Below are 54,912 nucleotides of genomic sequence, written 5' to 3' on the forward strand. Positions count from 1 at the left end.
GCCGCCACCGGTGCCGGCGGGGGTGACGCCGTCCAGGACCAGGTCGGCCATCGCGTCGGCGCAGATCTGGCCGATCGTGCGCCGCTGCTCGACGGGAATCGAGTCGTCCCGCCGCTCCTGGGTTGAGGCGGCCTCGGCGATGCTGGTGAGCCTGTCGTGCGCGGCCTGGGTTTGCTGCGCGGTGCCGTACCAGGTCAGGGTGCCCATGCCATCGGGCCGGCCCTCCCACCACACCCCGCGCTCGGCGATCGCCGCCGTGGAGCGCTTCGTGATGGTCTCCGGGTGCGCTCGTTCCCGCAACCGCCTGGCCTTGCCGGCGAGCTTGCCCACCGTGAGTTCTTTCGCGGCGGGCAACAGCTGCGCTTCACACGCGTGCAGGTCCTCGAGGGGGATGAAGCTGAGCTGCTCCATGAGCACCTGCCCGTGCCGGTAACTGATGTCACCGGCACTCATCGCCGTGAGGGTGGCGTTCATCGGGCCGGCGAACATCGACGATTCACCGATCAGGTCCTCCGCCGTGCGATCGGCCAGATGCAACGAGCAGGCGACCTCGCTGGTGACGGTGCGGCGGGCGATCTCCTGGTCCTGCCACGCCGCGACCTTCCGCGGGCTCGCATCCGCATCGGTGAGCACCGGCCCCCGCGCCAACTCCAGGGCGTAGTCGGGGTTGAGCAGTTTCGCGTTGGCCGGGTCGCTGCTCCACCGCTGCAGATCGGCCAGCGCGACAGCGCGTTCGGCGTTGGCCTTCGCGATCCTGCGGTGGGCTCTCCGCGCCGTCGCGACCTTCCCCGCGAGCGTGGCCTGGACCTGTTCCTGCAGGGTGCGACGACGCCGGTGCGCCTGCCCGCGGGCGCCCGCATCAGCACCGGTGTCCGGGTTGCGGGCGTCGTGACCCGGGTCATCCGGGTCGGCCGGGAACTGCTCTGCTGGGCTGCTCATACCTTGATAATCGCACCGACCACCGACACTCCAGCCCCAGCAAAAGCGGGTGTGGAAAGGTCTCTGACCAGCCCCTTGTGGAGGAGCGGCGGGCACCAGGCTCGCCGCCCCCACCAGCGAAACGGCTAGCTGCCGAAGGCCAGGCTCGCGCCGGAGTAGGTGGTGCCCACCGCAACAATTTCGGTTCCGCCGTCGGGTGCGGTGTAACGGATGACCGGCTGGGTGCGGACGTCGCCGGTCGCGGGGTTCCACGCCGGCCAGCCGGGGTCGCCGTCGCTGATGAAGGCCACCGCGGCACCGTGCACCTCGTCGGCCAGCTGTTGGGACGGCGCGGGGCCGGCCAGCGCCGACACCCGCGGGGCATCGAGCGCGTCGAAGAAGAACGGCAGGTCGAGGCAATGCAGCGCCCCGCCGAAGGTCGGCGAGCGCCACGCGAACGCCCAGAGCCAGGTGGGAGCCACATCCGTTGCGACGCTGGCGGCGGATGCGTCGATCCTCGCCTCGGCGACCCGCAGCATCACGCCGCGGATGGCGCGGTCGGAGGCGAACTGGCCAAGCAGTTCGGCGGTACCGAGCTGGTCGTGGGCCGCGGCGTACGCCCGCGCCGTGGGCGCGGCGACGCCGAGTCGGCCGAGCATCTCCGCGGCGTCTTCGCCGGCCAGCTCGTCGGTCAGGTCGATCATGCCGAAGTTGAATTCGTGGTCGGTGCTGCCCAGCATGAGCGGCTTGTCGGCGCCGAGGCCCGCGCGCACGGCGTCGACCGTGGCCAGCGGAATCAGGTCTTCGTCGATGACAGGCCCGAACGGGAGACCGGCGACGAGGGCGTTCGCGATCTCGCCCAGCGGCCCGGCGGGCGTGCCTGCGGCGAAGGCCGTTGCCCGCGGCTGCTCGGTGAGGATCTGATATTCGGTGAGCACCCCGAGTCCTGCGCGGGTGGGCGCAACACCGGCCAGGGCGGCCAGGCGCCGTCCGGTCTGCTCCGCCTGTGCGGGCATGAGATAGGTGGGCACCCCGGAACTCACGATGGCCCGCGCGAACAGCGATTGCGCCCGCGGCATCGTGAGAAGGGTGAGCACGGCGCCGCCTCCCGCGGATTGCCCGGCGAGTGTGACCCGGGCCGGGTCGCCACCGAAGAAGCGGATGTTGTCTCGCACCCATTCGAGCGCCAGCAGCCAGTCGAGCACGCCGCGGTTCAGCGGCGCATCCTCGATCCAGCCGAAGCCGTCGAAGCCGAGCCGGTAGGACACGTTCACGGTGACCACACCGTGCCGGTTGAAGCTCGCGCCGTCGTACCAGGGGCTCGCCGCCGAGCCGGAGGTGTAGCCGCCGCCGTGGATGTAGACCAGCACGGGCAGGCCGCCGCCGGCCGGGTCCGGGTTGGGAGCCGGGTTGGGGTTGGGGGTGAACACGCTCACGTTCAGCGTCGACTCGCCGGGAAAGCTGGGCTCGGGCACCAGAGTCGTGTCGCCGCCGTCGACGCGTTGCGGGGTGGCGCCGGGGCTGCCGGCATCCCGCACGCCGGCCCAGGCCGGGTGCGGCACCGGGGCCGCAAAACGCAGCTCCCCCACCGGCGGGGCGGCGTAGGGAATGCCCAGGAACGCGGCCGAACCCGGCCGCTGGACGCCACGGACGACCCCCGCCGTTGTCGTGATCTCGACGGGATTCATGGGGGTCGCCCTTTCACTGAGACGGCGTTGGTGCAAGGCGAACAGGTTATCGCGGAAGCGCCGGGCTGCCGGGTCTGGCCCCGGCGGCGGCAAGGCGAGCAGAATGGAGGCGCCACACTGCGGTGAGCATCTCGCCGTGGACCGCTCACCGCGCGAGGAGCACACTATGGCCAACCTGAGCCCGCCGTGATGCGCGACGACACCGCGATCTGGCAGGCGGCGGAGAAGATCGTCTACTCCAGCACCCTGGCCGAACCGTCCAGCCGGCGCACTCGCATCGAGCGCAGCTTCGATCCGGAGGCGGTGCGGGCGCTGGAGGTTTCGGCCTCCGCCAACCTGCCGATCGGCGGTCCGCATCTCTGCAAGCAGGCCTTCGCTGCGGGGCTGGTCGACAAGGTGCAGCTGTTCGTCTCGCCCGTTGTGGTGGGCGGCGGCACGAAGGTCCTGCCCGACGACCTGCATCTCGTTCTCGAGTTGGAGGACGAGTATGCGTTCCGGAACGGCGTGGTGATCCTGAGCTACCGCGTGCGCCACTGGCGGCACACGATAATCTGGGGCTGCGCGGGTTCGCCCGGCACCACCAGATTGGACCAGACGATGACGCCTGACCGTGCTCCTGACCGTGCTCCCGACCGCTCGATCGCCCCGACCACCCGGGCCCTCGTGATCGGGGAGGCCCTCATCGACATCGTGCGGCGCCCCGGCGCCGAGCCGGTGAGCCACGCGGGCGGCAGCCCGATGAACGTGGCGTACGGACTCGGCCGGCTCGGCGTGCCGACCACCCTGGTCACCCAGATCGGGGCAGACCCGTTCGGGGAGATCATCGCGGAGCACCTGCGCTCGGCCGGCGTCGACCTGCTGCCGGGCTCGGTCACGACCAGCGCCACCTCGAGCGCCACCGCCATCCTGGATGCGACCGGCGCCGCAACGTACGACTTCGACCTGCGCTGGGAGCTGCCGCCGGTGGCAGTGCCCGCCCCGTGCACCCTGATCCACACGGGCTCGATCGCCGCAATCCTGCAGCCGGGCGGCCAGGCCGTGCTGAGCGCGTTCACCAGCGCCCCGGCCGGCACCCTGCTCAGTTACGACCCCAATGTGCGGCCCGGTATCATGGGCAATCGCGACGACGTCGTGCTCGCCGTCGAAGAGCTCTCGCGGGCCGCGCACGTGGTGAAGATGAGCGACGAGGATGCCGCGTGGCTCTACCCGGGGCGCAGCATGGACCAGATCGCCCGGGACTACGTGGCGGCCGGGGTTGCCCTGTTCGCTATCACCAGGGGCGGCGACGGCGCCCTGCTGCGGGCCGGCGGGGCCACGGCCGAGCTGGCCGCGCATCCGGTGACCGTGGTCGACACCATCGGCGCCGGTGACTCCTTCATGTCGGGGCTGCTCTACGCGATCCTCGGGAGCAATGGCACCGAGGCCATTCTGCAGAACGCCCTCGGCGCCGCCGACCTGGGCCGCCTCGGCCAGATCTCCCTGGCGAGCGCGGCGATCACGGTGTCGCGCGCGGGCGCCAACCCGCCCACTGTGGCGGAGCTGTTCCCGCACTGACCGGCGCTACAGACTGCATGGGGCAAGTCAATCCCCTTGAACACGGCACCCACCCGGGCTTTACTGTGCGTACGTTGTCCCCATTGAGCGGGTCTCAGGCAACGGGTAACAGGAAGTCTGGTGCGACATGGCGGTCACAACAACCGATACGGCTGTGCAAGTCTCGGTAGAGCTCACTCCCACGGATGGAGTCGTGATCGAGGGCAATTCGCTGGGGGTCACCATCCGGATTACGGCGCTCCGACCGGCGTTGATCGAGCACGCCGAGCTCACGCTGATCCGCAAGGTCAACTACACCTACGGCCGCGGCAACATCTATGGCGGGGTGTTCCCCGCCCGCGAACGCACCACCGAGCTGGTCAGCACGGTAACGGTGCCGGCGCCGGGTGCGATCCCTGCCGGCCAGACCCGGGTGTTGTCCGACAGCCTGAGCATTCCCACCGACGGCCCGGCCTCGGTGCGCGGAGACCTGATCGATGTGGGCTGGTCGGTGCGCTGCGTCCTGAAGGCGGCCGGCGGCCAGGTCATCAAGCGCGAACGACTGATCGACGTGCAGTCCTGGGGCCAGACCAGCGCCGCCGACACCGATCATCCTTCGGTCGGAGAACACCTCGGACAGGTCGCGCTGGAGTTCATTGCACTGTCCTCCCGCGTACTCGAACCCGGCACCCCGCTCACGGGCATCCTGCGCGTGCGTCCCCGCGACGAGATCGCGACCAGGGGCGTGAGAGTGCAGCTGGTGCGCTGCGAGGAAGTCTGGGGAGGTCCCGGCCAGGTCGCCGACCCTGACGCGAGCGAATCCGAGGGCTACCGGCACGCGGAGGCCGTCACGGCCGCCGTCATGGTGGGACCCGCCGGAATGCTCACCCCCGGCACCGTGGTCGACCTGCCCTTCACGGTTGAAACGCCCCCGGGCCTGCCCGCGCCGTCACTGTCCATCGGCAATCTGCACGTGCGCTGGGAACTTCGGGCCGTCGTCGACCTGCATCTGCGCCTTGACCCGCGGCTCTCGCTCGACCTGCTCGCCGTCACGGCCAGCCGGCAGCCCAGTGATTCCAGCCAACCTGGGGCCCTCGACACCGATTGAGAAGCCGGAGTGCTGGATCACATCCGGTTCTCCTGTTGGACAGTGGGCTCCCGGCGGAGCAGCCTGAGGTTATGGAATACACACACCTCGGCCGTTCCGGCCTGTCAGTTTCGAGCCTGTGCCTCGGCACCATGAACTTCGGGCCCGAGACCGACGAGCCCACCTCGTTCGACATCATGGACGCTGCCAGGGCGGCGGGCATCAACTTTTTCGACACTGCCAACGTCTACGGGTCCAAGCTGGGCCGCGGCGCCACGGAGAGCATCCTGGGCCGCTGGTTCGCGCAGGGCGGCGAGCGCCGCGAGGACACCGTGCTGGCCACCAAGGTCTACGGCACGATGTCCGACCGGCCTAACGACGGCAAGCTGTCGGCGCTGAACATCCGCCGCTCGCTCGACGAGAGCCTGAAGCGCCTGCAGACCGACTACATCGACCTGTTCCAGTTTCACCACGTCGACCGCGACACCCCGTGGGACGAGATCTGGCAGGCGATGGAGACCGCCGTTGCGCAGGGCAAGATCCTCTACGCCGGCAGCAGCAACTTCGCCGGTTGGCACATCGCCACCGGACAGGCCGAGGCCCGCCGCCGCAACTTCACCGGGCTGGTGAGCGAGCAGTCGCTGTACAACCTGCTCAAGCGCGACATCGAGCGCGAGGTCATCCCCGCCGCACAGGCCAACGGTATGGGCATCCTGCCCTGGTCGCCGCTGGACGGCGGCCTGCTCGGCGGTGTGCTGCGCAAGGAGCGCGACGGCAGCCGCCGGGTCTCCGGCGCCAACGCCGAGAAGCTCGAGAAGAACCGGGCGGCCATCGGCGCCTACGAGGACTTCGCCGCTGAACTCGGCCACGAGCCCGGCGACCTGGGCCTGGCCTGGCTGATGCACCAGAGCGCGGTGACCGCGCCGATCATCGGCCCACGCACCATGGAGCAGCTCGAAGCGTCCTTGCGCGCCGTGGACGTGAAGCTCGACCAGGCGGCGCTGAGGCGGCTGGATGAGATCTTCCCCGGTTACAGGACCGCGCCGGAAGACTACGCCTGGTGAGCGCCGGGCTGAGTGTTCTGTTCATCGGCGGCACCGGTGTGATCAGCGCGGCCGCGGCCGAGCTGGCCGTGGCCCGCGGCCACCGGCTCACCGTGCTCAACCGCGGCCAGTCGGACCAGCGCGCGGTGCCCGCCGCGGTTGAAGTGCTCACCGTGGACGTGCGCGACGCGGACGCGGTGCGTGCGGCGCTCGGCGAACGCCGTTTCGACGTTGTGGTGGACTTCGTGGCGTTCACCCCGGATCACGTGCGGGCCGACATCGCTCAGTTCGCGGGGCGCACTGGGCAGTACGTGTTCATCAGTTCGGCCTCGGCGTACCAGAAGCCGCCGGCCGCCCTGCCGGTGCGCGAGTCCACTCCCTTGCACAACCCGTTCTGGGAGTACTCCCGCGACAAGGCCGCCTGCGAAGACGTGCTCATGGCGGCCCACCGGGACCGGGGCTTCCCGGTCACCATTATCCGCCCGTCGCACACCTACGACCGCACCCAGATCGCCCTGCTGGGCGGCTGGACCGACATCCACCGGATGCGCACCGGGCAACCGGTGGTGGTGCACGGCGACGGCACGTCCCTGTGGACCCTCACCCACGCCACCGACTTCGCCAAGGCGCTGGTGGGCCTGTTCGGCCGGTCGCAGGCCGTGGGCGACAGCTTTACGATCACCTCGAACGAGTACCTGCCCTGGGACGCCATCTACGCCGAATATGCCCGCGCCGCCGGCGCCCCCGCACCCCGGATCGTGCACGTGGCCAGCGACACCATGGCGGCCGAGAACCCCGAGTGGAGCGGCCCGTTGCTGGGCGACCGGTCACACTCGGTGATCTTCGACAACACCAAGGTCACCGCTCTCGTGCCCGACTTCGTCTGCACCACCCCGGTCGCCCTCGGCTTCCGCGAGGCGATCGCCTGGTTCGACGCGCATCCAGAGCAGCAGGTGGTGGATGCGGCGTTGAACGCCACCCTCGACCGGCTCGCAAGCGCGCACTCCACCCTGTAGAAGACATCCGCAGCACTCGATTGGACACCCTATGAAGACCCGACAGATCGGCGACGGCACCGTCAGCTCCATCGGCCTGGGCGGCATGCCCATGTCGATTGAAGGCCGGCCAGACGAGGCCCGCTCCATCGCCACTATCCACGCGGCCCTCGAGGTGGGCGTGACCCTGTTCGACACCGCGGATGCGTACCACCTGCATGCCGACGAGGTGGGCCACAACGAGTCGCTGATCGCCCGGGCCCTCGCCTCCTGGGGCGGCGACACCTCGCAGGTGATTGTGGCCACCAAGGGCGGGCACCTGCGGCCCGGCGACGGAACCTGGTACGTCGACGGCCGACCCGAGTACCTCAAGCAGGCTGCCGAAGCCTCGCTCAAGCGCCTCGGCGGCGACGCGATCGACCTCTACCACCACCACCGGCCCGACCCTGCCGTGCCGTACGCCGACTCGATCGGCGCCATCCGCGACCTGCTCGACGCCGGCACCATCCGCCTGGCCGGCATCTCCAACGCCAACCCGACCCAGATCCGCGAGGCCTACGAGATCCTCGGCGGCCGGCTCGCCAGCGTGCAGAACCAGTACTCGCCCGCGTTCCGCAGCAGCCAGCCCGAGCTCGACCTCTGCACCGAGCTCGGCATCGCATTCCTGTCCTGGAGCCCGCTCGGCGGCATCAAGTCGGCCGCCGACCTGGGCGCCCGGTTTGCGCCGTTCCAGCAGGTGGCGGATGCCCACGGCGTGAGTCCGCAGGTCGTCACGCTGGCCTGGCATCTGGCCGCGTCGCCGCAGGTGATCCCCATCCCGGGGGCGAGCCGGCCCGAGAGCATCCGTGATTCGGCCCGGGCGGCGGAGCTGACGCTGTCGGCGGAGGACCTGTCCGCGCTCTCTGACGTGCTGGCCTACTAGCCGGTCAGGCCGCAGAGCCGACCGCGTCGACCGGCATGCCGGTCTCGAGCGCGGCGGCCTGGGCGGCCGCGACGTCTTCGAGCAGCTGCGCGAGGAACGCCGACGCGGCCGGGCTCGGCTCGTCGGCGACCGCCACGGCCACCGCCCACTCGGGCACGGTCGCCGGAAGCGGCACCGCGACGAGGTCGTCGGGCCGCTTCAGTGCGAAGCTGGTGGGCACGATCGCCACACCCAGGTTGTAGCCCACCAGCTCGAGCAGCGGATGCACATCGTTGACCTCCATGGCTGCCCGGTACTCGAAACCCGCCGCGGCGAATGCCCGCCGGGCGAGCATGTGGGCGCCCCAGCCGGCCTGGAAACCGATCAGCGGTGCGGTGCGCAGGGTCTCCAGGTCGGCCTCGGCCAGGGCCGCGACCGGGTGGTCCGGGTGGCAGAGCACCACCATCTTCTGGCTGCTCAGCCGGTGCAGCCGAACCCCGGGCGGGGTGTCCCCCGTCACCACCACGAGCGCCACATCGGTGGTGCCGCTGGCGACACCCTCGATCAGCTCCACGGAGCCCAGCTGACGCAGCCGCACCTCCACCCCCTGGTTGGCGGTGCGGAAGCGGGCGAGCTCGGCGGGCAGGTCCACGGAGCCCAGGCACGGCTCCGCGCCCACGGTCAGGCGTCCGCGCATGAGGCCGCGCACCGCGGCGACGGCGTTCTGGGCCGCGGCGGCGCTGGCCAGCGTGCGGAGCGCATCCGTGAGCAGGGCCTGGCCGGCGGCCGTGAGCTCGACCCGGCGGGTGCTGCGAATGAACAGGGAGGTGCCCAGCTCGATCTCGAGGGCCCGGATCGACGCGGACAGGCCCGACTGGGAGATGTGCAGCAGCTCGGCCGCTCGGGTGAAGTGACGTTCGTCGGCGACCGTCACGAAGTGTTCTAGCTGGCGCAGTTCCATTGTGCAATTCTACAACTCAATGCCGCGTGGACCAGAAGGCCAACTACTGGTTGGACGAAGCGGCCGGCCGTAGGCGGGAAACGACCGCTCGCGAGGGTGCGTCTACTTATCGAGGGGGCGCCAGATCACGATTTGGTTGGAGCGGCGGGCGCGGGTGCCGGCGCGCATCGAGATGACGTCACCGGCCGAGCCGGCCGCGAAGACGCGGCGGCCCGGGCGGTTGAGCAACTCAAGGGCGAGGGCCACTTCGAGATCGGCCACCCGGCTCTGCAGCGACCGCACGGTGTCTTCCAGCGCGAGAATGCGCCGGATGCCCTCCAGGCTCACGCCCTCGGCACCCAGGTCCGCGATCTCCCGCAGCCGGGCCACGTCACGCATGGAGTAGCGGCGCGAACGGCCCGGCGTGCGGCCGGGGCTGACGAGGCCCATCCGGTCGTACTGCCGCAGAGTCTGCGGGTGCATACCCGCCAACTCTGCGGCCGTACTGATCACGAAGACCCGGGTGTTCTCGTCCATGGCTGATTAGCCCTTGGCCCTGGCGAGCAGTTCGTCGCGCGGGTTCTCCTTGGGCAGCGCCTCGTTGAACGCAAGCAGCTTCTCCTCGGCGTCCTTCGACAGGTGCGACGGCACGGCCACCTGAACCTCGGCGAGCAGGTCGCCGGTGCCCTTCGGGGTGACCACGCCGCGACCCTTGACCCGCAGCACCCGCCCGCTGGGGGTACCGGGGGCCACGCGCAGCTTCACCGGGGGCCCACCCAGGGTGGGCACCTCGATGGTGGCGCCGAGGGCGGCCTCGGCGAAGGTCACCGGCACGTTCACGCGCAGGTTGAGGCCGTCGCGTTCGAATACCGGGTGCTTGCGCACGGTGACGGTCAGCACGATGTCACCGTGCTCGCCGCCGTCCGGGCTGGGTTGCCCCTGCCCGCGCAGCTTGATCTTCTGCCCGTCGGCGACGCCGGCGGGAATCTTGACCTTGATCGGCCGACCCTCCTGCGTCTGCAGGGTGATCTGGTCGCCGTGGGTGGCGGTGATGAAGTCGACCGTGGTGGACGCGATCACGTCGCGTCCCCTGGTCGGCCCGCCCGCGCCACGGAAGCCCCCGGTGGGGGTGCCGAACCGGCCACCACCGCCCTGGGCGCCGCGGCCGAACATGCCGCCCAGGATGTCGTCGAAGCCGGCCTGCTCGTAGGAGTAGCCCTGCTGCTGCCGGGCTCCTCCGCCGAACATGCCACCGAAGACGTCGTCGAAACCACCCTGCTGGCCGCCCTGCCCGGGGGCGGTGAAGCGAGCTCCACCGCCCATGGCGCGCACGGCGTCGTACTCCTTGCGCTGTTCGGGGTCACCGATGACCGAGTGGGCCTCGCTGATCTCCTTGAACTTCGCCTCCGCCGCGGGGTTACCCGGGTTGGAGTCGGGGTGGTACTTGCGGGCCAGCTTGCGATACGCCTTCTTCAGATCGGCCGCGGTGACGTCTTTCGAGACCCCGAGAACCTTGTAGAAGTCCTTGTCGAACCAGTCCTGGCTAGCCATCGCTCGGTACCTGCACGACGACCTTGGCTACCCGCAACAGCGAGGATCCGAGGTAGTAGCCGGTCTCGACGACGTCGCCGACGGTTTCCACGTCGATGTCAGGCGTGGGCATCTGGAAAATGGCCTCGTGCACGGTGGGGTCGAACACGTCGCCGACCGTGCCGTACGGCTTGAGGCCGATGCGCTCGGTGCTGGCGCGCAGCTTGGCGGCGATGGTCGCGAAGGCGGTGTCGCCCTCGAGGTCGCCGTGCTTCTCGGCCCGGTACAGGTCGTCGAGCACCGGCAACAGCACCTTGACGACCTCGCCGGTCACGCGCTCGCGCTCGATCTCCCGGTTGGCCTCGGTGCGCTTGCGGTAGTTGGCGTACTCCGCGGTGACCCGCTTGAGGTCGGCGAGGTGCTCGCTCGAGGGGTCGGATGCTTCGAGGTCGGCCGCGTCCAGGATGTCCTGAACGGTCAGCTCGTCTTCCTCGATGCCCTCGGCGTCAGCCGCGTCGACGAACTCGGCCGGGGCGGCCGGGTCGGAGTCCGGCCCGCCCGCCGCGGGGGCGCCCGATTCGGGCGCTCCCGCAGCGGCAGCAGCGGACTCGTCTTCGGGACGGGATTCGTCCGGACGGTTGGAGTCGCTCATTACTTCTTCGCTTCGTCCTCGTCGTCGACAACCTCGGCGTCGACAACGTCTTCGTCGGAGTTACCCGACTCGGCGGCGGGCTCGGCGGGCTCGGACTCGCCGGCCGCGGCATCCGCCTGGCTGGAGGCGTAGATGGCCTCGCCGAGCTTGCCCTGGCTTTCGGTGAGCTTGTCGAACGCGGTCTTCACCGCGTCATCGTCGTCGCCGGCGAGAGCGGACTTGAGAGCGTCGACGTCGGCCTGAACCTCGGACTTGACCTCTTCGGGCAGCTTCTCGTCGTTCTCCTTGATCAGCTTCTCGATCGAGTAGGCGAGCTGCTCTGCGCCGTTGCGGGTCTCGGCGGCTTCGCGGCGGCGCTTGTCCTCCGCGGCGTGCTCTTCGCCCTCGCGCACCATGCGCTCGATGTCTTCCTTGCCCAGCGCGGTGCCGCCGGTGATGGTCATCGACTGCTCCTTGCCGGTGCCCTTGTCCTTGGCGGACACGTGCACGATGCCGTTGGCGTCGAGGTCGAAGGTGACCTCCACCTGCGGGATGCCGCGCGGGGCCGGCGCGATGCCGGTGAGCTCGAAGGTGCCCAGGTTCTTGTTGTCGCGGGTGAACTCGCGCTCGCCCTGGAAGACCTGGATGGCCACGGACGGCTGGTTGTCGTCGGCCGTGGTGAAGGTCTCGCTGCGCTTGGTGGGGATGGCCGTGTTGCGCTCGATGAGGCGCGTCATGATGCCGCCCTTGGTCTCGATGCCGAGGCTGAGCGGGGTGACGTCGATGAGCAGAACATCCTTGCGCTCGCCCTTCAGCACGCCGGCCTGCAGTGCGGCGCCGACGGCGACGACCTCATCGGGGTTGACACCCTTGTTCGGGTCCTTGCCACCGGTCTCGGCCTTGACGAGCTCGTACACGGCGGGCATGCGGGTGGAGCCACCGACGAGGACGACGTGTGCGATGTCTTCGACCTTGACGCCGGCCTCACGGATGACGTCCTGGAAGGGCTTCTTGGTGCGGTCGAGCAGGTCTTCGGTCATCTTCTCGAACTGGGCGCGGGTGAGCGTCTCGTCGAGGTTCGCCGGGCCGTTCTCCGTCAGCGACAGGTACGGCAGCTGGATGCTGGTGGACATGCTCGAAGAGAGTTCCTTCTTGGCCTGCTCAGCGGCTTCCTTGAGGCGCTGCTTGGCGATCTTGTCCTTGGAGACGTCGACGCCGGTGGAGTCCTTGAAGCGCTTGATCAGGTGATCAACGATGCGCTGGTCCCAGTCGTCGCCACCGAGGCGGTTGTCGCCGGCGGTCGAACGCACCTGGATGGTGCTGAAGTCGTCGTCCTTGCCCACCTCGAGGAGGGAGACGTCGAAGGTTCCGCCACCGAGGTCGAAGACCAGGATGAGCTCGTCTTCCTTGCCGCGGTCCAGGCCGTAGGCCAGGGCGGCCGCGGTGGGCTCGTTGATGATGCGCAGCACGTTGAGGCCGGCGATCTCGCCGGCTTCCTTCGTAGCCTGGCGCTCGGCGTCGTTGAAGTAGGCGGGAACGGTGATGACGGCGTCCGTCACCTTGTCGCCCAGGTACTGCTCGGCGTCGCGCTTGAGCTTGGCGAGGATACGGGCGGAGATCTCCTGCGGGGTGTACTTCTTGTCGTCGATGCCGACGGACCAGCCGGTGCCGACGTGGCGCTTGACCGACGAGATGGTGCGGTCCACGTTGGTGACCGCCTGGCGCTTGGCGGTCTCGCCGACGAGAACCTCGCCGTCCTTGGTGAACGCAACCACGGAAGGCGTGGTGCGGAAGCCTTCAGCGTTTGCGATGACGGTGGGTTCTCCACCCTCGAGTACGGCCACCACCGAGTTGGTGGTTCCGAGGTCAATGCCGACTGCACGAGCCATGTGAGAGTATCTCCTTCAAAAGTTTGGGTTCAAGGCCTATTTCAACAGACTTGAGTGTTGCTGGCTCAAGTGTGCCACCGCCCGAAAACCTAAGTCAAGCTGGGGTTCCCAAAGTTGAGTCGGAGAGGCTCAACTCTCAGCGTTCTCACAAGCTCGGCTCACGGATCACCCAGGCGGCAGATGTGAATCGCGCCTGAATGGCCGTTCCATTCGACGGCATGCCGATCGCACTGCGAGAATAACGTGTGCTGCCCTCGACCCCTCCCGATCCCGCCGCGGACTCCGTGCGCCGACGGGCCGTGCTGGCGAAGCTCCCGCGGATCTCCCGGCTCGACGGCTCCGCCATCCGCGTGTTGCTCGTCGACGACGAGGACACCCTCACCAATCTGGTGAGCCTGGCGCTGAGTTACGAGGGCTGGATCGTCGACGTGGCCCACACCGGACAGGCCGCTCTGCGGGCCTACCGCGACAACCGGCCCGACGTCGTGATCCTCGACATCATGCTGCCCGACACCGACGGACTGAGCGTGCTGCGCCACCTGCGTTCGGGGGGCTCCACCACGCCGACCCTCTTCCTCACCGCCAGGGACTCCGTGGACGACCGCATCATCGGCCTGACCGCCGGCGGTGACGACTACATGACCAAGCCGTTCAGCCTCGAAGAACTGGTGGCCCGGCTGCGCGGGCTGCTGCGCCGCACCGTGCAGGCCGTACCCGACGAGCAGGCCGCGTTGGTGGTGGGCAACCTGACCCTGGACGAGACCAGTTACCAGGTGCGTCGCGACGACGCCGATATCATGCTCACCACGACCGAGTTCGACCTGTTGCGCTTCTTCATGCGCAACCCGATGCGGGTGCTCAGCCGGGCACAGATCCTCGACGAGGTCTGGAACTACGACTTCGCCGGGCGAGGAAGCATCGTGGACCTCTACGTGTCGTACCTGCGCAAGAAGATCGATGCCGAGCGCACCCCGATGCTGCACACGGTGCGCGGCGTCGGCTACATGCTGCGGCCCGCGGAGTGAGCGCGGTCGATTCGGCGGCTCCCGCTGAGCGCGGCGCGGCGCCCTGGACGCTCCGCCGCCGGCTCGTGGTGGGAATCGCCGGCGTCGTGGCCGCCGTGCTGCTCGGCACGGGCCTGCTGAGCATCGCCGTGTTGAGCAGCTCCACGAACACCGTGGCCGACAGCCAGCTCACGGCCTCGCTGTCGGCTCTGAGCCGGTCGGTCGACAAGTTCCGGGGTGCGCCGGCCGTCGGCGGGCACGGCGGTGGCGTGGCCAAGTCCTTCGTCGACTTCGTCGGGCACGGGCGCGGCACCGTGATCGCTGTCGTGGCGGACGGCGTGGTCGCCGATTCCGCGCTGTTTTCGGACACCGGCGCCGTCGTGCTCTCCCGCGACGCAACCGAGGCGATCGAACTCGCCCTCGCCGGCCAGGCGGCGGACGGCGATAACCGCAGCCTGGACCTGGGCGACCTCGGCACCTACCGCGTCGCCACCGTGGTCAACGACGGCGAGCTCCTGGTCGCCGGGGTGCCGCTCGAGGCCGCGGAGACGGCGTTACTGCGCCAGGCCCTGGCCATCGCCATCGCCACCGTGCTGGCGCTGGCCGGAACCGTGTTGGGCACGATTCTGGTCGTGCGGCTGGCCCTCCGCCCCCTGGCCCGCGTGGTCGACACCGCCGTCGAGGTGACCGCGCTGCCACTGGCCGTGGGCGACCATGGCATCTCCACCCGCCTCGCGGCCGCCGACACCGATCCGCGCACCGAGACGGGCAAGGTGGGCGAAGCCCTCAATCAGCTGCTCGACCACGTCGACACCGCCCTCAGCGTGCGGGCCGCCACCGACCGGCGCATGCGCCGGTTCGTCACGGATGCCTCCCACGAGCTGCGCACCCCGCTCGCGGCCATTCAGGGCTACGCCGAACTGACCCGCCAGGACAGCTCCGAGCTGCCCGAGATCACCGAGTACTCGCTGGCCCGCATCGAATCCGAGGCGCGCCGGATGAGCTCGCTGGTGGGCGACCTGCTGCTGCTCGCCCGTCTTGACGAGGGCCAGGACCTGCACGTGGAGGACGTGGACCTCGCCGACCTGTTGCTGACCGCGGTGAACGACGCTCGGGCCTCCGCGCCGACGCACAGCTGGCTCGCAGAGGTGCCCGAAACGGCCGTGGTCGTGCGCGGCGACCGGGAACGCCTGCACCAGCTGGTGGCGAACCTGCTCTCCAACGCCAGGGTGCACACCCCGCCCGCCAGCACCGTGACCGCCCGGCTGCGGGTGGGCGCGCCCGGCATGCCGGTGCAGCTGAGCGTGCAGGACGACGGGCCGGGCATCTCCGTGGACCTGCTGCCGGTGATCTTCGAACGCTTCGCGCGCGGCGACGCCTCCAGGACCCAGGAGTCCGGCGGCACCCGCAGCACCGGCCTCGGCCTGGCGATCGCCCTGTCGATCGCCGAGGCGCACGGCGGCACCATCCGGGTGCAATCCGCCCCGACGGGCACCTCCTTCACGGTCACCCTGCCCACGCCCAGCGCCCCCCTACCGACCCGCGAGCTGTGACTTAAGCCCCGAAAACCCGGGGTTTTTGGGGCTTAAGTCACAGCTCGCGTATCGTTTAGCGCGTGATTCGCCTGGTGGTTGTGCTCCCGATGGTGCCGCTGCGGGTGGGCGCCAGCTTCGCCGTGGCCGAGTGGCCCCTGCACGTCACGGTGCTGCCGCCGTTTCTCACGGATGCCGCCCCCGGCGACGTCGCCGACGCCATCCGTCGTGCCGCCCTGAACCAGGCGCCCCTCACGGTCATCGCCGGCGAGGACACGTTGTTCGGCCGGCGGCACAACATCCCCGTCACGTTGATGCTGCCGCACGTGGAGCTCACCCGGCTGCACCACACCCTGGTGGCCGCCATTCGCCCGTTCGCCGCCGCTCCCGACGAGCCGGCGTTCACCGGCGACGGCTTTCGCGCCCATGTGACCCACAAACCGCCCGCACGCATCCACCCCGGCCAGCCACTCACCCTCAGCCAGGTCGCCCTGGTGGACATGCTCCCCCGCACGCACGATGCCGGCCGCACGGTCCTGGCCACCCACAACCTCACCGCGCCACCCCGCGAACCGTGAGTTAAGCCCAAAAACCCCGAGTTTTCGGTGCTTAGGTCACGGCTCGCGGGCCGGTAATTTGGGGGCATGGACATACGGGAGGCCCGGGAGGGCGACTGGGGTCAGATTTGGCCCTTCTTGCGGGACGTCGTGGCGGCCGGCGAGACCTACTGCTGGCCGCGGGACACGACCGAGGACGCCGCCAGAGCATGGTGGATGGGCAAGCCAGGCGGCCGCGTCTTCGTGGCCGACGACAACGGGCGGGTGCTCGGCACCGCCGAGCTGCACACCAACCAGCCAGCGGCCGGCGGCCACGTGTGCAACGCCGGCTTCATGGTGGCACCGCAGGCGGCCGGCCGCGGCATCGGCCGGGCCCTGGCCGAGTATGTCCTCGCCCAGGCCGCGAACGCCGGCTTTCGCGCGATGCAGTTCAACGCCGTCGTGGAGACCAATCACAACGCCGTGAGCCTCTGGCAGTCGCTGGGTTTCAGCATCCTCACCACGGTGCCCGGCGCCTTCCGGCATCCGGCGCACGGGTTCGTGGGTCTGCACGTGATGCACCGGTCCCTGCTTCCCCAACATCCGTCGCCCATTGTTCACCCCACGGCCTTAGGGTGAACGCATGACCGAGACACTCGACGGCAACGGCGCCGCCCACGCCCCAGCGGCCCACACCCCCGCTCGCGCCTCGGTCGTCGCCTGGAGCCTGTGGGACTGGGGCTCGGCCGCGTTCAACGCCGTGGTCACCACGTTCGTCTTCTCCGTCTACCTGACCGGCTCGTCGTTCGGCGACGAAGGCGACGTCGCCGCGCAACTGGGCTGGGCGCTCGCGATCGCCGGGTTCCTGATCGCCGTGCTCGCCCCGGTCACCGGCGCCCGCTCGGACTCGTCCGGCCGGCGCAAGTTCTGGCTCGGCGTAAACACCTTCATCGTGGTGGGCCTGACCGCCGGTATGTACTTCGTGCTGCCCACCCCCGAGTACCTGCTGCTCGGCCTGGTGCTGCTGGCCGCCGGCAACGTGTTCTTCGAACTCGCCGGGGTCAGCTACAACGCCATGCTCGCCCAGGTGTCGACGCCGCGCACCATCGGCAAGGTGAGCGGCTTCGGCTGGGGTATGGGCTACATCGGCGGCATTGTGCTGCTGCTGATCGTGTATTTCGGCTTCATCAGCCCCGAGGTGGGCCTGTTCGGCGTCACCAGCGAAAACGGGCTGGCGGTGCGGGTGACCATGCTCATCGCGGCCGCGTGGTTCGGCCTGTTCGCGCTGCCGCTGCTGCTGCGGGTGCCCGAATACCGGGCGCCGGATGCCGCGAAGCGCGCCAGGGTGGGCTTCTTCCAGTCCTACGTGGTGCTCGGCCGCGACGTGGCCAAACTCTGGAAAACCAACCGCCAGGTGGTCTACTTCCTCTTCGCGAGCGCCATCTTCCGCGACGGCCTGGCCGGCGTTTTCACCTTCGGCGGGGTTCTCGCGGCCTCGGCGTTCGGCTTCTCCCCCGGCGAGGTGATCATCTTCGCAATCGCCGCGAACGTGGTGGCCGGCGTCGCCACCATCAGCGTGGGCGTGCTCGACGACAGGCTTGGCGCCAAGCCCGTCATCGTCACCGCCCTGGTGGGCCTCATTGTCAGCGGCAGCCTGGTGTTCCTGCTGCACGACGGCGGCCAGATCGTCTTCTGGACCGCGGGCCTGGCCCTGTGCCTGTTCGTCGGCCCAGCCCAGTCGGCCAGCCGCACCTTCCTGGCCAGGATCATCCCGGCCGGCCGCGAGGGCGAGGTATTCGGCCTGTACGCCACCACCGGTCGCGCCGCCAGCTTCCTGGCCCCCACCGCGTTCGCGCTCACGGTGACGATCTTCGGCGAAACCTACTGGGGCATCCTGGGCATCGTGCTGGTGCTCGTCGTCGGCCTGCTGTTGCTGCTGCCCGTCAAGGCCCGGCAGAAGCAGATGGGCTGAGCACTCCAGGTGGTGAGGCCGGCGGTGCTCCCGGTGGTGCGGCCGGATGCGTTCCCGCCGCCGCCCAGAGCCAGTGGAAGTGGTTGATCGGGCCGTGTCCGCCGCCCACCTCGAGCTGGTCGGCGAAGGCCAGGCTGTCGCTGAGCCAGGCCTTCGTCTCGGTCAGCGCGCGCGGCCAGTCCCCGTGCCGGGCCGCCAGGGTGGCCAGGGCAGACGACATCGAACAGCCGGTGCCGTGGGTGTTTGCGGTGTGGATGCGCGGTGCGGAGACCTGCACGATGCGGGCCTGCCCCGGCACGGTGCCGGCCGCGTCGACGAGGGCATCCGGGCAGGCCGGACCGGCCAGATGGCCGCCCTTCACCAGCACCAGGGTGCCGGTGGCACGGGAGAGCCGCTCGCCCTGGTCGAGGGCGTGCGCCCAGTCGGCGGCCTCGGCTTCGTTCACGAGCACGGCCAGCTCGGGCAGGTTCGGGGTGACCAGGTGCACCAGAGGCACCAGGGCGCGCAGCGCCGCCTCGGCGGATGCGTCGAGCAGCCGGTCGCCGCTGGTGGCGATCATCACCGGGTCGAGCACGATGACCGGCGGCGCCACCCGCGCCAGCCACGCGGCCACGGCCTCGATGAGGTCGGCCTGGCCGAGCATCCCGATCTTCACCGCATCGATGGAGACGTCGTCGCTGACCGCGTCGAGCTGCTCCAACAGGAAGGACACCGGCGGGATGTGCACCGAGCGCACCCCGCGGGTGTTCTGGGCGACGAGCGCGGTGACCACGGCCATGCCGTAGCCGCCGGTCGCGGCGATGCTCTTGAGGTCGGCCTGAATCCCGGCGCCCCCGGTGGGGTCGGTGCCGGCGATGCTGAGCACCCGTGGGATGTCCCGCGGCCCGGTCATCGGGTCCACTCCCGGTGCAGGGCACGGGCAGCGGCGCGGGCATCCGGCGCGGCGCAGATCGTCGACACCACGGCCACCCCGGCGGCCCCGGCCTGGCGCAACGGCCAGACGTCCGCGAGGCCGACACCGCCGATGGCCACGCAGGGCAACACGCTCGTGCTGGCCAGCTTTGCGAAGCCGGGCACCCCGAGCACGGGCGGGTGGTCGGGTTTGGTAACGGTGGCCCGGATCACGCCAACACCCAGGTAGTCGACGGTGCCGGCGGGCAGCTCGAAGACCCGGGCGAACTCGGCCGGAGTGTTCGCGGTGATTCCCACGATCGCGTCGGGGCCGACCCTGTCGCGCACCCGGGCCACGGCTTCGTCGCCCTGGCCCACGTGCAGGCCGTGCACGGCGGCGCCCTCGGCCAGCGCCCGAAGGTAGACGTCGACCCTGTCGTTGACGACCACCGTGGTGCGGTCCCCGACCGCGCCGGCCACCTGCAGCAATAGGCGCAGCACGGCGTCGTCCGAACCGGTCTTGTCGCGCACCTGCACCGTGGTGATGCCGCCGACCACGGCGTCGATCACGGTCGCCAGCACGCCGCGGGCACCACACAGTGCGGTGTCGGTGACGAGGTAGAGCGCGAGATTGCTCACGCCAAGCGCGCTTGGTCGGCCACGGTCGCGGCGTCCAGGGAGTGCAGCCGATCGAGGAAGTGCACCGCGAAACTGCCCGGCCCGGCCGCGTCGGCGGCGGCGAGCTCGGCGGCGACGGTGTACACCAGTGTCGCGGCGGCGGTCGCGGCGAGGATGGCGCCGGGATCGTCGGGGTCGACGAGCGAGAGCACGGCGGCGGTCACCGCGCCGAGCGCGCATCCGCCGCCGGTGACCCGGGTGAGCAGCGCATGCCCGTTGGCCACCCGGATTGTGTGCGAACCGTCGGTGATGAGGTCGACCACGCCGGAGACGGCCACGCTCGCCCCGGTGCTGCGGGCGAGCAGGGCCGCGGCGTCGGCTGCACTCTCCGGCGAGTCGGTGGCGTCCACACCACGGCCGCCGGTGCCCAACTGGGCCAGTGCGATGATCTCCGACGGGTTGCCGCGGATGGCCGTGGGCCGGAAGTGCAGCAGCTCGCGGGCCAGCCCGGTGCGCACCGGCAGCACGCCGACCGCGACGGGGTCGAGCACCCACGGGGTGCCGGCGGCGTGCGCGGCCGCCGCGGCCTCGAGCATCGCGTTGCGCTGCTCGGCATGCGGGGTGCCCACGTTCACCAGCACCCCGGAGGCTATCCCGGCGAACGGCCCGGCCTCGGTGGGCACGTCCACCATGGCGGGCGCGGCGCCGAGGGCCAGCAGGACGTTGGCGGTGAAGTTGGTCACCACCGCGTTCGTGAGGCATTGCACGAGAGGTTGACTCTCGCGCAGACGTTCAAGCAGGTGGGCAGCATTCTCTGGTGTCAGACGGACGGTCATCCGGGACATCCCTTCGCTAGTACGAACTAGATCAGGTTCAACGGGTGTTTTCTCAGCCCCAGCCATCCGGCAGGGCACCCCGTGTCACTACCGAAACCCTAGCGTCCCCCCGCTGGTGGCGAGCAAGCGCGACGCCCCGTGGCGCGGCGCACATCAGATTAAAAGTCGATGTCGTCGGTGGCGAACCACGGCACCGGCACCGCCGGGTCGAATTCCGCGCGCGGATCCACTTCGTAGGTCTCCAGCACCACGCTGACGCCCGGTGACACGAGTACCTCAACGCCGACCTCGCCGACAACGGGCAGGCTGACCATGGCCCCACCCCGCCGGACGGCGGCCGTGAGGGCCGCCGAAAGGGAGGTCACGTCGCTCGAGGTGCTCAATCGAAACAGGCGCCCGCCGACGGTAACGGTATGTGCCTGCATGAACGTCTCCCTCGTGAACACCACAGGCTAGGACCAAAGCGACGACGTGGATACACGCTTGACAAGGGACACTCCGACGGTCCGGAGCCGCGCCGGTACGGTGGCGCGATGAGCCTGCGTGGTTTCGCCCCGGCGACGCGGGGAGTTCTTCTGGGAACTCGCCCGCGGACCCGCCTGCGTGACTCCGAGCCTTGCCGCCACCCGGGCCGACGACGGCCCGGCGGCGACGGCGGCCTCTTTCCGGGCGATACCGGTTGCCCGGCGAACCCAGCGTTTCGGCCTACAGGGCCGCCGCGCCCAGAATTGGGGCGACATTGTCTGAAACCCACCGGCCATAGTCCAGGTCCACCGGGCACACTGGATCTATGACTAGCTCACTCATCCACAAGGCCGAACTCCTCAACGCCCTGCACGTGCCCGGAACGCCGCTCATCGTCACGAATGTGTGGGACGCGATCACCGCGAAGATCGTCTCCGAGACCCCGGGCGTGAAAGCCCTGGCGAGTGCGTCGCACTCGGTCTCCAACGTGCGCGGCCTGCAGGACGGCGAGGGCCTCACCGTCGACGAGGCCATCATCGCCGCCCGCATCATCACCGGAGCGACCGACCTGCCGGTCTCGATCGACTTCGAGAAGGGGTATGCCGCGGATGCCGCGGGCGTGGCCCGGAATGTGCGCCGCCTGATCGAGGAGGCCGGGGCAGCCGGCATCAACCTCGAAGACTCCGTTGGCACAACGAAGGCGCCGCAGTTCGACATCCCTACCGCGGCCGCCCGTGTGGCCGCGGCGCGCGAGGGCGCCGAGGCGGCCGGGGTGCCGCTGGTGATCAACGCCCGAGTCGACACCCTCGCGGGCGGCGGGGAATGGGCCGAGGCCGTCGAGCGCGCCAACGCCTATCTCGATGCCGGCGCCGACGTGATCTTCTTCCTCGGCCTCGGCGACGAAGACAAGGTGAAGCGCGCCCTCGACGAGGTGAACGGCCGCATCTCCGTGATCGGGAACCCCGGCGCCGTGCCGCTGGCGCGCCTGGCCGAACTGGGCGTCTCCCGGGTCAGCTTCGGCCCCGGCACCCTCGGCCTGGCCCTCGCTGCGTTGCAGCGCGCTGCAACGCAGCTCACCGCGCTCGGTGAGTACCCCGACGACCTCGGCTTCTCCTTCAAGCTCTAGTCCGGCCCTCCGCGAGGCCGGCTCGATACGGTGGGTCGATACGGTGGGTCGATACGGTGGGGTCATGCCCACCTTCGCTTCGCACGATGAGACCACTCTGTACTACGGCGTTGTGACCGTGGCGGGCGCGCGTGAACGCCCGCCGCTGGTCGTGCTGGCCGGCGGACCGGCCCGGCATCCGGAATACCTGGGCGATCTGGCCGGGCTCACGCGCCTCCGCACCCTCGTGGTGCTGCACCAGCGCGGCGTTGGAGAGTCATCGCCGTCGCCGACCGCGGCCGCCGCATCCTGGCCCGCCCTGGCCGACGACGTCGAGGCGCTCCGGCGGCACCTGGGACTGGCCGAGATCGAGCTGCTCGGCCACTCGGCCGGCACTCGCGTGGCGCTGGCCTATGCCGCCCGCTACCCTCAACACTTGGCAAGCCTGTGCCTGCTCACCCCGCCGGCCCAGTGGCTCGTAAACACTCCGGACGACAGCTCGGGCATCATCACCGCGCACCGCGCCGAGCCCTGGTACGCCGACTACCTCGCACACCGGATCGCGGCGACGGCGGCGAAGACCGCCTCCGACCTCAACCGGCTGTTCCCCTACCTCGCCCCGATCGCCTGGGCGCGGTGGACGGCCCAGGCCCGGGAGCACGAGGCGACCGGCGCCTGGCATCCCGCAGCACAGGACCTGTTCTTCGCCGGGGCGGACCCGGCCGGCATCGTGGACGGCCTGACGCAGGTGCACTGCCCCGTGCTGGTGGTGGCGGGCGCCGAGGACGGCCTCACCGGGCTCGCCCCGGTGCTGGCCATCGCGGACCTGTTCGCGAACGGCCGCGCCGTGACCATCGCCGACGCGGGACATTACCCGTGGGTGGAACAGCCGCAGGCGTTCACCGCGGCGCTGACCGACTTCTACCGGCCCCCGGCGATCGCCGCGTAGAACCCTCGCTGGGGTGTTCCCTGACACGGCCCGCGGTGACAGGATGCTCCTGTTCGAGTCCGCCGCTCCGGCTACCGAAGGCTGCACATGGTGACGTTTGGCATCGAGGAAGAGTACTTCCTCGTCGACCCCCGCACCCTGCGGCCGGTCAGCCTGGCCGACACCATCCTGGGCGACCTGTCCCCCCTGGCTCGCTCGCGCGGACTCGTCACCCACGAGTTCCTCGCCTCCCAACTGGAACGGGCCTCGGCGGTGTTCACCGAATTGGCCGAGGCCGAGGCCGACCTGGCCGGTTTTCGAGGCGAATTGGCCGCGGCCGCCCGGGCCCGTGGAGCACTGGCGATCGGAACCGGCACCCCTTTCGACGCCCCGGCGGCGCCGACCCTCACCGACGCGGCCCGGTACCACCGGATCGGCTCCGGGGTGCGCGGAGTCGTGCGCGACCATCAGATCTGCGCCACGCACGTGCACGTCGGTGTGCCCAGCCGGACGGCCGGGGTGCACGCCCTCAATCGCCTGCGGGTGTGGCTACCCACGTTGCTGGCGCTGACCGGCAATTCGCCGTTCTGGCGTGGCCGGGACGTCGGCTTCGACTCCTGGCGGGCGGTGATCATGCGCCGCTGGGCAACCGCCGGTTGCCCGCCGACGTTCGCCGACGCGGACGACTACGACCGGCGCATCCGTCGTCTGGTCGGCGTGGGAGCCACGGTGGATACCGCCACCGTGGCCTGGCATGCGCGGCTGTCCGAGAGGTATCCCACGGTCGAGGTGCGGGTGGCCGACGCCCAACTCGATCTGGCGCCCACGATATTGCTGGCGGCGTTGGCCCGCGCCCTCGTCATGACCGGCGCGGCCGCGGGCGAGCGCGGTGCGCCGCCGCCCGCGGTGGAGCCCGAACTGCTCGATGCCGCGCTGTGGCATGCCTCCCGCGACGGCATCCGGGGCCGGCTCCTCGATCCCACCACCCGTGAGCTGGCGCCGGCCCGGGTGGTCATTGACGGCCTGCTGCGCTCCGTCGTCGACGCGTTGGAGGACGCCGGCGACCGGCCCCGCGTGGCCGAGCTGATCGAGCAGGTGTGGCGCACGGGAACGGGCTCCCAGCAGCAGCGGCGGGCGTTTCGCACTGGTGGGCTCGCCGGTTTGCGAACGCTCGTCGAGTCGTCGTTCAGCTGATGCCCTGACCGGCCTGATCGGGGCCGACAAGCGCCGCGATCCACCGGTCGAGGTGGCCCTGCTCGGCGAGGTGGCGCGCCCAGTGCCCGCGCCCGGCGGATCGCGGTGCGAGCGTCGGCCGGGCATCCCGCCCGCTCGAGCAGCTCGGCCCGCGCCGCCCAGTGCAGGTGGTACTCGCCGAGCCCGTCAATGCCGTCAAGCCGGGCCAGCCCGGCCAGGGGGCCGTCGGCCATGGCCACGGCGACGGCGTGATTGGGCGCCACCACCGGGATTGAGCGCCACCACCGGCGACGACATCATTGCGGCCAGCTGGGCATACGCGTTCACGATGGCGGTCCATGGCGAGCAGGATCGCAAGCCAATTGATCGTCATGGTGTTCTTTGTCCGGGGCGGCCGGTACCGCCACTCGGAACCATGACGCAGGCCGCGGCCGAGATCGACAGCCCGACAGGACACTTTTCAGCCGGCGGCGAGGACCTCCACGATGAAGCCCGCGGACCTCTCCCGCAGCATGTCGATCCGGTCCCGACGAGCGGCACCGACATCGAATCCGACGTACGCGACGGAGGGGAGCTTCCGCACATTGACCGAGCACTGGAACTCCGCACAGATCCAGGTGCCGATGGTGTTGCCGTTGCGGCCCGCCGCACCGGCTCGCTGGGCGCTGTACAGCACCACGTCGTTGGGTAGCTTCACATCGCGGCACCACGAGCACTGGGCGCGGCGGCGCGGGGATGCATCCGCCTGCCGGAGGACGATGCCGACCGGCTCGCCGTCGACGGGGACGACGACGTAGGAACGGCGCTTCATTTTGGGGTCGATCCAGCCGAGGTAGTCCATCTCAGCCCAGTCGAGCTCGGCGAAGCCGGACGGCAGGGTGATGTCGGACACGACCTTGCGGGAGGCGTTCACGAAGGCGGCCCTGATGGTGGTGGTGCTGAGGGGGAGCATGCGAAATCTCAATCGGTTGAGCGGTCGGGGTGCCGCGCGTCGGCAGTGGGCCAGTTGCGCAGTGAGGTGTCGATGGCGTCGAGGACCCGGGTCCAGCTCACGGTCGCCGGGGGAACCGAATGGTCGAACCCGCCGCCGGCTTCGAGCGCGACGAAGCCGTTGATGGCGCTGCCGAGCAGCCGCACCGCGTGGACCTCGTCGTCGGGGGTCAGGCCGTAGCCGCTCATGATGGCCCGCGCCGATCGGGCGATGACCCCGCCCGCGCTTCTGGCGGCGGCCTCCGGCGAGACGCGGCGCTGCGCCGCCTGCCAGCGGCCGGGGTGGGCGGTGGCGTAGTCGCGGTGGGCATCCGCGAACGCGAACAGGGCGCCGCGGCCGGCCTTGCCGGGCAGCGCCTCGGCCAGGGCATTGGCGAGTTCCTGTAGCGCGAACGCTGCGGTGAGGTCGAGCAGGTCGTCGAGCCCCCCGAGGTGCGAGTAGATGCTCGCCGGGCGCACGTCGAAGCGGCGGGCGAGGGCGGAGAGCGTCACCGCTGGTAGCCCGCTTTCGTCGGCCAATTCGGCGGCCGCCTGGACCAGCCGGGCCTCGGTCAATCCGGGACGCTTCATCAGGTTTCCTAAATCTCGTAGTTTACAAACTACAGCCTATAGGCAATTCGACGTGAATGCATAGGTGAGCCGGGCTCAGCCGTCACCGAGGCCCGCGGTATCGGGTAGCAGCGTGAACTCGGCCCGGGCGTCCACGGCGAGCCGGACCGGTGCGTCGCCGGCGTTGCGGATGTCCACGGTGAAGCCGATCGTGCCACCGAACGCCACGGTAGCGGCGTCGAGCACCGGGCCGAGCACGTGCACCTCCGCGGGGTGGAATCCCAGCTGTGCCGACGCCTGCGGGTGGCCCTTCTTGACCAGGGTGCGGAGCGCGTGCCGCACCAGCGAGGCGGTGTTCGCATCGGGTGCGGCCAGCCAGGAGGCGGTGGTGGCGATCGACAGGTCGGGCTGCTGCCGGCTGAGGTCGTTGAGGTGATTGGCCACCGAGCGGCGCACCACCTCGTCCTCGTCGCGGTAGAGCGCGTGCAGCACCGGCAGGGTCAGCGTGGGGTCGGCCAGGATCGCCGGCACCCGGATGGCCCAGGGCAGGAACGGCCGGGTGCCCTCGGAGGCCAGCCGGCGCACAGCCGGGTCGGTCGAGCCGGTCCAGCCGAGCACGATCGGCATCGCCCGGGCCATATCGTGATTGAGCAGCAGCCGAATGGCGAATTCCGAGGTGAGCCGCGGGGTGAGCGCAGCGAGCATCCGCATGGCGTCGTCGAAAGCGGCCTCGGTGCCCGCGTCGATGGCCTTGAGGGCGAGGGCGCTGGTGACCGGCCAGATCAGCCAGCCGCCAAACGGCGGGGCGCCCTGCGCGGCGGCGCGGATGGTTCCGGCGAACGAGTCGTAGTCGCCGGGCAGGTCGGCCAGCAGTGCGTCGCGCAGCAGGTCGCTGCGCTCCCGCAGTGACAGCGGCCCGCACGCCCTCCCCTCAACACGAACGGAGCTCCCTCATGAGCGATTGGACCGCTGACGAGCTGACCCGCATCGGCAAGGCCGAGGAACTGCAGGTCTCCTCTACCCGAGCCGACGGCACCCTGCGCCCCTACGTCACCATCTGGGTGGTGCGCGCCGGCGACGACATCTACATCCGCTCCGCCTACGGCGGGGCCAACCCGTGGTTCGTGCGAGCTACGACGAGCGGCACCGGCCGCATCCGTGCCGGCGGAGTGGAGAAAGACGTCACGTTCGCGGCTGCGCCCTCGGCTGCGCACGGCGCGATCGACGCGGCGTACCACGCCAAGTACGACCGTTACGGGCGCGCAATCGTGGGGTCGGTGACCGGCGCGGATGTCGAGGCCACGACGTTCCGGCTGGTGCCCCTCGACGACTGACGCCCTGGCGCGATGACCAGCGCAATTGCGCCCGCACCGAGCACGAGCCCCGCGAGGGTGGCGAGCGTGAACGGGTCGGCGAAGAGGATGCTGCCTGCGACGGCCGTGGTCGGGGCCACCAGGTACAGCAAGGCGTTCAGGGCAGTGATGCCCAGGCGTCGCAGCAGGAACCAATAGAGCGCGTAGGCGATGAGGGTGGGAAACACGGCGATCAGCGCGGTAGAGAGCCAGAAGCTCAGGGTGGCCGGCGGGGCCAGCGCCCCGGTGAAGGCGGCCAGCAGCGTCACGGCCACCAGCGTGATGGCGGCATGGGTGGCCAGGGTGGCGAAGACGCCGAGCCGGGCCGAGGTGCGCCGCTCCAGGAACGTCGCCGTGACGAGGCTGGCCAGCGCCACCAGCGGCAGCACATAGGCGGGGGTCGGCGACATCGACGCCGAGGCATCCGCCGCCACGATCAGGACCACCCCGATCGCACCGAGCGTCAGGCCCAGCCACTGCACCGCCCGCACCCGCAGCCCCAGGAGCGGCCCGACCAGGGTCGCCACGACGAGGGGCTGGATCGCGTCGATGAGGGCCGTGGTCCCGGCCGAGACCCCGGCACCGACGGCCAGGTAGATGGGAAGGATGTAGCCGAATTGGGCGAAGAGGCCGATGGTGAGGTGTGGTCGGATGTCGCGCCAGGCCGGGAACGCGAACCGGCGAGTCCGGAGCCGACGACCTCGGAAGCCGAGTGCCACCATCCCGAGAAGCAGGAGGGCAGCGACGACGAGGTACCGCCAGACCAGCACGGTCAGGGCCGGGGCCGCATCCGTGCCGATCTTCGCGATGATGAAGCCGGAACTCCACGTCAGTACGAAGGCGGCCGAGGCCCCGACCAGGAGGAACCGTTGGGGTATACCGATCTGTGTACTCATTCCAACGAGTATACAGAGCGGTATAGTTAATGCCATGACCGCTCAGAACTCGCCCGAGGTGATCCCGCACTACACTCCAGGGGCCGAGCGGCTGCTTGCCGCGGCGTCTGACCTCTTCTACCGGGAGGGTATCCACGCCGTCGGCGTCGACACCATCGCCGCGGCGGCCGGGGTGACCAAGAAGACGCTCTACGACCGGTTCGGGTCGAAGGAGGCGCTGGCCGTGGCCTACCTCCGCGGGCGGGACGCGCGGTGGCGGGAGCACCTGGAGCAGGAGCTCGCGTCGGAAAAGCCCGGCAGCCTGGACCGCATCCTCGCGGTGTTCGACATTTCGGCGCGCTGGGCGGTCGTCAACAGCAACAAGGGCTGCAGCGCCATCAACGCGCGCGCCGAGACAGGCGATGCGGCGCATCCGGTGGCCGTCGAAGCCATTCGCCAGAAGAAGTGGATGCGGGACGTCTTCGAGGGGCTCTGCCGGGACGCCGGCGTCGCCGACGCGGACCGCACGGCCGACATGCTCATGCTGCTCTACGAAGGCGGACTGGTGACCGCAGGAATGGGCACCTTCGCCGACCCCTTCGCGGCCGGGCGCACGGCCGCGGCCTCCATTCTCAAGACCGCCGTCCGCTAGGGACGGGCTCAGCGCGCTCGTCCAGCGCCGTCGCGGTTACGGGGCCCCAGCGCTGATCGGGCCGTTTGCGTCAGCGGGTCAGTCGAGGGTTGCCAGCTGCTCCCCCGCCACGATCATGTCGCCGGGCGCGCGGTGACGCTGCAGCGTGCCCGACCCGGTCGCCACGATCGTGGTCTCCATCTTCATGGCCTCCATCACCACGACGGGGTCGCCCTCGGCGACCTCGGTACCGTCCGCGACCAGCCAGGTGATGAGAGTTCCGGCCATCGGCGCGACGAGGCCGGCGGGCGCGGGAGTCGCCGCGTCAGCCGCGGTGGCTACCGGCGCCCCGGCGCGCGTGAGGACGGATGCGGCTGGTAGCGCTCCGGCGTCGGCGGGCATCCGCAGGGTGTGCCGACGGCCGTCGATCTCGATCCAGCTGTTGGTGATCCCGAGCTCCTCGGGTTCTGGTTGCAGCGCCTCGGCGGGTATCCGTTCGGCGAAGGAGGTCTCGATCCACTGGGTGTGCACCTTGAGAGCCTCGGCTTCGGCGAAGTCGTCGTCGCGCAGCACCGCCCGGTGGAACGGCAGCACCGAGGGGATGCCCTCGAGCACGAACTCGTCGAGGGCCCGCCGGGCGCGACGGATCGCGATCTGGCGGGTGGGCCCGGTGACGATGAGCTTGGCCAGCATCGAGTCGAACCGGCCGGAGACGACCGTGCCGGTCTCGACACCCGAGTCGACCCGGATGCCCGGCCCGGTCGGCGGCTCGAACCGGGTGATTACGCCGGGGGTGGGCAGGAACCCGCGCGCGGCATCCTCGGCATTGATGCGGAACTCGAGGGAGTGGCCAGTGGGCGCCGGGGTCGCCTGCACTGACAGCGGCAGGCCCTCGGCGATGCGCAGCTGTTCGGCGACGATGTCGACGCCGGTGGTTTCCTCGGTGACCGGGTGCTCAACCTGCAGCCGGGTGTTCACCTCGAGGAACGAGATGGTGCCGTCCACGCTGAGGAGGTACTCGACGGTCGCGACGCCCCGGTAGTGCGCCGCGGCGCAGATGTCCGCCGCCGAGCGGTGCAGGCGGTTCCGCTGCTCGTCGGTGAGGAACGGGGCCGGGGCCTCCTCGACGAGCTTCTGGTTGCGGCGCTGCAGCGAGCAGTCCCGGGTGCCGAGCACCACGACGTTGCCGTGGCTGTCGCTGAGCACCTGCACCTCCACGTGGCGGGGTGCGTCGAGGAACTGCTCGACGAAGCACTCGCCGCGCCCGAACGCGGTGACGGCCTCGCGCACCGCGGCGTCGAACTGTTCGGCCACCTCGTCCAGGCTGCGGGCCACCCGCATGCCGCGGCCGCCGCCGCCGAAGGCCGCCTTGATCACGATGGGTAAGCCGTGCGTCTCAGCGAAGGCGACGGCGTCCGCCGCTGAGGCGACCGGATCGGGGGTGCCGGCCACCAGGGGTGCGCCGACGCTGGCGGCGAGCTGGCGGGCGGCGATCTTGTCGCCGAGCAGGTCGATGCTCTCCGGGCTCGGGCCGATCCAGGTGAGCCCGGCCGCGATCACCCGGCGGGCGAAGGGGGCGCTCTCGGAGAGGAACCCGTAGCCGGGGTGCACGGCGTCGGCGCCGCTTCGCACCGCGACGGTGATGAGCTTCTCGGCATCCAGGTATGTCGCGGCGGGGCTGTCGCCGTCGAGGCCCCAGGCCTCGCCGGCCAGCCGCACGTGGATGGCGTCGGCGTCGCTGTCGGCGTAAACCGCGACGGTGTCCAGGCCCCGGTCGGCGCAGGCGCGGATGATGCGCACGGCGATCTCGCCCCGGTTGGCGATCAGGACTTTCTTCATGGTGTTACCTCTGGGTTGTCGGCGAGCGAGTACGCGGCGAACGGGCCGATGGGACGAAAACGGATGCGCGCACCCGGCGGAAGTTGGCCGGCGAGCGGCAGGTGGTGGGTGGCGACCGCGCCGATCACCGGGTAGCCGCCGGTGAGGGGGTGGTCGGCGAGGAAGAGCACGGGCTGGCCGTTCGGCGGGATCTGGATGGCACCGGAGACGGTGCCCTCGCTGGGCAGTTCGGCGCCGACGACCCGGGTGAGGGGCTCGCCCTCCAGCCGCAGTCCCACCCGGTTGGAGCGGGCGCTGACCAGCCAGCTCTGCCCGGTGAGGGCATCGACGGCGTCGGCGGAGAACCAGTCGGTGCGCGGGCCGAGGATCACGTCGAGCACGACCTCGGTCGAGGCGTCGACGGCATCGACGGCGTCGACCGTGGGCGGGCCGGGCAGCGCGACCGCGCGGATGCCGCTCGCGGGCGTGCAGACCGGCAGCACGGCTCCGGCGGTCACCGGCGCCGGGCCGAGTCCGGCGAGCACGTCGGTGGACAGGCTGCCGAGCACCGGGTCCAGGGCGAATCCGCCCCGAACGGCGAGGTAGCTGCGAAGCCCGGAGGTCGGGCGACCCAGCACGAGTTCCTCGCCAGCGCCGAGGGCGAACGGTCCACCGACGGCGACGCTGCGGGTGCGGGCGCTGCCGCCGTCGGCCCCCGCCGGAGTGCTGATGGTCAGCGGCACCGGGGCCCCGGTGACGGCGAGAACCTGCTCGCCGCGGGCTCGAAGCCGCAGGCGGCCGAAGGTCAGTTCGAGGGCGGCTTCCCGGCTGGGGTTGCCGACCAGCCGGTTGGCCGCACGCAGCGACACCGGGTCGAGGGCGCCGGAGGTGGAGACGCCCATGCTCGCGTAGCCGGGCCGGCCGAGGTCCTGCAGCAGCGTCAGCATGCCAGGGTCGAGGATCTCCAGCCCGTGCTCGGCCTCGGCCGTGGGAGTGCCCGCGGGCGCGCTCGACGACTCACCGGCAGAGTCGGAGGCGGCGGAGACCGACACGGCGGCCCGGCCGCCGCCGGAAACCTCCACGAACCGCACCCGGTCGCCCGGCAACAGCAGGGCGGGACGCTCGCGCGACAGGTTCCACATCCGTGCCTCGGTGGTGCCGATGAGCTGCCAGCCGCCGGGGCTCTCGCGCGGGTAGACCCCGCTGAAGGTACCGGCGAGGGCCACGGAGCCGGCGGGGATGCGGGTGCGCGGGGAGCTGCGGCGCGGCACATCCAGGGCCGGGTGGCCGCCGGAGAGGTAGGCGAAGCCCGGGGCGAAGCCGGTGAAACCCACCGCGTAGTCCTGACCGGTGTGCAGCCGCACGACCTCGTCGGCGCTGAGGCCGAGCAGGCCGGCCACCTCGCCCAGGTCTTCGCCGTCGTAGGTCACCGGGATCTCGATGAGGGTGCCCTCCCCGGCGACGCGGCCGTCCAGGTCGCGGGTGCGCACGGCCCGCACGATCTGCTCGGGCGTCACGGCGCTCGGCCTGTAGAACACCAGCAGGGTGCGGGCACCCGGGATCAGCTCGCCGGTGCCGGTGATGGGGTCGCTGCTGAGCGAGTCGAACAGCGCCAGGGTGGTCGGCAGGTCGTCGAGCTCGATCAGGAGGGCGTCGTCGCGAACGGGGAGGAAACGCATGCGGCCCGCCCTAGGAGGTGCGCGTCTCGCCGGCGCGCGGGGCGAAGGCGGCGATGTCGATGGAGGCTGCGGTGAGGGCGCGCCGCACGTGCGCGGCCATCTCGGTGGCGCCCGGACTGTCGCCGTGCACGCAGATCGACTCCGCCGACACCCGGATGGTGCTGCCGTCGATGGCGGTCAGGGTGCCCTCGGTCGCCAGCTGCACCATGCGGGCGGCCACCTGCTCGGCATCGTGCAGCACCGAGCCGGGCTCCCGCCGCGACACCAGGGTGCCCTCGGGTGTGTAGGCACGGTCGGCGAAGGCTTCGGTCACGCTGCGGAGGCCCGCGGCATCCGCTGCCCGCAGTACCTCGGAGCCCGGCAGGCCCAGCACGGCCAGGGTCGGGTCGATCTCACGGATCGCGGTCACCACATCCAAGGCCTGGCGGGCGTCGTGCACGATCGTGTTGTACAGGGCGCCGTGCGGCTTGACGTAAGTGACCGTGGTGCCGGCGGCCCTGGCGATACCCTGCAGCGCGCCGACCTGGTAGATCACGTCGGCGACGAGCTCGGCGCTGGAGACGTCCATGTTGCGCCGGCCGAAGCCGGCCAGGTCGCGATATCCCACGTGCGCGCCGATATACACCCCGGCATCCCGGGCGCCGAGCACGGTCTCGCGGATCACCAGCGGGTCGCCCGCGTGGAAGCCACAGGCGATGTTGGCGCTGGTGACGATGCCGAGCATCGCCGCGTCGTCGCCGAGGGTCCAGCGGCCGAAGCCTTCGCCGAGGTCGCTGTTGAGGTCGATGGTGCTCATGAGGTGCCCTTTTCGGTTAGACGGTCAGCAGCGAGAAGATCGGGCCGACGGCCATCACGGCCATGTACCAGGTGAGCAGCGTGGCGGCCGTTCCGATGACCAGCAGCCAGCGCGGGTAGCGATAACCGTTCATCAGGTCGCCGCGGAACCAGCCGATGTACATGAAGATAGTGAGGCCGATGGGCAGGATCAGGCCGTTGAATCCGCCGACGAACACCATCAGGGTGGCCGGTGCCGTGCCGATGAGCAGGTAGACGGCCAGCGAGACGACGATGAAGACGATGGTGGCGAAGTCGGCGCGGCGCCCGACGAACTTCTTCGAGAACACCGGCAGGAACGACACCGAGGTGTAGGCCGCACCGATGATGCTGGTGATCGCGGCGATCCAGAAGATCGCGCCGAAGACGCGCAACCCGAATTCGCCGGCCGCCGCCTGGAACGCCTGGGCGGCGGGGTTGGCCGCGCTTCCCGAGGTGTCGATGGCCACGCCGCCGGCGACGACACCGAGGATCGCGAGGAACAGCACGTAGCGCATGATGCCGGTTACGAGGATGCCGTTGAACGCCGCACGAGAAACCTCTTTGACGTGCTCGACTCCGGCGGTGCCGCTGGCCAACAGGCGATGTGCGCCGGCGTAGGTGATGTAGCCGCCGACGGTGCCGCCGACGATGGTGGTGATGGTGGCGAAGTTGACCTCATCGGGCAGTACGGTCTGGCGCAGCGCATCCCCGATGGGCGGCTGGGAGATGAACGCGACGATCACGGTGAGCACGATCATGAGCAGCCCGGCGATGACCACGACCCGGTCGACCACCGCTCCCGCCCGCTTCGCCAGGAAAATCGCGATGGCGAACAGGGCGCTGATCAGCCCGCCGATCTTCGCATCCAGGCCGGTGAGCACATTGAGGCCGAGGCCCGCGCCGGCGATGTTGCCGATGTTGAACACCAGCCCACCGAGGATGACGAGGAAGGCGAGCACGAATCCGCTGCCCGGGATTGCGAGGTTGGCCAGCTCCGGCGCACGCTTGCCGCTGACCGTGATCATGCGCCAGATGTTCAGCTGCACGGCGAAGTCGATCAGGATCGAGGCCAGGATACCGAACGCGAACGCCGACCCCATCTGCGCGGTGAAGGTGGCCGTCTGGGTGATGAAGCCGGGGCCGATGGCCGAGGTGGCCATCAGGAACAGGGCCCCGATCAGCGCAGAGCGGCGGCTCTTGGCGACGGTGCGGACGCTCTGCTGCTCGGCGGGTTCCACGGATGCGGTGGTGGTGGTGGGATCGGTCAAGGGGCACATCCATTTCGTCGGGGGGAAGGACCCATTGGGTGTCCATCAGCTCGAGGGGACCCGAACCCCACGCAAAGAGCCTAATTGGGTGAACGATGCCCATCCAATTGTTGAACAATCAATCGCGTAAACACCTTGTTTCGGGCATGTTTCGGTGAACGAGATTGGGTGCCTCTACCCCGCGGGCCATGGTCGCCTTCGCTAGAGTGGCGACGTGGCGGATCTTGACGAAGCGGACGACGGTAACTCGCGCGCAGACCGGGCCGCTGAGAAGCTCCGCCGGCTGCTGACCAGCGGCGGCCTCGTGCCCGGCCAGCGCCTGTCAGAGTCCGCCGTCAGCGAGCGCCTCGGCGTCTCACGCAACACCCTGCGCGAAGCCTTCCGAATGCTCACGCACGAGCGGCTTCTCGTGCACAAACCGCATGCCGGCGTGTTCGTGGCCGTGCCGTCGCTCGCCTCGATCATCGACATCTACCGGGTGCGCCGCATGATCGAGTGCCAGGCGCTGCTCTCCGCGCCGGCGCGGCACCCCGCCAGCCGACGGATGCGTGCCGCCGTGGAATCCGCGCAGGCCAGCCGCGACGCCGACGACTGGATTGCGGTGGGCACCGCGAACATGGAGTTCCACTCCGCGATCGTGGCGTTGGCCGACAGCGACCACCTCGACCGGCTCTACGCGAACATCTCCGCCGAGCTGCGCCTTGCCTTCTTCCTGCTCGACGACCCGGACTATCTGCACCGCCCGTACGTCGAGCTCAACGTCGCCATGCTGGACCTTTACCTCGCGGGAGAGGCCGCCGAGGCCGCCGCTGTGCTGGACGACTACCTGTTGAAGTCTGAGCGCACGATCGTCGCCGCCTACGCACGGCAGTTGCCCGCCTGACCTGTCCCCGCGTCACTACAGGCGGAGTAACTCGCGAAACGCCGTCTTTTTCGGGCCGCCCCCGCCGGAGTGTCGCGAAGAACTCCGCCTTTACGAACGCCCTGCTGCCGGAGTTGGGGGACCATCGCGGCCCTGCCACTGAACCGGTACCCCTAGCGCTCTGCGCCACCGTGCGTAGCGTGGAACCGGAATCCACCCGAGGAGAGGACTGCACCGATGAAAGCACCCACCAGCATCCTGCGCGGCATGAGCAACGTGAATTACTGGGCAGAGGATCACGGCGCCGCGACGGCCTGGTACACCGAATTGCTGGGCATGGAGCCCTACTTCCGCATGCCCGGTTATTGCGAGTGGCGGGTCGGCGACTACGGCCATGAGCTCGGCCTCATCGACGCCCGCTACTCCCCCACTCCCCGGACGGATGCGCCCGGCGGCGCCGTACTCAACTGGCATGTCGACGACGTGCGGGTAGCCCTCACCCGGCTGCTGGAGCTCGGCGCGATGATGCGCGAGGAGATCCGGGAACGCGGGGAGGGCTTCACCACGGCGGCGGTGGTCGACCCGTTCGGCAACGTGCTCGGCGTGATGACCAACCCGCACTATTTGCAGGTGCTCGCGGACGCCACACCCGACGGGGAATCCGCCCGGGCGGGGCATCCGGCCGAATGAGTTCTGCTACCTCGCGAGGAACGCGAGTACGTGCCGGTTCCATTCGTCCTTATGGGAAACGGTGAGGCCGTGCGGGGCGTCTTCGATCAGGACGAGTTCGCTACCGGAGATCGCCTCGTGAGTGCGCTTACCACTGACCTCGAACGGCACGATGGTGTCGGAGTCGCCGTGTATCACCAGGGTAGGCACGGTGATTTTCGTCAGATCGTCGCGGAAGTCCGTCGTCGCGAATGCGGTTGTGCAGTCGAGCGTGCCCTTCGGTGACGCCAATTCGGCGATATCGAGGTTGTAAGCAATCTGCTCGGCGCTGACCTTCGGCTTGTTGACCAGCGAGGGCTTGCCGGCAGTGAAGAACATCTGAAGAAATTCCTTCAGGAATGCCGGTCGGTCTTCCGTCAGGCCGTCGTGGAACCACTGGGCCAGCCCGGCGTCGACACCCCCATCGGGGTTGTCATCCGATTTCCAGAGGTACGGCGGCACCGCGCTGGCGAAGACGAGCTTCGCGATGCGATCGGTGCCATAGGTGCTGACGTATCGGGCGAGCTCGCCGCCGCCCATCGAGAATCCGATCAGAGTGACGTCCCGCAGGTCCAGCGCGTCCAGGACGGCCTTCAGGTCGGCGGCGAAAGTGTCGTAGTCGTACCCGTTCCACGGTTGCGATGACTGGCCGAATCCACGGCGGTCGTAGGTGATGACCCTGTGGCCTGCGTCGACCAGTGCGGGAACCTGGCCCTCCCAGGACCTGCCGCTGAGGGGCCAGCCGTGAATCAGTACGACGGGCTTGCCGGCCCCGGCGTCTTCGTAGTGCAGTTCGACGTCGGGACCGTTCTGGCCGGGGACGGTGATGAAGGGCATGTTCTCTCCTTGCAATCGGGATGGTTCGCTGGAGGTGATCGAGATGGTGGGATCGAGATGGTGGGATCGAGGTAATCGCGGTTCGCTGGGAGAACGCTGGATGACGGTCGCCGAGGGATCGCGTCACCCTGCTCAGAGCGCCTCCCACAGAGATCGCCGATCGTCTTGAGCTCCGTCTCCGACGATGGATCGATTGGTCGGCGCGGTGTCAACGTGCATGCTCTATTTTCAGGACGGCTGCGACCCTACGAGACTCTCAAAGGTGAGCGTTGCTTCGTCAACGTGAAGAGCCACCGAACGCTCTAGCGGCCGCACCACGCACCGCATCGTGACCAGGTCGAGGACCTTGGCGACCACGGCCGGTGAACTGGATCTGAAGATCCCGAAGCTATGAAAGCTTGCGTTGCCGCCCGCTCGCTACGGTCTCAGGAGCGGGAGAAGAACGTCGTCGACGATGGCCTCCACCTCAGCGTCGGGGACGGTTCCGCGGTCTAGCGACTCGGCGACGATGAGACGCGGGCCGATGGCAGCGGTGCGGGCCGTGGCGCGCTCGGGAGCAGCCTCGCCTCGGTCCACCGCCCTGTGCATGCAGTCCAGCAGGACGGCCTGATGGGGCAGGATCACCTCACTCATCACGTGGGTGAAGAGTTCGGGTAGGCGCGGGCGCTGAGTCAGCAGGGGACGCAACGCTCGCCCGCGAGGCTCGTCCAGCACCCGGGCGAATGTGGTGAGAAGAACGAGCAGGTCGCCTCGCAGTGTGCCGGTGTCTGGCACCAGCGGCCGTCCGAGGCCGGCATCATAATCTTTCAGTGCATCCAGCACGAGCTCGGCGGTGGTGCCCCATCGACGGTAGAGGACAGATTTCCCTGTGCCCGCCTTGGGAGCGATCTTCTCGAAACTCAGTTCCTCGAAACTGCTCGCTGCGAGCTCCTCCAGAGCGGCCCGGTAAATCGCCTGATTCAGCTCTGCCCCGCGGCGGCGCGTGGTGGCGGGCGGCGGTGTGGGAGCTGCGGAGGAGTCGGGCACTTTTTCAGTTATACCTCCCGCCGACGATTCGCGTCCAACTGTGGAAGGGTGTATCTTCAAATAAGAAACCATTTCGTCCTCTATTTTAGGAGTCGCACTATGACCGCACGCATCGAGGACCGGGTCGCCATCACTGACCTGATGAACGGCTGGATCCACCGCGACCTGAGCGAGTGGGACCAGCTGCGCGAGCTGTTCCACGCCGATGCCACCGTCGAAATCACCTGGTTCGACGGCCTGGCAACCGACTTTGTCGAGGGCTCAGCCCGCATGGGCGCCTCCGACCTGCGCACCAAGCACTTCGTGGGGAACCCCTCGATCACCTTCAACGGCTACCGTGCCCTGGTGCAGACCAACGCGATGGTCTTTGCCGAGAATGTCGCGCTCGACCTGGGGTCGACCACGCACAACCGATTCTGGGATCAGGTGGAGAAGCGTGACGGTGTCTGGCGCATCGCCCGGCGACAGAGCATTTACGACATGAGCTACTTCAACTTCCTGGCCAAGGTCCAGGAAGTCGACGAGACGACTGTCCGCCGCCACCCGCGCGAATACGCCGCCCTGGCCTACTTGCTGGACAAGTCCGGATTCCCTATCGTGCGCGAGTTCCCCACCCGCGGCAGTGATCTGGAGACCGAGATCAAGTCCGCCGGCACCGCCTGGCTGAACCAGTCCTGACCCGTCTCGCGATATCCCATACCGACCACCGAGGGCGGCGGTCGGTGACCTCCCATCGCCCCACCACCCCGACAGACCCCACCCCGCCGGCCGAGTTGCTTCGCACCGGGCCGAACAATAGAAGGAATCACTCAATGTCCCATTTGGAAGCCGCTGATCGCGCTGACAGTTTCGTCTCCCACTCCATCGAAGAGCACGTGGTCGACCTCGGCGAGATCAGGATGAACTACGCCACACTGGGAGACCCGTCACTTCCCGCGCTTGTGCTCATCCCCTCGCAGTCCGAGTCCTGGTGGGGCTACGAGCGAGCCATGCCTCTGCTCGCCGAGCACTTCCAGGTTTTCGCCATCGACCTGCGCGGCCAAGGCCGGTCCACGTGGACTCCGGGCCGCTACACAGTGGACACCATGGCCGGCGACGTGGTCCGCTTCATCGATTTGGTCATCGGCCGACCCACCATCGTCAGCGGCATGTCGTCCGGTGGCGTGATCGCTGCCTGGCTGTCCGCCTACGCAAAGCCCGGCCAGATTCTCGGTGCCGTTTACGAAGACACCCCACTGTTCGCCTCCGAACTCGTCACAAGCTGCGGCCAACCCGTCAACCAGGGCATGGGCCCCTCCCAGACCATCTGGAACAAGTACCTGGGCGACCAGTGGAGCGTCGGCAACTGGGAGGGGCTCAAGGCTGCCTTCGCCGGCGAGATCTCCCGCCCCCTGCGCGACGCCCTCGCCGTCATGTTCCCCCCAGTTGAAGGCGAGACGTCCCACGACGGCCGGCCCCCGCAGAACCTCAAGGAGTACGACCCCGAGTGGGGTCGTTCCTTCTCCAGCGGTTTGGCAACCGCGGGCTGCGACCACGCCACCATGCTCTCCCACGTCAAGGTCCCGGTACTCTTCACCCACCACTACCACCAGCAGGACGCGGAGACTGGCATCTACCAAGGCGCGATCTCTGATCCCCAGGCCACCCGCGTCCGTGAGCTGGTAACCGCGGCCGGTCAAGCATGCACCTACCTGAATTTCCCTGGCATGCCCCACTCGATGCACGGCCACCAGCCCGCGCTTTACACCCGCACGGTCTCCGAATGGGCGGCAGGACTTCTCCAGGCCCGCTGAGCCAGAACCAGAGGACGTCGTGGCCGGGACAAGCCGACCCCCGGGCACGACGTACTCATTGGCCGATGATCGACCACTCACAAAACACAGGAACACACGTGACCACCTACATACATGTACTGGTAGCTGGAACCTTGATCGGGGCGCTGTACGCCCTCCTCCACATACGATCACCTGCACCACCACCGACCGCCCTGGCAGGCTTGGCCGCCATGCTCATCGGTGCCACGTGGTGAAACAGCTTTCCGCAGCGCGCCCCTACATCCTCGCGATTCTCGCCGGACTGCTCGCCGGAATCGCGTACCGGCTGCTAGGCGTCACCTCCCCCGCCCCGCCCTGGCTCGGCCTCACGGGGCTTCTCGGCATCCTCATCGGCGAGTCTTGCACCCGCGCTGGCATCCGCCACATCCCCGCAGCGCTCTCGTCACCCGCCTGTCGGCGCCTGCTTGCGAGGCGTTCGGCCAAAAACTCGGCAACACGAGGTCCAACGCGATTTGCACGCTATCGCTCGAAAGGTGACCATCGCCGGAGCCTATCCGACACGGGCTCGAAGTGACGCGGGGCGGCGGCCATGTGTTGTGCTGATGTCGTTCCGTTTGTCGTCATCACGGTTTCGGCGACAGTTTGCGTGTGAGGCCTCCGAGTGGGTCGGGTTGGTAGAAGCCGGCGATGACGAACCAGACCACGATGAGCACACCGGCGGGGCCGAGGAGGATGATCGGCAGGGAGGCGCCGAAGAAGCTGAAAAGTGCCAGCCAGACGCCGGTGAAGACTCCCAGCACCTTCAAGATGACGGGGCGTGAGAGCAACGACACCGCGATCAGCCAGGTCGCGCCCAACACGTGCCCGCCAAGGCGCATCGGCATGTAGATCTCGAAGGGCACGAGGTTGAGCGTCATGATCCCCACTGTGACGTCCAGTGCGAGCCAACCGAACGCAGCCGCTCGCGCCCACTCGGGCGCGGGGACGCGGCTGACGAAGAACAGTGCGCTGAGGTGGAAGAGGATGCCTAGGGCCGTTCCCCACGATGAGCCCGGAGCGACGATGGCCAGCACCAGCGTGGGTGAGAACAGCACCGCGGGCAGAATCGCGACAGTGCGGAAGCTGAGCACCGGCATATCGAGCCTCAACCTCCGCTCGGGTTCGAGTGATATCGAACGCGTATCCGCGCTTCTCGTTGGGTCAGTCATTGTTGTGAATCTCCTGCTCTAACACGTGCTGAATCGATCATTCGACCAGAAACGGATACTTACTATCCGTTATGAGATCAGCCTATGAAGATAAACGGATCGAGTCAATCCGTTGAGCGGGTAATAGGCATCCGCGGTGATAAAGTGCACCAATGGACACCGATGCTGAGAGTGCTGAGCACTCGGATTCGGTTGCGGCCCGACCAAGACTCAGGCGTGACGTTCAACGCAGCCGTGAACGGCTCATCGCCTCGGCACGCGACGTTTTCGCAGCTCAAGGACTCGCCGCCGGCCTCAACGAAGTTGCCTCTCACGCCGGCGTCGGTGTCGGCACGGTCTATCGTCACTTTCCCGACAAGCAGGAGCTCATCGAGGTCGCCCTGAATGATGCCTTCGAGTCGCTCATTGCGCTTATGGAGCGAAATCTTGAGATCAATTCCCCTTGGCGTGCTCTCGAGAGAGCGCTGCGCGATTCCGTTGCCATGGCTGTGGCGAATCGTGGGCTTCGAGACCTCACCTTTTTGTCATCACGCGGTCGCGAATCCGTGCAGGTCGAGCGGGCGCGGCTGAACCCGCTTATCGAACGGATGCTGCACGCTGCCCGCGTTGAAGGCGAACTGCGGCAGGACGTTGTTGTTGATGATCTCGTGATGATCATGCTCATGGTCTCAGATTTCGCCTACCGAAGTGAGGCGGTCCGTCCGGGAGCATACCGACGCTACCTGGATATGCTGATCGAGGGCCTTCGGAAACCGCAGCACGGCGACGAAATCATCGCGCCGATGAGTCCCGAAGAGGCTGCCGCAGTGGCTAACCGGTGGGCACCACAGGCTCGGTGAAGTACGGCTCCCCGGTAGAACAGCTGCTCGAGTCTCGCCCCCGTTTAGGCTCTTATCGCCGTAACTTTCGTGCCAGTTTGGAGAGCAGCGAACTGGGCGGTTGCTGCTTGCGCTACATCGCCGTTTACCGCGGCAACACTCACGCCGCACAGGGTTGCGGTTCGCAGACTTTGATTCGCCGGTCGGCTTGGTTGAGTCGAATCGCCAGCGTCTGATCGCGCCGCGCGCCGTCGATGTGGCGGGAACTTCTTTTACAAGGTCGAACCGAACAGCGGAGGTGGCGAGGTGGCGTCGGACCATGTCTCCAGGTGCGTCGTCTCCGACTTCGGCGATCAGGTCGGTCTCGACACCGAGGCTCGCGAGGCCGACTGCAACATTGAGCAGGCCGCCTCCGGGGATGGACCGCTCAGCAGTCACAACTGAGCGGGCTTGGGCGGCAGGCGCGCCAAACAACTACTTCGTAAAAATACTTCCGGAGATCGACACGCTCGGTGGCCCCCAAGGTCAATGGCTACATCAGTAACTACCTGCACCTAGGTACCCCCTTCGAGCTGTCAGAAGGGCAGAGCCTGTGCGGCGGACGACAGTGCCGACAGTGTGGGTCTGCAGACTGACTCACTTGTAAATGAAGTGGCCTCGCGATGGGCTCGAGGCATCGAGGCAAGCTTGAACGATCTGGAACACGAACTCCTCGAGGGGCGATACAGAACGGAACTCATGGACTCATTCGTTTCCGACAAAGGTGGCGCGATAGGGATAGGAATCCTATACGCAGGCGTGGAAGCACTTGTGCCGGCGGCGGTATCCGCCACTCGTCCTTTCGTTCGTTCGCGCTCTAAATGAGACGCGCAAGACAAAACAGGAAGCTTCCCGAGTAGTGGAGAGTCGCAAGACTCAGTGCTGGACGCGGTTCCAGGGTGGATGCTGAGATTCGGCTTTGAGAGTGGCTGAACAATCGAAATCTGACCCTGTCTTGACGCACCTGAACAACCGGGATGTTATCGCTGTAATCGCTTTGAGCGACTTGCTCATTGCGAGCCGGCTCTAAATCAGCGCCTGCTTCTCAAGCTGCTCATAGCTCTGCGCGGCGTCGAGCAGGTCTGCCCAGAGCACGGCGTGCCCGGCGGCCAGCGACTTCTTGACGTCGATGATGCGCTGGTTGCTGCTGCCCCGGAACTGCAGCTTGAAGTCCTTCTTCGCGAGGTCGAACCGTCCGTCCACGAGCACGTCGACCAGGCCGAGCAGTTCCAGCTTGTCGTCGGTGTCGAGTAGCAGTTCTTCATAGGTGTAGCCGGTCCATGACCAGATGTCCTTGCCGTCGCCGAACTCCGTCCGCACCCGGCGGGCCAGTTCGAGGCACACCCCGGTGTTGAGGAACGGTTCGCCGCCGAGCAGGGTGAGGCCCTGCACGTAGGGCTGGCGGAGATCGGCGAAGATCCGCTCTTCGAGCTCGGCCGTATACGGGCTGCCGTAACGGAAGTTCCAGGTCGCCTGGTTGAAGCAGCCCTCGCACGCGAACAGGCATCCGCTCACATACAGGCTGCAGCGCACGCCCTCGCCGTCGACGAACATGAATGGTTTGTAGTCGCCGACATACCGTTGGGTGAGCTTGTCCGAGCGCCATTCGCCGGGTTTCGGATTGCGCATAGCCGGGTTAGAGCGAGCCGCTGCTGCCGGTGGCCCCGGCCATGTGCTTGACCCGGGAAACGATCTCCTGGTGGCGGCCGTGCACCATCGGGCGGGCCTGCGGATTGCCGAGGTAGCCGCAGGTGCGCTTGACGACGTCGCAACTGGCCGGGTCGTTGTTTCCGCAGTCCGGGCACTGGAACCCGCGGTCGGTGGGAGTGAAGTCGCCGGAGAAGTCGCACTTGTAGCAACGGTCGATGGGGGTGTTGGTGCCCAGGTAGCCGACCCGGTCGTAGGCGTAGTCCCAGACCGCTTCCAACGCCTTGGGGTTCTGCTGCAGCACGGGGTACTCGCAATAGTGGATGAACCCGCCGGAGGAGAAGACCGGGTAGTCCTTCTCGAAGTCGAGCTTCTCGAACGGAGTCGGGTTCTTGCGCACGTCGTAGTGGAAGCTGTTCGTGTAGTAATCCTTGTCGGTGATGTTCTCCACCGACCCGAACTTGACCTTGTCGAGGCGGGAGAACCGGTCGGTCAGGCTCTCGCTCGGGGTCGAGTACACGCTGAACTGGTAGCCGTACTCGCGGCTCCACGCCTTGGTGTGTGCGTCGAGAGCCTTGAGGATGTCGAGGGTGAAGAGCTTCGCCTCGGCGTTGCCTTCCCAGGCGCCGCCGAAGAACGCCGCGGCTACCTCGTAGAGGCCGATGTAACCCAGCGAGACCGTGGAGCGCCCGTCCTTGAAGAGAGTGTCGACCGAGTCGGTGCGGGCCAGCTGCTGGCCGAACGCGCCGTAGACGTAGAGGATCGGCGCGTTTGCGGGGGTCGCCTGCTTGCACCGTTCGATGCGGTAGACCAGGGCGTCGCGGGTGATCAACAGGCGCTCCTCCAGGAGGCTCCAGAACTTCGCCTGGTCGCCGGCGGCCTCCAATGCGATGCGCGGCAGGTTCACCGTCACCACGCCGAGGTTCATCCTGCCCTCGGAAACGTCGTTGCCGTCGGCATCGGTCCAGCCTTGCAGGAAGGAGCGGCAGCCCATCGGCACCTTGAAGCTGCCGGTGATCTCGATGAGCTTGTCGTAGCTGAGCACGTCCGGGTACATCCGCTTGGTGGAGCACTCCAGCGCGAGCTGCTTGATGTCGTAGTTCGGGTCGCCCTCGGCGAGGTTGAGGTCACGCTTGAGGGTGAAGATCAGTTTGGGGAAGATCGCGGTGCGCCTTTCGCTGCCGAGCCCGTCGATGCGGATCTGCAGGATCGCCCGCTGGATCTCCCGTTCGAACCAGTCAGTTCCCAGGCCGAAGCCGAGTGAGACGAACGGGGTCTGCCCGTTCGAGGTGAACAGGGTGTTGATCTCGTACTCGAGGCTCTGCATCGCGTCATAGATGTCTTTGCGCGTCTTCTCCTCCGCGTAGGCGCGGTGCTGGGTCTCGTCGCCGATCCACCGTTGGGCGTCGGCGAGGTGCTTGGCGAAATTGGCCCTGGCGTAGGGGGCCAGGAGTTCGTCGGTGCGGTTGGCGGAGCATCCGCCATACTGGCTGGACGCCACGTTGGCGATGATCTGCGAGATCTGCGCGGTGGCGGTCTGGATGGAGCGGGGCGGCTCCACGTCGGCGTTGCCGATGCGGAAACCGCGGCTGAGCATGCCGGCGAAGTCGATCAGGCAGCAGTTCGTCATCGGCGCATAGGGGCTGTAGTCCAGGTCGTGAAAGTGGATGTCGCCCTTCTGGTGCGCGTTGGACACGTGCGGAGGCAGCATCTTGTGGCCGATGGCCTTGCCCACCGCGCCGGCGGTGAGGTCTCGCTGGGTGTTGAAGACGTCGCTGTCTTTGTTGGCGTTCTCGTTCACCACGGTGGAGTCGCGGCTCAGCAGGTTGATGATCGAGTGGTTGATGTCGGTGGACTTGCTGCGAGCGAAGTCGCGCTGGGTGCGGTAGCCGATGTACTTCTCGGCGAGGTCGTACTCGTGGCTTTCGAGCAGCGCGTGCTCCACGATGTTCTGCACCTCGTAGATCTTGATGTCGGTGTTGAAGCGGCCCGCGATCTCCCGGTTCACGGCGGCGACGATGTCGACGATCGCCCGGTGCACCAGCGGGGTCATCTCCCGGCGGATCTCCACCGCCGCCTTGACCAGCGCCTCGTAGACCTTGGTGTCGTCGAAGTCCACCCGGCGGCCGTCGCGTTTGACGACTTTGATGGCATGCAGCGCCGGCGTCGGCGCCGACTGGTCGACGTTTCCGTCGCGGGTGGCAGGGGTCTGGGCCGGGGCGCTGATGCTTGGATTCACGCCTTCAGCATAGGGAGACCAGGACGGCGAGATCACTACATTTGGGTGTCCTTGGTCCCTGGCGCCGCTACATGTAGTGGTCGGGTCGCGCAAAGGGCCGGAAACACGCCACCCGATCCCGCCCCGCGATCGGCTGCACATCTGTGCACCCGAGAACCTGTCGGCGTGTCTCACTGGGGGTCACTGCGAGCCGCCCAGCGGTCAGGCCGAGCTGGACCTCGCGCGAACGCGGCCGGCGCGCACCCGGCGCAGGATGCGGGTGGCCTTCGATCCCAGCCCCGACCCGAGCCGGCGGCGCAGGTCGGCGGCGCAGGTCGGCGATCGCCGCGTTCCAGAGGCCGTCGCTGTGGGTGGGGTAGGCGTGGGTGGTGCCGGCGATGTCGCCGGTGGTGAGCCGGTTCTTCACCGCCAGTGTGATCTCGCCGAGGGTCTCCCCCGCCCGGGGCCCCACCACGGTTCCGCCCAGCAGCCGGCCGCGCCCGTCCACGACCAGCTGGGTGTACCCGCCGGTCTGCGCCTCGGTCACGGCCCGGTCGACGAGCTCGTGCTCGACGGTCACGATACGCAGGCCCCGGCGCAGTGCCTCTCGGGCTCCCGGCGACTGCGGCCGGGCAAGTGCACGCCGTTTTCTCCAGCTATGCAATGAGCGTCTTCGACGACTGGCAGCCGGCCTGGGACCGGATGCGCGTGCTGCTGCGCCCAGGCGGGCGCGCGGGTATCGTCGACATGCAGCTGCCCCTGGGCACGTACCGGATCTTCGCGCCGCTCGTGAGGTTCGCCGCCACGGTCGGCGGCGCAGACCTCGCCGCGCGCCCCTGGGCCGTGCTCGAGCGGGAGGGCTGCCAGGTGCGCTCCGCGACCCTGCGCGGCGGTCACATCCGCGTGGTCACGGCCACGATCCCCAGTCGCACTGACTAACGCACCGGCCCCCGCGGCGAAGCAGCCAGGAACATACAATCGCCAGAAGAACTGCGTTACCGAGGTCGGCTCAGCCGACCGGAAAGGATCCGAGTCCATGAACATCAATACCCCGTCCGTGATCGTTTTCGACGTGAACGAGACCCTCTCGGACATGGCGGCCATGCCGGCCCGGTTTGTTCAGGTCGGCGCCCCGGCGCACCTCGCGCCGGCCTGGTTCGCCGCGCTGCTGCGGGACGGCTTCGCCCTCGCCGCCGCCGGAAGCGCGGGGAAATTCTCTCTCATCGGATCGGAGCTGCTGCGCGGGATGCTCCGCGATATGCCCCTGACCCGCAGCCTCGATGAGGCCGTGGACCACATCATGGCCGGCTTCGCCGAGCTGAGCTTGCACCCGGACGTCGCGGATGGCATCCGGTCGCTGAAAAGAGCGGGGATACGCCTGGTGACCCTGTCCAACGGGTCGGCGCAGGTCGCCCAGACCCTCCTGACCGCGGAGGGGCTCCGGAGCGAATTCGAGGCCCTGCTCAGTGTCGAGGACGCCGGGGCGTGGAAGCCGGTACGGTCGGCATACGACTATGCGGCCCAGGCCTGCGAGGTGCTCCCAGCCGACCTGCTACTGGTGGCCGTGCACCCCTGGGATATCCACGGAGCCGCCCAGGCAGGCCTGCGCACCGCATGGGTGAACCGCAGCGCCGAGACCTACCCCGGCCACTTCGCGGCACCGGACTACACCGTGACCCGGCTGGCCGACCTGGCCGCCCGGTTGACGGGTTCGCCGACAACGACGACCCTCACCTGAGCTCACGCGCACACTGCTGAGCAGCGGCTGCCCGGCGGGTCAGTGCACCCGCACGGCCTCGTTGTGCTCCACAAGGTGCCAGGTGGTGCCCTCGTCGTCGCTCACCCAACCCTCCCAGGTGTAGCCGTCCTCGGTGATCGAGGTGAAATTCCAGCGCACCGGACGACCGTCGGTGCCGGTGCCGTCCTGACGCAGGCCGTTGCGGTACGGGGTGGCGATCAGGTGGCAGTATTCGCCGATCGTCGGGGCGAAGGAGCTCACCCGCCAGGCGCCGGCCAACTGGTCATAGACCCGCACGGCGGTGGCAACCGTCTCGAAGCCCGACGGATGCGTGGTGCTGGCCTCGACCTCCACGTCTTGCACCGCGCGCCCGTCGAGGATGAATTGCATGATCCAGGTGAACTCGCGTTCGACCCACTCCCCCGTGGCCTCGTCGAGCCGGCTGCCGTGCGCCGCCCAGGTTCCCACGAGCTGGCCGAATCGGCGCATGCGCCCGGGATACTCCGGGGTGGGACCGTCGGCGATCAGCGCCTCGGCAAATCGGGACTCTGAAGTGGTCATACCCTCGATTTTACCGGGCGCACGTAACGCGCGTGTTCCAGGTCCCGCGAACCGTGACTTAAGCACCCAAAAACGCTCCGGGGAGGGGCTTTTCTCTCAGCTGGCGAGCCGATCAGCCGCCGAGGCTGCCGGCATCCGTGGTGCCCACGTCAGTGCGGTGAAAGCCGAGGTGTGAGCGTGAGGCGGTGGGGCCGCGCTGGCCCTGGTAGCGGGAGCTGTAGGAGGCCGAGCCGTAGGGATTTTCGGACGGCGAGCTGAGCTGGAAGAAGCACAGCTGGCCGATTTTCATGCCCGGCCAGAGCTTGATCGGCAGGGTCGCTACGTTGCTGAGCTCCAGGGTGACGTGCCCGGTGAAGCCCGGGTCGATGAACCCGGCGGTGGAGTGGGTGAGCAGGCCGAGGCGGCCCAGCGAGCTCTTGCCCTCGAGGCGGGCGGCCACGTCGTCGGGCAGGGTGACGGCCTCGAAGGTGGCGCCGAGCACGAACTCGCCCGGGTGCAGGATGAACGGCTCGTCACCCTTGGCCTCGATCAGCCGGGTGAGTTCGGGCTGGTCAACGGCCGGGTCGATGAACGGATACTTGTGGTTGTCGAACAGCCGGAAGAAACGATCCAGCCGCACGTCGATGCTCGACGGCTGGATCATCTCCGGGTCGTAGGGTGCGAGCGCGATTCGTTCCGCGTCGATCTGGGCCTTGATGTCACGATCCGAGAGAAGCACGGTGCCAGCCTATCGGCGGAGGGTTGATAGGATGGCACGGTTCCAGTGCAGCTTCGGCGGCCTGGACGCGCGGATGTAGTTCAATGGTAGAACTTCAGCTTCCCAAGCTGATAGCGCGGGTTCGATTCCCGTCATCCGCTCCATAACTGAGTCGACAGCCTCGATGATCCCCCACGGCGGATGACCGGCCGACCAACCTCAGCTGGGCAAGACGCGTCGTCAGCGCCAGCTGGCTGGGCCCGCGCTGCCTGCCGGGTACTCGTCGAGCGGCACAACACCCTCTTTCCACGCCTTGAGTATCGGGGTGATGATCCGCCAGCATTCCTCGGCGACATCCGCTCTCACTGATATCGACGGGTCGCTGGTAAGAATTCCCGCGAGGACCTCGCCGTAGGCGTCCAGCTGTCCGGCACCGAGATCTGTCTCGAGTGAAACTGTTTCGAGGGTAAAAGGATCGCCCTCGCCATTGACGTTGATGTCGAGCTTCATCCCGTTGGGGTCGAGCGCGATATGCAGCCGCGTGGGTGCAGTGGGGCCGGTGAGCCCGATGGGCAGGTGGGGCACGGGTCTGAAGGTGACCACAATGTCCTTGCGGGTGTCATCAAGGGCCTTTCCCGAGCGCAACACGATAGGCACCCCGGCCCACCGCCAATTGTCAACGGCGAGGGTGATCTCCGCGAGCGTCTCGGTCTTGAGCGCCGGGTTGACGCCCTTCTCGTCCGCGTACGAGGGCAGGTCGCGTCCGTCAACCGTGCCGGCCGTGTAGCGCGCACGGCGAGCGACCAGGTGGCGCTCGCCTGGCCACAGGTGGGTCGCACGCAGCGCTTGTGCCATCGCCCCGCGCAGATCGTCGGAGTCGAGGGTCGACGGCGGTTCCATAGTGGTGAGGGCAAGCACCAGCAGGAGGTGGCTTTGGATCATGTCGACGAGCGCTCCCGCCTTGTCGTAGTAACCGGCGCGACTCTCGAGGCCGAGTTTTTCGTCGTAGTGGATCTCGATTTTCTCGACGTTTTCTGCGTTCCAGTTCTGCTCGAAGATACGGTTCGCGAAGCGAAGGCCGAGCAGGTTCAGCACCGTGGACTTGCCGAGGAAGTGGTCCACGCGGTGCACCCTCGACTCAGGCACGAGGCGCGAGACGAGGCGGTTGAGCGAAACCGCGCTTGCCAGGTCGGTGCCGAAAGGCTTTTCCAAGGCGAGCGAGGTGCCCTCAGGGAGCTCGATTGTGTCGAGCGCCCGGCAACTGGCCTCGGTCACGGCCGGCGGAAGCGCGAAGTACAGGGCGGGCGGGGTCGCACATTCGCCGAGGATTCGGCGCAGATCGTCTGCGTCGGTGGCATCGGCGACAAAGTAGCGGCTGCGGGCAACGACCGGTTCGGTGGCATCCGGCTCGGCCCCGCCCTTCGCGAAGGCGGTGCGAAGCATGTCTTGCCACGCTTCCGTGGAGACCTTCGCGTTGCTGGCTCCAATCAGCTCGAGCTCGATGTCGCGGTCAGCCGCGAGTAGCTGACCGAGCCCGGGAAGAAGCAAGCGGGTGCTCAGGTCTCCACCTGCGCCAAAAATTACCAGGGTCTTACGGTATGCGGCCATTGTCCGAACCTAGTCGCACCTGGAAGCCATAACGCGAACGCCGTGGGTATCTTCAGCAAGCTGCAGCTTCAGCGGCCGGACGCGCGGATGTAGCCCGGCAGCGGAGTCAGACCGCGGAGTCAGACTGCGGAGTCAGGCCGGTGGCGATGTAGAGCGCCCTCGGGGCACCGCGGGCGGTGGTAGCCACCTCGCGTTCACGTTCGAACACGAGATCGGGTACAGTGCACCCCTGCGCGTCCCGTACGATGTCGAAATAGCCCGAGATCTCGGCAGCTTTCCGATGTGAGACATAACAGCAAGGCGAGCAGCGTGACTCTGAGTGAGGCCGACGGCAGCCTGGCTGGGTTGACTCCGTTGCGCGGGCGCTACCGGCTGATGAACGTCATCGGCCGCGGCGGCCTGGGAACGGTTTATCGAGCACGGGATGAGTCCCTGGGCCGGGATGTGGCGGTCAAGATTTTCGCCGCAACGGCCACCGCCGAAGACGACATCCGGGTGCAAGAGTACGAGGTCAACATTCTCGCCGGGCTCAACCACCACAGCCTCGTCACCCTGTTCGACGCGGGACTGGACCGCACGGAACCCGAGCGTCCGCACATCTACATCGTGATGGAACTCGTCGAGGGCGCCGACCTCAAAGCCCAGCTCGAAGACGGCCCGCTGACGCCGCGGCGGATTGCCCAGATCGGCTTCGACCTGGCCGAGGGCATCGAATACCTCCAGCAGCGCGGGATTGTGCACCGCGACATCAAGCCGGCCAACATCCTGCTGGCCCAGCACACCGATGCCAGCACTCGGTCCCGCGCCAAACTGACCGACTTCGGGATTGCCCTGGAGAAGGGGCGCGATCGTGCGGCCGACGCCAACGTCACCGGCACCGCCGCCTACCTGAGCCCGGAACAGGCCCGGGGCGAAGCGCTCAGCTCGGCCAGCGACATTTATTCTCTCGGCCTGGTCTTGCTGGAGTGCTTCACGGGCGAGGTCACCTTCCCCGGCCCGCCCATTCCTGCAGCGCTGGCCCGGCTCCGACAGGATCCGGTCGTGCCCAACGATGTCCCTCCCACCTGGCGGGCGCTTCTGGTGGCGATGACGGCCCGACTTCCGGCCAACCGGCCGCTGATCAACGACCTCGTGCTCGCCCTGCAAGAGGCGATCATGGCTGAGACCGGTCGGCACAAGGAACGCGATGACCGGTCGGCCCTCGACGAGGAGGCCGCGAGAACCCGGGCCGTCGAGCGGTACCAGGTGCTCGACTCGCCGCCGGACGGCGCGTTCGACCGGATCACCGCCATGGCCGCCCGGGTCTTCGAGGTGCCGATCGCTATTGTCAGCATCGTCGATCACGACCGCATCTGGTTCAAGTCCCACCACGGCCTCGACATCGACCAGGTCGATCGTGTCCCCGGCCTCTGCGCCTCCGCGATCATGCAAGACACGCCCTGGGTCGTGGCAGACGCGCGGCTCGATCCCCGTGCCATCTCCAATCCGCTGGTGGCCGGCGATTTCGGGTTGCAGTTCTATGCCGGGGTGCCGTTGCGCACGATCGACGGCCACAACTTGGGCACGTTGTGCGTGCTCGATTTCGAGCCGCGCCCGGTGACGGATGCCGAACTCGCCACACTCACGGACCTCGCCGCCCTGGTGATGAGCGAGCTGGAACTCCGACTGGAAAGCCGCCGCGCCCTCGCCGAGTTGGACTGACCCCGCGCGCGACCACTGCGTCGGCCCGTCGGCGCTTGCCTCGCTGATACGCACGGGCCGTTCGGTGCCAGCGGAAAGGCGCAGCACATAGCAGTCCGCGAGAAACCTGATTCCCAGGTCCTCCAACAGCTCCTCGGCCTCCAGCCAGGCCGTCGCGGATCGCTTCGGCCCGGTAGAACTCGTCTTCGACGATCAGCACGCGCTTGCCCTCATCGTAGGCAGCAACACAGCGTGTGAGGGCGTGACCGGCCGAAGTCCGGCGGCGGACGGGTCAGCCTCGAATGGTCGGGGAAGGTGAGCCGGCGGCCTGCCATTCCTGCAGGGTCACGGGGCGGTTCATGGCGGGGCCGGCGTACCAAACCGTGGAGTTGCCCCGATAGGAGTAGAACGTGTCCCCGGGCATCCGCTGCACCGACTTGGGTGTCGGGAAGGCCTCTGCCTGCCATTCGTCGTAGCCCAGGGGCCGGCCGGCCCCGGTATTCAGGTCGAGCATGCGAGCGAATTCGGGGGCCCAGGACAGCTTGAGGTACCCCTCATTGCTGCGCTGAACCTGGGTGCGGAAGCCGGAGTCGGCCCACTCCGGGTAGCTGAGCTTGTGGTTGACGCCATCGACGCCTTCCACGAAGATCTCCGCGGAGGTTCCCCACTGGTAGTAGTAGCTGCCCTTGATCCAGCCGGCGTTAGCCGAGCTGGGCTGCCCGGCGGTCAGCCACTGGTGGAACGACAGCGGCGTCCACATCCAGTTGCTTTCGCCACCCGGCCAGAAGGTGACGGCGTACACCGTGGGAGACCACGGGTACTTCACGAAGTCGGTCGATGCCGGTTCAGGGGCCCGGAGTTTGTACACGTCACGCCACTTCGCATAACTCAACGGAACGGCCGTCTGGCTATTGTTCGAGCCGACGACGATCTCGAAGATTGTCGAGTCGTAGGCGATCTTGTACAGCTTGACGGCGTTTACGGCGGCGTCATCGACCGGAGCAGGAGCCACGGCAGTGCGGTCGGCCGGGTAGCCCGCAAAGATCTGAACCCAGAGTTTCTGGGCGGGGTTGTAGCCCACTCCGATGCGGGTGTTCTGCACGTTCATGATGTTTCTGTAGTGGCCGCTGGACGCGATCCAGACCGCCACCACCTGGTTCGCGTCAGGGTAGCCCTGGGCGATGTTCTCACCGTGGGTGTCCCAGCCCGGCGACATGCGGTCGGAGCGCCAGGTGGAGTCACTGTGCCGGTAGCCGGTTGCGGCCATTTCGTCAGCCCAGGCCTGAGCTACCGTGTTGAGTTCGTCGCTCTCAATGAGCGGGATGCCGCCTTCACGGGTGCGTGCCTCGTTGGTGAGGCTCACCACAGCGGAACGTTCGTCGGCGGGGGCTGCGTTCGCGATTCCCGCTGCACCGAGAATCACGGACAGGGCGACGAGGCCGGCGCCGAGCTTCACCTTGAGACTGGTGCGCATGATTCTCCCAGGGCAATGCTTGAGGTATGGCTGCCATCGTGGCACCGGACGCTTCCGAGCATGACACAGCACGGCCACGCACTGCGGATTTTCCTGCGCGGATGCGGAGCACCGTGAGGCACAATGGACCCCACGAGTTCCTGCGAGCGGAGGACAGCATGACCGGCGACACCCAGGACGAACCGATTCAGGCCCAGCACGACACGACCGAAGACGACAAGGTGGCGGGCATTCTGCTACAACAGGAAGCGGACCTGGCCGGCCACGACGAGGCCCAGGTCTTGGTCGCGTTGCGCCAGCGCTTCGCCGATGGCGGTCACCAGATGAGCGACGCAGACCTGCAGGACCACGCACGACGCATCGCGGACCTCGAGCCGAACGACTTCTCGCAGGGGTAGGCGCGTCCTGGCCCCGCGAGTTGCCCCCCCCCCCTCCGGACGAGTTGCCCCGGCGCAGCGGCGCAACTCGTCCGAATGAGGGCAAGCCGACGGACACACAGTTTTCGCGAGCTAGGGAAGCATCTCCTCGAGTGCCGGGTGCAGATGCTTCGTGCCCAGAGCAACGGCGGCCTGGTCGGCAGCAGCGGCGAGCGCCGCCGTCGTGGAGGCGCCGGTCAGGGTGGCGTGGAGGAAGCCCGCGAAGAACGCATCACCGGCACCGTTGGTGTCCCGAACCTCCACCGGTACGGCTGCCACCCGGTGCTGCCCCTCGGCGTCGAATGCCATGGCGCCGGCGGCGCCGAGGGTGCACACGACCGCCGTGGCACCGGCCTCCACCCGGGCACGCATGAATGCCGACGGGTCGCTCATCCCGTCGGCGTTCATGAAAATGTAGTCGGCCGCCTGGATGAATGGCTCGTGAAACTCGGACCGGCCGTCGTAGTCATGGACGTCGGTCCAGATGGGAACGCCGGCAGCACTGGCCCTGGGGAGCAATGCTCGGGACGTTTCCGAGAGGTCCATCACCAGGGCCGCGGCGCCCCGGGTCAGCGCGGTGAACTGGGCGCCGTCGGGTTCGATGAACGACGGCACCGAGAGGTACACGGACACCCTTTCCCCCGCACGGGTCATGAGATTCAGGTGCCGTTCGCCGGCGCCGGGGACAACCGGCGCAGTCACCTGGATCCCCGCCTGCTCGAGCACGGAGCGCACCCGGCCTGACGCGACATCGTCGCCGAGCAGCGTCTGGCACGCGACCGCGCGGCCGAGCCCGGCCAGGTGCAGCGCTTTTCCCGCGGAGGTGCCGCCCACGGTCTCGAAATCCTCCAGGGCGAACGCGACGTGCGGGCGCGGCTCCGGCAGCTGATCGAGGTAGACGAGGATGTTCCACGACACCGGTCCGCACACCAAAATATGTTCCACGCCCGTATTGCCCTCCGCCGAGACTCTGATCACCCGCTCAGGCTATGGGACGCATCACCGATAGGGGCGGAAGAACTCGCGCAGCTCCTGGGCGTAGAGCTCGGGCTCTTCGAACAGGGCGAAATGCCCACCGCGTGCGCATCGAGGAGCCGATCGTGCCGGTCAGCCAGTAGATGGTGAGGTTGGTGAGGATCTCGTCCGTGCTGAAGGCGCTCTCGAGGTTGCCGGCGCAGTCACTCCAGGCCCGCAGCTTCTCGACGATCCAGGCGGCGAGCCCCGCCGGCGAATCGGTGAGCCCGACCGCCGCCGTCTGTGGCTTGCTGCGGTGCATCGCCGCGTAGGCGCCCTCGGCCGCTCCCCAGGCCGCGCCGGATCGCAACCAGGCACCTTCCTCCAGGGCGAGGTCGGCGGGATCGCCCCAGAAGAGAGGCAGGCCCGCAT

57 protein-coding genes, 1 tRNA gene, 1 pseudogene and 1 riboswitch (1 of these 60 only partly in view) are annotated in these 54,912 nt (G+C 68.4%); of the genes and pseudogenes, 27 read left to right on the plus strand and 32 right to left on the minus strand.

Going from position 1 to position 54,912, the window contains the following annotated elements:
• Positions 1-939: DUF222 domain-containing protein (locus E3O42_RS05495; RefSeq protein ID WP_134452977.1), on the minus strand; the 939-nt coding region annotated here is incomplete at its 3' end.
• A 125-nt stretch (positions 940-1,064) separates the two neighbouring features.
• Positions 1,065-2,606 (minus strand): carboxylesterase/lipase family protein, encoded by a 1,542-nt coding sequence (locus tag E3O42_RS05500; protein ID WP_134452978.1) that lies wholly within the window; start codon positions 2,604-2,606, stop codon positions 1,065-1,067.
• A 189-nt stretch (positions 2,607-2,795) separates the two neighbouring features.
• Between E3O42_RS05500 and E3O42_RS05505 the strand changes: the two genes are divergently transcribed.
• The 5 genes from E3O42_RS05505 to E3O42_RS05525 all read left to right on the plus strand — a co-directional run bounded on the left by E3O42_RS05505 (position 2,796) and on the right by E3O42_RS05525 (position 8,186).
• Entirely contained in the window at positions 2,796-4,160 is a 1,365-nt protein-coding gene (locus tag E3O42_RS05505; protein WP_134452979.1) for a PfkB family carbohydrate kinase, read from the plus strand.
• Between the two features lie 127 nt (positions 4,161-4,287).
• Positions 4,288-5,247 (plus strand): hypothetical protein, encoded by a 960-nt coding sequence (locus tag E3O42_RS05510; RefSeq protein ID WP_134452980.1) that lies wholly within the window; start codon positions 4,288-4,290, stop codon positions 5,245-5,247.
• A gap of 71 nt (positions 5,248-5,318) precedes the next feature.
• A complete protein-coding gene (locus tag E3O42_RS05515; RefSeq protein WP_134452981.1) occupies positions 5,319-6,290 on the plus strand; it encodes an aldo/keto reductase in 972 nt (323 codons plus the stop codon).
• Positions 6,287-7,285, plus strand: coding sequence for an NAD-dependent epimerase/dehydratase family protein (locus E3O42_RS05520; RefSeq protein WP_241984655.1), 999 nt, complete (start codon positions 6,287-6,289; stop codon positions 7,283-7,285). Before E3O42_RS05515 ends, E3O42_RS05520 begins: the two co-directional genes overlap by 4 nt.
• Positions 7,286-7,316: 31 nt before the next feature.
• The gene (locus E3O42_RS05525) at positions 7,317-8,186 is read left to right on the plus strand and encodes an aldo/keto reductase (RefSeq protein WP_134452983.1); all 870 of its coding nucleotides are present in this window, start codon (positions 7,317-7,319) and stop codon (positions 8,184-8,186) included.
• A gap of 4 nt (positions 8,187-8,190) precedes the next feature.
• On the opposite strand, the gene E3O42_RS05530 is transcribed toward E3O42_RS05525, so the two are convergent.
• The 5 genes from E3O42_RS05530 to dnaK all read right to left on the minus strand — a co-directional run bounded on the left by E3O42_RS05530 (position 8,191) and on the right by dnaK (position 13,155).
• Positions 8,191-9,126 (minus strand): LysR family transcriptional regulator, encoded by a 936-nt coding sequence (locus E3O42_RS05530; RefSeq protein ID WP_134452984.1) that lies wholly within the window; start codon positions 9,124-9,126, stop codon positions 8,191-8,193.
• 102 nt (positions 9,127-9,228) lie between these two features.
• Positions 9,229-9,642: a heat shock protein transcriptional repressor HspR gene (locus E3O42_RS05535; protein ID WP_134452985.1), complete on the minus strand. Its 414-nt coding sequence runs from the start codon at positions 9,640-9,642 to the stop codon at positions 9,229-9,231.
• 6 nt (positions 9,643-9,648) lie between these two features.
• Complete coding sequence (locus E3O42_RS05540) at positions 9,649-10,656, minus strand: DnaJ C-terminal domain-containing protein (RefSeq protein ID WP_134452986.1); 1,008 nt, start codon at positions 10,654-10,656, stop codon at positions 9,649-9,651.
• On the minus strand, positions 10,649-11,287 hold the full coding sequence (locus E3O42_RS05545; RefSeq protein WP_134452987.1) for a nucleotide exchange factor GrpE: 639 nt from the start codon (positions 11,285-11,287) through the stop codon (positions 10,649-10,651). The genes E3O42_RS05540 and E3O42_RS05545 overlap by 8 nt, the downstream gene beginning before the upstream one ends.
• Complete coding sequence (dnaK, locus tag E3O42_RS05550) at positions 11,287-13,155, minus strand: molecular chaperone DnaK (protein WP_134452988.1); 1,869 nt, start codon at positions 13,153-13,155, stop codon at positions 11,287-11,289. The genes E3O42_RS05545 and dnaK overlap by 1 nt, the downstream gene beginning before the upstream one ends.
• A gap of 299 nt (positions 13,156-13,454) precedes the next feature.
• Here dnaK and E3O42_RS05555 point away from each other — a divergent pair, with 299 nt between their 5' ends.
• From E3O42_RS05555 to E3O42_RS05575, 5 genes are all read left to right on the plus strand, one after another.
• Positions 13,455-14,180 (plus strand): response regulator transcription factor, encoded by a 726-nt coding sequence (locus E3O42_RS05555; RefSeq protein WP_277613168.1) that lies wholly within the window; start codon positions 13,455-13,457, stop codon positions 14,178-14,180.
• Positions 14,177-15,712, plus strand: a complete 1,536-nt coding sequence (locus tag E3O42_RS05560) for a sensor histidine kinase (RefSeq protein WP_174844225.1) — start codon at positions 14,177-14,179, stop codon at positions 15,710-15,712. The genes E3O42_RS05555 and E3O42_RS05560 overlap by 4 nt, the downstream gene beginning before the upstream one ends.
• A gap of 62 nt (positions 15,713-15,774) precedes the next feature.
• The gene (locus E3O42_RS05565; RefSeq protein ID WP_134452989.1) at positions 15,775-16,269 is read left to right on the plus strand and encodes a 2'-5' RNA ligase family protein; all 495 of its coding nucleotides are present in this window, start codon (positions 15,775-15,777) and stop codon (positions 16,267-16,269) included.
• Positions 16,270-16,335: 66 nt separating this feature from the next.
• Entirely contained in the window at positions 16,336-16,866 is a 531-nt protein-coding gene (locus E3O42_RS05570) for a GNAT family N-acetyltransferase (protein WP_134452990.1), read from the plus strand.
• 4 nt (positions 16,867-16,870) lie between these two features.
• On the plus strand, positions 16,871-18,199 hold the full coding sequence (locus E3O42_RS05575; RefSeq protein ID WP_134452991.1) for an MFS transporter: 1,329 nt from the start codon (positions 16,871-16,873) through the stop codon (positions 18,197-18,199).
• Here E3O42_RS05575 and thiD read toward each other — a convergent pair.
• From thiD to E3O42_RS05595, 4 genes are all read right to left on the minus strand, one after another.
• A complete protein-coding gene (gene thiD / locus E3O42_RS05580; protein ID WP_134452992.1) occupies positions 18,171-19,091 on the minus strand; it encodes a bifunctional hydroxymethylpyrimidine kinase/phosphomethylpyrimidine kinase in 921 nt (306 codons plus the stop codon). The genes E3O42_RS05575 and thiD overlap by 29 nt on opposite strands.
• On the minus strand, positions 19,088-19,729 hold the full coding sequence (thiE, locus tag E3O42_RS05585) for a thiamine phosphate synthase (protein WP_134452993.1): 642 nt from the start codon (positions 19,727-19,729) through the stop codon (positions 19,088-19,090). The genes thiD and thiE overlap by 4 nt, the downstream gene beginning before the upstream one ends.
• Complete coding sequence (thiM, locus tag E3O42_RS05590; protein WP_134452994.1) at positions 19,726-20,544, minus strand: hydroxyethylthiazole kinase; 819 nt, start codon at positions 20,542-20,544, stop codon at positions 19,726-19,728. The genes thiE and thiM overlap by 4 nt, the downstream gene beginning before the upstream one ends.
• Positions 20,536-20,636: riboswitch (TPP riboswitch) on the minus strand. It overlaps the preceding gene by 9 nt.
• Positions 20,637-20,702: 66 nt before the next feature.
• On the minus strand, positions 20,703-20,969 hold the full coding sequence (locus E3O42_RS05595) for a hypothetical protein (RefSeq protein WP_134452995.1): 267 nt from the start codon (positions 20,967-20,969) through the stop codon (positions 20,703-20,705).
• Positions 20,970-21,334: 365 nt separating this feature from the next.
• Here E3O42_RS05595 and E3O42_RS05600 point away from each other — a divergent pair, with 365 nt between their 5' ends.
• The 3 genes from E3O42_RS05600 to E3O42_RS05610 all read left to right on the plus strand — a co-directional run bounded on the left by E3O42_RS05600 (position 21,335) and on the right by E3O42_RS05610 (position 24,236).
• A complete protein-coding gene (locus E3O42_RS05600) occupies positions 21,335-22,135 on the plus strand; it encodes an isocitrate lyase/PEP mutase family protein (protein WP_134452996.1) in 801 nt (266 codons plus the stop codon).
• A 64-nt stretch (positions 22,136-22,199) separates the two neighbouring features.
• On the plus strand, positions 22,200-23,063 hold the full coding sequence (locus E3O42_RS05605) for an alpha/beta fold hydrolase (protein WP_134452997.1): 864 nt from the start codon (positions 22,200-22,202) through the stop codon (positions 23,061-23,063).
• 87 nt (positions 23,064-23,150) lie between these two features.
• Positions 23,151-24,236 carry a carboxylate-amine ligase gene (locus E3O42_RS05610; RefSeq protein WP_134452998.1) on the plus strand — a complete coding sequence of 362 codons (1,086 nt, stop codon included), beginning with the start codon at positions 23,151-23,153 and terminating at the stop codon, positions 24,234-24,236.
• 460 nt (positions 24,237-24,696) lie between these two features.
• On the opposite strand, the gene E3O42_RS05615 is transcribed toward E3O42_RS05610, so the two are convergent.
• The 3 genes from E3O42_RS05615 to E3O42_RS05625 all read right to left on the minus strand — a co-directional run bounded on the left by E3O42_RS05615 (position 24,697) and on the right by E3O42_RS05625 (position 26,480).
• Complete coding sequence (locus E3O42_RS05615; protein ID WP_134452999.1) at positions 24,697-25,188, minus strand: FBP domain-containing protein; 492 nt, start codon at positions 25,186-25,188, stop codon at positions 24,697-24,699.
• An 8-nt stretch (positions 25,189-25,196) separates the two neighbouring features.
• Entirely contained in the window at positions 25,197-25,796 is a 600-nt protein-coding gene (locus tag E3O42_RS05620) for a TetR/AcrR family transcriptional regulator (RefSeq protein WP_134453000.1), read from the minus strand.
• 75 nt (positions 25,797-25,871) lie between these two features.
• The gene (locus E3O42_RS05625; protein WP_134453001.1) at positions 25,872-26,480 is read right to left on the minus strand and encodes a hypothetical protein; all 609 of its coding nucleotides are present in this window, start codon (positions 26,478-26,480) and stop codon (positions 25,872-25,874) included.
• Positions 26,481-26,728: 248 nt separating this feature from the next.
• On the opposite strand from E3O42_RS05625, the gene E3O42_RS05630 reads away from it, so the two are divergent.
• Positions 26,729-27,109 carry a DUF2255 family protein gene (locus E3O42_RS05630; RefSeq protein WP_134453002.1) on the plus strand — a complete coding sequence of 127 codons (381 nt, stop codon included), beginning with the start codon at positions 26,729-26,731 and terminating at the stop codon, positions 27,107-27,109.
• Here the strand turns inward: E3O42_RS05630 and E3O42_RS05635 are convergent.
• On the minus strand, positions 27,028-28,023 hold the full coding sequence (locus E3O42_RS05635) for a DMT family transporter (RefSeq protein ID WP_134453003.1): 996 nt from the start codon (positions 28,021-28,023) through the stop codon (positions 27,028-27,030). The genes E3O42_RS05630 and E3O42_RS05635 overlap by 82 nt on opposite strands.
• 34 nt (positions 28,024-28,057) lie before the next feature.
• Here E3O42_RS05635 and E3O42_RS05640 point away from each other — a divergent pair, with 34 nt between their 5' ends.
• Entirely contained in the window at positions 28,058-28,654 is a 597-nt protein-coding gene (locus E3O42_RS05640; RefSeq protein WP_134453004.1) for a TetR/AcrR family transcriptional regulator, read from the plus strand.
• 78 nt (positions 28,655-28,732) lie between these two features.
• On the opposite strand, the gene E3O42_RS05645 is transcribed toward E3O42_RS05640, so the two are convergent.
• From E3O42_RS05645 to E3O42_RS05660, 4 genes are read right to left on the minus strand one after another with little or no spacing between them, the layout of a single operon-like run.
• Positions 28,733-30,472, minus strand: a complete 1,740-nt coding sequence (locus E3O42_RS05645; RefSeq protein WP_134453005.1) for an acetyl/propionyl/methylcrotonyl-CoA carboxylase subunit alpha — start codon at positions 30,470-30,472, stop codon at positions 28,733-28,735.
• Positions 30,469-32,130, minus strand: coding sequence for a 5-oxoprolinase subunit B/C family protein (locus E3O42_RS05650; protein ID WP_134453006.1), 1,662 nt, complete (start codon positions 32,128-32,130; stop codon positions 30,469-30,471). The genes E3O42_RS05645 and E3O42_RS05650 overlap by 4 nt, the downstream gene beginning before the upstream one ends.
• A 10-nt stretch (positions 32,131-32,140) precedes the next feature.
• Complete coding sequence (locus tag E3O42_RS05655) at positions 32,141-32,926, minus strand: LamB/YcsF family protein (protein ID WP_134453007.1); 786 nt, start codon at positions 32,924-32,926, stop codon at positions 32,141-32,143.
• 16 nt (positions 32,927-32,942) lie between these two features.
• Positions 32,943-34,223, minus strand: coding sequence for an NRAMP family divalent metal transporter (locus E3O42_RS05660; RefSeq protein ID WP_134453008.1), 1,281 nt, complete (start codon positions 34,221-34,223; stop codon positions 32,943-32,945).
• Between the two features lie 205 nt (positions 34,224-34,428).
• Here E3O42_RS05660 and E3O42_RS05665 point away from each other — a divergent pair, with 205 nt between their 5' ends.
• On the plus strand, positions 34,429-35,097 hold the full coding sequence (locus E3O42_RS05665; RefSeq protein ID WP_134453009.1) for a GntR family transcriptional regulator: 669 nt from the start codon (positions 34,429-34,431) through the stop codon (positions 35,095-35,097).
• Positions 35,098-35,313: 216 nt separating this feature from the next.
• Positions 35,314-35,766 (plus strand): VOC family protein, encoded by a 453-nt coding sequence (locus E3O42_RS05670; protein WP_241984656.1) that lies wholly within the window; start codon positions 35,314-35,316, stop codon positions 35,764-35,766.
• Between the two features lie 6 nt (positions 35,767-35,772).
• Here E3O42_RS05670 and E3O42_RS05675 read toward each other — a convergent pair whose 3' ends face one another.
• Positions 35,773-36,621 (minus strand): alpha/beta fold hydrolase, encoded by an 849-nt coding sequence (locus E3O42_RS05675; RefSeq protein ID WP_134453010.1) that lies wholly within the window; start codon positions 36,619-36,621, stop codon positions 35,773-35,775.
• 417 nt (positions 36,622-37,038) lie between these two features.
• Positions 37,039-37,647: a TetR/AcrR family transcriptional regulator gene (locus E3O42_RS05680; protein ID WP_198414072.1), complete on the minus strand. Its 609-nt coding sequence runs from the start codon at positions 37,645-37,647 to the stop codon at positions 37,039-37,041.
• 99 nt (positions 37,648-37,746) lie between these two features.
• Between E3O42_RS05680 and E3O42_RS05685 the strand changes: the two genes are divergently transcribed.
• The 4 genes from E3O42_RS05685 to E3O42_RS18925 all read left to right on the plus strand — a co-directional run bounded on the left by E3O42_RS05685 (position 37,747) and on the right by E3O42_RS18925 (position 39,996).
• Positions 37,747-38,325 carry a nuclear transport factor 2 family protein gene (locus E3O42_RS05685; RefSeq protein WP_134453012.1) on the plus strand — a complete coding sequence of 193 codons (579 nt, stop codon included), beginning with the start codon at positions 37,747-37,749 and terminating at the stop codon, positions 38,323-38,325.
• Positions 38,326-38,459: 134 nt separating this feature from the next.
• Positions 38,460-39,440 carry an alpha/beta hydrolase gene (locus E3O42_RS05690; protein WP_134453013.1) on the plus strand — a complete coding sequence of 327 codons (981 nt, stop codon included), beginning with the start codon at positions 38,460-38,462 and terminating at the stop codon, positions 39,438-39,440.
• 65 nt (positions 39,441-39,505) lie between these two features.
• Positions 39,506-39,676 (plus strand): DUF1427 family protein, encoded by a 171-nt coding sequence (locus E3O42_RS18920; RefSeq protein WP_420897865.1) that lies wholly within the window; start codon positions 39,506-39,508, stop codon positions 39,674-39,676.
• Complete coding sequence (locus E3O42_RS18925) at positions 39,673-39,996, plus strand: DUF1427 family protein (protein ID WP_134453015.1); 324 nt, start codon at positions 39,673-39,675, stop codon at positions 39,994-39,996. Before E3O42_RS18920 ends, E3O42_RS18925 begins: the two co-directional genes overlap by 4 nt.
• A gap of 49 nt (positions 39,997-40,045) precedes the next feature.
• On the opposite strand, the gene E3O42_RS05705 is transcribed toward E3O42_RS18925, so the two are convergent.
• Complete coding sequence (locus E3O42_RS05705; protein ID WP_134453016.1) at positions 40,046-40,558, minus strand: hypothetical protein; 513 nt, start codon at positions 40,556-40,558, stop codon at positions 40,046-40,048.
• A 224-nt stretch (positions 40,559-40,782) separates the two neighbouring features.
• Between E3O42_RS05705 and E3O42_RS18445 the strand changes: the two genes are divergently transcribed.
• Positions 40,783-41,469 (plus strand): TetR/AcrR family transcriptional regulator, encoded by a 687-nt coding sequence (locus E3O42_RS18445; RefSeq protein ID WP_134453017.1) that lies wholly within the window; start codon positions 40,783-40,785, stop codon positions 41,467-41,469.
• A 285-nt stretch (positions 41,470-41,754) separates the two neighbouring features.
• Here the strand turns inward: E3O42_RS18445 and E3O42_RS18450 are convergent.
• The 4 genes and pseudogenes from E3O42_RS18450 to E3O42_RS05730 form a co-directional block, all read right to left on the minus strand.
• Positions 41,755-41,886 (minus strand): annotated as a pseudogene (locus E3O42_RS18450) (PfkB family carbohydrate kinase); the annotation flags it as partial.
• Positions 41,887-42,513: 627 nt separating this feature from the next.
• Positions 42,514-43,116, minus strand: a complete 603-nt coding sequence (gene nrdG, locus E3O42_RS05720; protein ID WP_134453019.1) for an anaerobic ribonucleoside-triphosphate reductase activating protein — start codon at positions 43,114-43,116, stop codon at positions 42,514-42,516.
• A gap of 7 nt (positions 43,117-43,123) precedes the next feature.
• A complete protein-coding gene (nrdD, locus tag E3O42_RS05725; RefSeq protein WP_241984657.1) occupies positions 43,124-45,373 on the minus strand; it encodes an anaerobic ribonucleoside-triphosphate reductase in 2,250 nt (749 codons plus the stop codon).
• 67 nt (positions 45,374-45,440) lie between these two features.
• Positions 45,441-46,016, minus strand: a complete 576-nt coding sequence (locus E3O42_RS05730) for a hypothetical protein (protein WP_255454960.1) — start codon at positions 46,014-46,016, stop codon at positions 45,441-45,443.
• On the opposite strand from E3O42_RS05730, the gene E3O42_RS18455 reads away from it, so the two are divergent.
• Together E3O42_RS18455 and E3O42_RS05735 are read left to right on the plus strand one after the other, a co-directional pair.
• On the plus strand, positions 46,016-46,291 hold the full coding sequence (locus E3O42_RS18455; protein WP_241984659.1) for a hypothetical protein: 276 nt from the start codon (positions 46,016-46,018) through the stop codon (positions 46,289-46,291). The genes E3O42_RS05730 and E3O42_RS18455 overlap by 1 nt on opposite strands.
• A gap of 97 nt (positions 46,292-46,388) precedes the next feature.
• Entirely contained in the window at positions 46,389-47,090 is a 702-nt protein-coding gene (locus E3O42_RS05735) for a haloacid dehalogenase type II (protein ID WP_134453022.1), read from the plus strand.
• Positions 47,091-47,129: 39 nt separating this feature from the next.
• Here the strand turns inward: E3O42_RS05735 and E3O42_RS05740 are convergent, their stop codons facing one another.
• Both E3O42_RS05740 and dcd read right to left on the minus strand, forming a co-directional pair.
• The gene (locus tag E3O42_RS05740) at positions 47,130-47,651 is read right to left on the minus strand and encodes a hypothetical protein (RefSeq protein ID WP_134453023.1); all 522 of its coding nucleotides are present in this window, start codon (positions 47,649-47,651) and stop codon (positions 47,130-47,132) included.
• A gap of 112 nt (positions 47,652-47,763) precedes the next feature.
• Complete coding sequence (gene dcd, locus E3O42_RS05745) at positions 47,764-48,369, minus strand: dCTP deaminase (protein ID WP_134453024.1); 606 nt, start codon at positions 48,367-48,369, stop codon at positions 47,764-47,766.
• A gap of 69 nt (positions 48,370-48,438) precedes the next feature.
• On the opposite strand from dcd, the gene E3O42_RS05750 reads away from it, so the two are divergent.
• Positions 48,439-48,512, plus strand: a tRNA-Gly gene (locus E3O42_RS05750).
• Positions 48,513-48,588: 76 nt separating this feature from the next.
• Here E3O42_RS05750 and E3O42_RS05755 read toward each other — a convergent pair.
• On the minus strand, positions 48,589-49,956 hold the full coding sequence (locus E3O42_RS05755; RefSeq protein WP_134453025.1) for a glucose-6-phosphate dehydrogenase: 1,368 nt from the start codon (positions 49,954-49,956) through the stop codon (positions 48,589-48,591).
• Positions 49,957-50,265: 309 nt separating this feature from the next.
• Here E3O42_RS05755 and E3O42_RS05760 point away from each other — a divergent pair, with 309 nt between their 5' ends.
• Positions 50,266-51,657 carry a protein kinase domain-containing protein gene (locus tag E3O42_RS05760; protein WP_241984660.1) on the plus strand — a complete coding sequence of 464 codons (1,392 nt, stop codon included), beginning with the start codon at positions 50,266-50,268 and terminating at the stop codon, positions 51,655-51,657.
• Between the two features lie 271 nt (positions 51,658-51,928).
• On the opposite strand, the gene E3O42_RS05765 is transcribed toward E3O42_RS05760, so the two are convergent.
• Positions 51,929-53,110: a CAP domain-containing protein gene (locus E3O42_RS05765; protein WP_134453026.1), complete on the minus strand. Its 1,182-nt coding sequence runs from the start codon at positions 53,108-53,110 to the stop codon at positions 51,929-51,931.
• Positions 53,111-53,268: 158 nt separating this feature from the next.
• Here E3O42_RS05765 and E3O42_RS05770 point away from each other — a divergent pair, with 158 nt between their 5' ends.
• Positions 53,269-53,508, plus strand: a complete 240-nt coding sequence (locus E3O42_RS05770) for a hypothetical protein (protein ID WP_134453027.1) — start codon at positions 53,269-53,271, stop codon at positions 53,506-53,508.
• Between the two features lie 111 nt (positions 53,509-53,619).
• Here E3O42_RS05770 and E3O42_RS05775 read toward each other — a convergent pair whose 3' ends face one another.
• The gene (locus E3O42_RS05775) at positions 53,620-54,504 is read right to left on the minus strand and encodes a carbohydrate kinase family protein (RefSeq protein ID WP_241984661.1); all 885 of its coding nucleotides are present in this window, start codon (positions 54,502-54,504) and stop codon (positions 53,620-53,622) included.
• Positions 54,505-54,508: 4 nt separating this feature from the next.
• Positions 54,509-54,912, minus strand: partial view of a hypothetical protein gene (locus tag E3O42_RS05780; protein WP_198414073.1) — the 3' portion only. The gene runs 115 nt beyond the window's last position; 404 of the gene's 519 nt are visible here — the last part of the coding sequence; the start codon falls outside the window, past its right edge; it ends in the stop codon at positions 54,509-54,511.

Origin of the sequence: Cryobacterium adonitolivorans, from assembly GCF_004402695.1 — a bacterium.
In the GTDB taxonomy this organism is placed as follows: domain Bacteria; phylum Actinomycetota; class Actinomycetes; order Actinomycetales; family Microbacteriaceae; genus Cryobacterium; species Cryobacterium adonitolivorans.

Bases quoted from the DNA above. Each gene is read 5' to 3' on its own strand.
- E3O42_RS05630 (WP_134453002.1), top strand. From the start codon at position 26,729: ATGAGCGATTGGACCGCTGACGAGCTGACCCGCATCGGCAAGGCCGAG.
- E3O42_RS05640 (WP_134453004.1), top strand. From the start codon at position 28,058: ATGACCGCTCAGAACTCGCCCGAGGTGATCCCGCACTACACTCCAGGG.
- E3O42_RS05645 (WP_134453005.1), bottom strand. From the start codon at position 30,472: ATGAAGAAAGTCCTGATCGCCAACCGGGGCGAGATCGCCGTGCGCATC.
- E3O42_RS05515 (WP_134452981.1), top strand. From the start codon at position 5,319: ATGGAATACACACACCTCGGCCGTTCCGGCCTGTCAGTTTCGAGCCTG.
- E3O42_RS05755 (WP_134453025.1), bottom strand. From the start codon at position 49,956: ATGGCCGCATACCGTAAGACCCTGGTAATTTTTGGCGCAGGTGGAGAC.
- E3O42_RS05740 (WP_134453023.1), bottom strand. From the start codon at position 47,651: ATGACCACTTCAGAGTCCCGATTTGCCGAGGCGCTGATCGCCGACGGT.
- E3O42_RS05540 (WP_134452986.1), bottom strand. From the start codon at position 10,656: ATGGCTAGCCAGGACTGGTTCGACAAGGACTTCTACAAGGTTCTCGGG.
- nrdG (WP_134453019.1), bottom strand. From the start codon at position 43,116: ATGCGCAATCCGAAACCCGGCGAATGGCGCTCGGACAAGCTCACCCAA.
- E3O42_RS05690 (WP_134453013.1), top strand. From the start codon at position 38,460: ATGTCCCATTTGGAAGCCGCTGATCGCGCTGACAGTTTCGTCTCCCAC.
- E3O42_RS05530 (WP_134452984.1), bottom strand. From the start codon at position 9,126: ATGGAACTGCGCCAGCTAGAACACTTCGTGACGGTCGCCGACGAACGT.
- E3O42_RS05735 (WP_134453022.1), top strand. From the start codon at position 46,389: ATGAACATCAATACCCCGTCCGTGATCGTTTTCGACGTGAACGAGACC.
- E3O42_RS18920 (WP_420897865.1), top strand. From the start codon at position 39,506: ATGATCGACCACTCACAAAACACAGGAACACACGTGACCACCTACATA.
- E3O42_RS18455 (WP_241984659.1), top strand. From the start codon at position 46,016: ATGAGCGTCTTCGACGACTGGCAGCCGGCCTGGGACCGGATGCGCGTG.
- E3O42_RS05685 (WP_134453012.1), top strand. From the start codon at position 37,747: ATGACCGCACGCATCGAGGACCGGGTCGCCATCACTGACCTGATGAAC.
- E3O42_RS05765 (WP_134453026.1), bottom strand. From the start codon at position 53,110: ATGCGCACCAGTCTCAAGGTGAAGCTCGGCGCCGGCCTCGTCGCCCTG.
- E3O42_RS05535 (WP_134452985.1), bottom strand. From the start codon at position 9,642: ATGGACGAGAACACCCGGGTCTTCGTGATCAGTACGGCCGCAGAGTTG.
- E3O42_RS05500 (WP_134452978.1), bottom strand. From the start codon at position 2,606: ATGAATCCCGTCGAGATCACGACAACGGCGGGGGTCGTCCGTGGCGTC.
- E3O42_RS05650 (WP_134453006.1), bottom strand. From the start codon at position 32,130: ATGCGTTTCCTCCCCGTTCGCGACGACGCCCTCCTGATCGAGCTCGAC.
- E3O42_RS05670 (WP_241984656.1), top strand. From the start codon at position 35,314: ATGAAAGCACCCACCAGCATCCTGCGCGGCATGAGCAACGTGAATTAC.
- E3O42_RS05605 (WP_134452997.1), top strand. From the start codon at position 22,200: ATGCCCACCTTCGCTTCGCACGATGAGACCACTCTGTACTACGGCGTT.
- E3O42_RS05615 (WP_134452999.1), bottom strand. From the start codon at position 25,188: ATGCTCCCCCTCAGCACCACCACCATCAGGGCCGCCTTCGTGAACGCC.
- E3O42_RS05625 (WP_134453001.1), bottom strand. From the start codon at position 26,480: ATGCTCGCTGCGCTCACCCCGCGGCTCACCTCGGAATTCGCCATTCGG.
- E3O42_RS05655 (WP_134453007.1), bottom strand. From the start codon at position 32,926: ATGAGCACCATCGACCTCAACAGCGACCTCGGCGAAGGCTTCGGCCGC.
- E3O42_RS05705 (WP_134453016.1), bottom strand. From the start codon at position 40,558: ATGCCGGTGCTCAGCTTCCGCACTGTCGCGATTCTGCCCGCGGTGCTG.
- E3O42_RS05595 (WP_134452995.1), bottom strand. From the start codon at position 20,969: ATGCAGGCACATACCGTTACCGTCGGCGGGCGCCTGTTTCGATTGAGC.
- E3O42_RS05635 (WP_134453003.1), bottom strand. From the start codon at position 28,023: ATGAGTACACAGATCGGTATACCCCAACGGTTCCTCCTGGTCGGGGCC.
- E3O42_RS18445 (WP_134453017.1), top strand. From the start codon at position 40,783: ATGGACACCGATGCTGAGAGTGCTGAGCACTCGGATTCGGTTGCGGCC.
- E3O42_RS05620 (WP_134453000.1), bottom strand. From the start codon at position 25,796: ATGAAGCGTCCCGGATTGACCGAGGCCCGGCTGGTCCAGGCGGCCGCC.
- E3O42_RS05660 (WP_134453008.1), bottom strand. From the start codon at position 34,223: ATGTGCCCCTTGACCGATCCCACCACCACCACCGCATCCGTGGAACCC.
- E3O42_RS05600 (WP_134452996.1), top strand. From the start codon at position 21,335: ATGACTAGCTCACTCATCCACAAGGCCGAACTCCTCAACGCCCTGCAC.
- E3O42_RS05510 (WP_134452980.1), top strand. From the start codon at position 4,288: ATGGCGGTCACAACAACCGATACGGCTGTGCAAGTCTCGGTAGAGCTC.
- E3O42_RS05525 (WP_134452983.1), top strand. From the start codon at position 7,317: ATGAAGACCCGACAGATCGGCGACGGCACCGTCAGCTCCATCGGCCTG.
- thiM (WP_134452994.1), bottom strand. From the start codon at position 20,544: ATGACCGTCCGTCTGACACCAGAGAATGCTGCCCACCTGCTTGAACGT.
- thiD (WP_134452992.1), bottom strand. From the start codon at position 19,091: ATGACCGGGCCGCGGGACATCCCACGGGTGCTCAGCATCGCCGGCACC.
- dnaK (WP_134452988.1), bottom strand. From the start codon at position 13,155: ATGGCTCGTGCAGTCGGCATTGACCTCGGAACCACCAACTCGGTGGTG.
- E3O42_RS05770 (WP_134453027.1), top strand. From the start codon at position 53,269: ATGACCGGCGACACCCAGGACGAACCGATTCAGGCCCAGCACGACACG.
- E3O42_RS05545 (WP_134452987.1), bottom strand. From the start codon at position 11,287: ATGAGCGACTCCAACCGTCCGGACGAATCCCGTCCCGAAGACGAGTCC.
- E3O42_RS05675 (WP_134453010.1), bottom strand. From the start codon at position 36,621: ATGCCCTTCATCACCGTCCCCGGCCAGAACGGTCCCGACGTCGAACTG.
- E3O42_RS05610 (WP_134452998.1), top strand. From the start codon at position 23,151: ATGGTGACGTTTGGCATCGAGGAAGAGTACTTCCTCGTCGACCCCCGC.
- E3O42_RS05575 (WP_134452991.1), top strand. From the start codon at position 16,871: ATGACCGAGACACTCGACGGCAACGGCGCCGCCCACGCCCCAGCGGCC.
- E3O42_RS05505 (WP_134452979.1), top strand. From the start codon at position 2,796: ATGCGCGACGACACCGCGATCTGGCAGGCGGCGGAGAAGATCGTCTAC.
- E3O42_RS05570 (WP_134452990.1), top strand. From the start codon at position 16,336: ATGGACATACGGGAGGCCCGGGAGGGCGACTGGGGTCAGATTTGGCCC.